General features: G+C 42.6%; 63 protein-coding genes (2 of these 63 only partly in view). 24 read left to right on the top strand and 39 right to left on the bottom strand.

Features of this window, described 5'->3' with window-relative positions; all coding sequences use genetic code 11:
• The 6 genes from phoU to J2128_RS03325 all read left to right on the top strand — a co-directional run.
• Positions 1–153, top strand: the 3' end of a protein-coding gene (phoU, locus tag J2128_RS03300; protein ID WP_209689618.1) for a phosphate signaling complex protein PhoU. It extends 498 nt beyond the left edge of the window; 153 of the gene's 651 nt are visible here — the last part of the coding sequence; the start codon falls outside the window, past its left edge; its stop codon occupies positions 151–153.
• A 29-nt stretch (positions 154–182) separates the two neighbouring features.
• Positions 183–2,294, top strand: a complete 2,112-nt coding sequence (gene ppk1 / locus J2128_RS03305) for a polyphosphate kinase 1 (RefSeq protein ID WP_209689619.1) — start codon at positions 183–185, stop codon at positions 2,292–2,294.
• Positions 2,295–2,378: 84 nt separating this feature from the next.
• Positions 2,379–3,863 (top strand): phosphate--AMP phosphotransferase, encoded by a 1,485-nt coding sequence (locus tag J2128_RS03310; RefSeq protein ID WP_209689620.1) that lies wholly within the window; start codon positions 2,379–2,381, stop codon positions 3,861–3,863.
• Positions 3,853–5,844, top strand: coding sequence for a CHAD domain-containing protein (locus tag J2128_RS03315; RefSeq protein WP_209689621.1), 1,992 nt, complete (start codon positions 3,853–3,855; stop codon positions 5,842–5,844). Before J2128_RS03310 ends, J2128_RS03315 begins: the two co-directional genes overlap by 11 nt.
• Complete coding sequence (locus J2128_RS03320) at positions 5,841–6,428, top strand: HD domain-containing protein (protein ID WP_209689622.1); 588 nt, start codon at positions 5,841–5,843, stop codon at positions 6,426–6,428. The genes J2128_RS03315 and J2128_RS03320 overlap by 4 nt, the downstream gene beginning before the upstream one ends.
• A complete protein-coding gene (locus tag J2128_RS03325; RefSeq protein ID WP_209689623.1) occupies positions 6,413–7,978 on the top strand; it encodes a Ppx/GppA phosphatase family protein in 1,566 nt (521 codons plus the stop codon). Before J2128_RS03320 ends, J2128_RS03325 begins: the two co-directional genes overlap by 16 nt.
• Positions 7,979–8,087: 109 nt before the next feature.
• Here the strand turns inward: J2128_RS03325 and J2128_RS03330 are convergent, their stop codons facing one another.
• The 6 genes from J2128_RS03330 to rnhB all read right to left on the bottom strand — a co-directional run bounded on the left by J2128_RS03330 (position 8,088) and on the right by rnhB (position 13,837).
• Positions 8,088–8,567, bottom strand: coding sequence for a ribonuclease III domain-containing protein (locus J2128_RS03330; RefSeq protein WP_209689624.1), 480 nt, complete (start codon positions 8,565–8,567; stop codon positions 8,088–8,090).
• 85 nt (positions 8,568–8,652) lie between these two features.
• Positions 8,653–9,042, bottom strand: a complete 390-nt coding sequence (locus tag J2128_RS03335) for a co-chaperone YbbN (protein ID WP_245323288.1) — start codon at positions 9,040–9,042, stop codon at positions 8,653–8,655.
• Between the two features lie 97 nt (positions 9,043–9,139).
• Positions 9,140–9,616: a pyridoxamine 5'-phosphate oxidase family protein gene (locus J2128_RS03340; RefSeq protein WP_209689626.1), complete on the bottom strand. Its 477-nt coding sequence runs from the start codon at positions 9,614–9,616 to the stop codon at positions 9,140–9,142.
• Between the two features lie 167 nt (positions 9,617–9,783).
• Positions 9,784–10,965 carry a type III PLP-dependent enzyme gene (locus tag J2128_RS03345; RefSeq protein WP_209690196.1) on the bottom strand — a complete coding sequence of 394 codons (1,182 nt, stop codon included), beginning with the start codon at positions 10,963–10,965 and terminating at the stop codon, positions 9,784–9,786.
• A gap of 770 nt (positions 10,966–11,735) precedes the next feature.
• Positions 11,736–13,040 (bottom strand): site-2 protease family protein, encoded by a 1,305-nt coding sequence (locus J2128_RS03350; protein WP_209689627.1) that lies wholly within the window; start codon positions 13,038–13,040, stop codon positions 11,736–11,738.
• Positions 13,041–13,195: 155 nt separating this feature from the next.
• Positions 13,196–13,837, bottom strand: a complete 642-nt coding sequence (gene rnhB, locus J2128_RS03355; protein WP_209689629.1) for a ribonuclease HII — start codon at positions 13,835–13,837, stop codon at positions 13,196–13,198.
• Positions 13,838–13,897: 60 nt separating this feature from the next.
• On the opposite strand from rnhB, the gene J2128_RS03360 reads away from it, so the two are divergent.
• Positions 13,898–14,587: a TrkA family potassium uptake protein gene (locus tag J2128_RS03360; protein WP_209689630.1), complete on the top strand. Its 690-nt coding sequence runs from the start codon at positions 13,898–13,900 to the stop codon at positions 14,585–14,587.
• A 21-nt stretch (positions 14,588–14,608) separates the two neighbouring features.
• On the opposite strand, the gene J2128_RS03365 is transcribed toward J2128_RS03360, so the two are convergent.
• Positions 14,609–15,808 (bottom strand): NAD(P)/FAD-dependent oxidoreductase, encoded by a 1,200-nt coding sequence (locus J2128_RS03365; RefSeq protein ID WP_209689631.1) that lies wholly within the window; start codon positions 15,806–15,808, stop codon positions 14,609–14,611.
• Positions 15,798–15,980, bottom strand: a complete 183-nt coding sequence (locus J2128_RS03370; RefSeq protein ID WP_209689633.1) for a 4Fe-4S binding protein — start codon at positions 15,978–15,980, stop codon at positions 15,798–15,800. Before J2128_RS03370 ends, J2128_RS03365 begins: the two co-directional genes overlap by 11 nt.
• Positions 15,981–16,136: 156 nt before the next feature.
• On the opposite strand from J2128_RS03370, the gene cbiT reads away from it, so the two are divergent.
• Genes cbiT through J2128_RS03410 form a run of 8 tightly spaced genes read left to right on the top strand, consistent with a single transcriptional unit; the run spans position 16,137 to position 21,839 of the window.
• Positions 16,137–16,664 carry a precorrin-6Y C5,15-methyltransferase (decarboxylating) subunit CbiT gene (gene cbiT, locus J2128_RS03375; protein WP_209689635.1) on the top strand — a complete coding sequence of 176 codons (528 nt, stop codon included), beginning with the start codon at positions 16,137–16,139 and terminating at the stop codon, positions 16,662–16,664.
• Positions 16,665–17,273 carry a cobalt-factor II C(20)-methyltransferase gene (locus tag J2128_RS03380; RefSeq protein WP_209689637.1) on the top strand — a complete coding sequence of 203 codons (609 nt, stop codon included), beginning with the start codon at positions 16,665–16,667 and terminating at the stop codon, positions 17,271–17,273.
• A 3-nt stretch (positions 17,274–17,276) separates the two neighbouring features.
• On the top strand, positions 17,277–17,993 hold the full coding sequence (locus tag J2128_RS03385) for a cobalt-precorrin-4/precorrin-4 C(11)-methyltransferase (protein ID WP_209689638.1): 717 nt from the start codon (positions 17,277–17,279) through the stop codon (positions 17,991–17,993).
• 4 nt (positions 17,994–17,997) lie between these two features.
• Positions 17,998–18,873, top strand: a complete 876-nt coding sequence (cbiG, locus tag J2128_RS03390; protein WP_209689639.1) for a cobalt-precorrin 5A hydrolase — start codon at positions 17,998–18,000, stop codon at positions 18,871–18,873.
• Entirely contained in the window at positions 18,857–19,630 is a 774-nt protein-coding gene (cobJ, locus tag J2128_RS03395; protein ID WP_209689640.1) for a precorrin-3B C(17)-methyltransferase, read from the top strand. The genes cbiG and cobJ overlap by 17 nt, the downstream gene beginning before the upstream one ends.
• Entirely contained in the window at positions 19,608–20,243 is a 636-nt protein-coding gene (locus J2128_RS03400; protein ID WP_209689641.1) for a precorrin-8X methylmutase, read from the top strand. Before cobJ ends, J2128_RS03400 begins: the two co-directional genes overlap by 23 nt.
• 1 nt (position 20,244) lies before the next feature.
• Positions 20,245–21,258 (top strand): cobalt-precorrin-5B (C(1))-methyltransferase, encoded by a 1,014-nt coding sequence (locus J2128_RS03405; RefSeq protein ID WP_209689642.1) that lies wholly within the window; start codon positions 20,245–20,247, stop codon positions 21,256–21,258.
• On the top strand, positions 21,255–21,839 hold the full coding sequence (locus J2128_RS03410) for a cobalt-precorrin-7 (C(5))-methyltransferase (protein WP_209689643.1): 585 nt from the start codon (positions 21,255–21,257) through the stop codon (positions 21,837–21,839). Before J2128_RS03405 ends, J2128_RS03410 begins: the two co-directional genes overlap by 4 nt.
• A gap of 25 nt (positions 21,840–21,864) precedes the next feature.
• On the opposite strand, the gene J2128_RS03415 is transcribed toward J2128_RS03410, so the two are convergent.
• From J2128_RS03415 to J2128_RS03430, 4 genes are read right to left on the bottom strand one after another with little or no spacing between them, the layout of a single operon-like run.
• Positions 21,865–23,043, bottom strand: coding sequence for an energy-coupling factor ABC transporter ATP-binding protein (locus J2128_RS03415; protein ID WP_209689644.1), 1,179 nt, complete (start codon positions 23,041–23,043; stop codon positions 21,865–21,867).
• 3 nt (positions 23,044–23,046) lie between these two features.
• Positions 23,047–23,844 (bottom strand): cobalt ECF transporter T component CbiQ, encoded by a 798-nt coding sequence (gene cbiQ, locus J2128_RS03420; RefSeq protein ID WP_209689645.1) that lies wholly within the window; start codon positions 23,842–23,844, stop codon positions 23,047–23,049.
• A 13-nt stretch (positions 23,845–23,857) separates the two neighbouring features.
• Positions 23,858–24,169 (bottom strand): energy-coupling factor ABC transporter substrate-binding protein, encoded by a 312-nt coding sequence (locus J2128_RS03425; RefSeq protein ID WP_209689647.1) that lies wholly within the window; start codon positions 24,167–24,169, stop codon positions 23,858–23,860.
• Complete coding sequence (locus J2128_RS03430) at positions 24,166–24,864, bottom strand: energy-coupling factor ABC transporter permease (RefSeq protein ID WP_209689649.1); 699 nt, start codon at positions 24,862–24,864, stop codon at positions 24,166–24,168. Before J2128_RS03430 ends, J2128_RS03425 begins: the two co-directional genes overlap by 4 nt.
• A 220-nt stretch (positions 24,865–25,084) precedes the next feature.
• On the opposite strand from J2128_RS03430, the gene J2128_RS03435 reads away from it, so the two are divergent.
• Together J2128_RS03435 and J2128_RS03440 are read left to right on the top strand one after the other, a co-directional pair.
• The gene (locus J2128_RS03435) at positions 25,085–26,419 is read left to right on the top strand and encodes a cobyrinate a,c-diamide synthase (RefSeq protein WP_209689651.1); all 1,335 of its coding nucleotides are present in this window, start codon (positions 25,085–25,087) and stop codon (positions 26,417–26,419) included.
• A 56-nt stretch (positions 26,420–26,475) separates the two neighbouring features.
• A complete protein-coding gene (locus tag J2128_RS03440) occupies positions 26,476–26,661 on the top strand; it encodes a hypothetical protein (protein ID WP_209689653.1) in 186 nt (61 codons plus the stop codon).
• Here J2128_RS03440 and J2128_RS03445 read toward each other — a convergent pair.
• The 10 genes from J2128_RS03445 to J2128_RS03490 form a co-directional block, all read right to left on the bottom strand.
• The gene (locus J2128_RS03445; protein ID WP_209689654.1) at positions 26,658–27,773 is read right to left on the bottom strand and encodes an endonuclease Q family protein; all 1,116 of its coding nucleotides are present in this window, start codon (positions 27,771–27,773) and stop codon (positions 26,658–26,660) included. The genes J2128_RS03440 and J2128_RS03445 overlap by 4 nt on opposite strands.
• Before the next feature lies 1 nt (position 27,774).
• Positions 27,775–28,521 carry a proteasome assembly chaperone family protein gene (locus tag J2128_RS03450; protein ID WP_209689656.1) on the bottom strand — a complete coding sequence of 249 codons (747 nt, stop codon included), beginning with the start codon at positions 28,519–28,521 and terminating at the stop codon, positions 27,775–27,777.
• The gene (locus J2128_RS03455; RefSeq protein ID WP_209689659.1) at positions 28,514–28,672 is read right to left on the bottom strand and encodes an RNA-protein complex protein Nop10; all 159 of its coding nucleotides are present in this window, start codon (positions 28,670–28,672) and stop codon (positions 28,514–28,516) included. The genes J2128_RS03450 and J2128_RS03455 overlap by 8 nt, the downstream gene beginning before the upstream one ends.
• A 9-nt stretch (positions 28,673–28,681) precedes the next feature.
• Positions 28,682–29,467, bottom strand: coding sequence for a translation initiation factor IF-2 subunit alpha (locus tag J2128_RS03460; protein WP_209689661.1), 786 nt, complete (start codon positions 29,465–29,467; stop codon positions 28,682–28,684).
• Positions 29,468–29,478: 11 nt separating this feature from the next.
• A complete protein-coding gene (locus J2128_RS03465) occupies positions 29,479–29,667 on the bottom strand; it encodes a 30S ribosomal protein S27e (protein WP_209689663.1) in 189 nt (62 codons plus the stop codon).
• Positions 29,668–29,672: 5 nt separating this feature from the next.
• Positions 29,673–29,951 (bottom strand): 50S ribosomal protein L44e, encoded by a 279-nt coding sequence (locus J2128_RS03470; RefSeq protein WP_209689665.1) that lies wholly within the window; start codon positions 29,949–29,951, stop codon positions 29,673–29,675.
• A gap of 107 nt (positions 29,952–30,058) precedes the next feature.
• Entirely contained in the window at positions 30,059–30,787 is a 729-nt protein-coding gene (locus J2128_RS03475) for a DNA replication complex GINS family protein (RefSeq protein ID WP_209689667.1), read from the bottom strand.
• 5 nt (positions 30,788–30,792) lie between these two features.
• Positions 30,793–31,932 (bottom strand): DNA primase small subunit domain-containing protein, encoded by a 1,140-nt coding sequence (locus J2128_RS03480; RefSeq protein ID WP_209689668.1) that lies wholly within the window; start codon positions 31,930–31,932, stop codon positions 30,793–30,795.
• Positions 31,929–33,572, bottom strand: a complete 1,644-nt coding sequence (locus tag J2128_RS03485) for a tRNA uridine(34) 5-carboxymethylaminomethyl modification radical SAM/GNAT enzyme Elp3 (protein ID WP_209689669.1) — start codon at positions 33,570–33,572, stop codon at positions 31,929–31,931. The genes J2128_RS03480 and J2128_RS03485 overlap by 4 nt, the downstream gene beginning before the upstream one ends.
• On the bottom strand, positions 33,511–33,777 hold the full coding sequence (locus J2128_RS03490; RefSeq protein WP_209689670.1) for a UPF0058 family protein: 267 nt from the start codon (positions 33,775–33,777) through the stop codon (positions 33,511–33,513). The genes J2128_RS03485 and J2128_RS03490 overlap by 62 nt, the downstream gene beginning before the upstream one ends.
• Positions 33,778–33,830: 53 nt before the next feature.
• On the opposite strand from J2128_RS03490, the gene J2128_RS03495 reads away from it, so the two are divergent.
• Positions 33,831–34,709, top strand: a complete 879-nt coding sequence (locus tag J2128_RS03495) for an ADP-ribosylglycohydrolase family protein (RefSeq protein WP_348632364.1) — start codon at positions 33,831–33,833, stop codon at positions 34,707–34,709.
• Here J2128_RS03495 and J2128_RS03500 read toward each other — a convergent pair.
• Together J2128_RS03500 and J2128_RS03505 are read right to left on the bottom strand one after the other, a co-directional pair.
• Complete coding sequence (locus J2128_RS03500) at positions 34,706–35,161, bottom strand: UPF0179 family protein (RefSeq protein WP_209689672.1); 456 nt, start codon at positions 35,159–35,161, stop codon at positions 34,706–34,708. The genes J2128_RS03495 and J2128_RS03500 overlap by 4 nt on opposite strands.
• A gap of 6 nt (positions 35,162–35,167) precedes the next feature.
• Positions 35,168–36,247, bottom strand: coding sequence for an NAD(P)-dependent glycerol-1-phosphate dehydrogenase (locus J2128_RS03505; protein WP_209689673.1), 1,080 nt, complete (start codon positions 36,245–36,247; stop codon positions 35,168–35,170).
• Positions 36,248–36,261: 14 nt separating this feature from the next.
• Here J2128_RS03505 and J2128_RS03510 point away from each other — a divergent pair, with 14 nt between their 5' ends.
• From J2128_RS03510 to J2128_RS03530, 5 genes are all read left to right on the top strand, one after another.
• On the top strand, positions 36,262–37,107 hold the full coding sequence (locus J2128_RS03510; RefSeq protein WP_209689674.1) for a DUF63 family protein: 846 nt from the start codon (positions 36,262–36,264) through the stop codon (positions 37,105–37,107).
• The gene (locus J2128_RS03515; RefSeq protein WP_209689676.1) at positions 37,100–37,666 is read left to right on the top strand and encodes a stage II sporulation protein M; all 567 of its coding nucleotides are present in this window, start codon (positions 37,100–37,102) and stop codon (positions 37,664–37,666) included. The genes J2128_RS03510 and J2128_RS03515 overlap by 8 nt, the downstream gene beginning before the upstream one ends.
• 15 nt (positions 37,667–37,681) lie before the next feature.
• The gene (gene proS, locus J2128_RS03520) at positions 37,682–39,115 is read left to right on the top strand and encodes a proline--tRNA ligase (RefSeq protein ID WP_209689678.1); all 1,434 of its coding nucleotides are present in this window, start codon (positions 37,682–37,684) and stop codon (positions 39,113–39,115) included.
• Between the two features lie 234 nt (positions 39,116–39,349).
• Positions 39,350–39,955 (top strand): sugar O-acetyltransferase, encoded by a 606-nt coding sequence (locus J2128_RS03525; protein WP_209689679.1) that lies wholly within the window; start codon positions 39,350–39,352, stop codon positions 39,953–39,955.
• Between the two features lie 202 nt (positions 39,956–40,157).
• Positions 40,158–41,939: a thiamine pyrophosphate-dependent enzyme gene (locus J2128_RS03530; RefSeq protein ID WP_209689681.1), complete on the top strand. Its 1,782-nt coding sequence runs from the start codon at positions 40,158–40,160 to the stop codon at positions 41,937–41,939.
• 22 nt (positions 41,940–41,961) lie between these two features.
• Here J2128_RS03530 and J2128_RS03535 read toward each other — a convergent pair whose 3' ends face one another.
• From J2128_RS03535 to J2128_RS03555, 5 genes are all read right to left on the bottom strand, one after another.
• Positions 41,962–43,554, bottom strand: coding sequence for a hypothetical protein (locus tag J2128_RS03535; protein WP_209689684.1), 1,593 nt, complete (start codon positions 43,552–43,554; stop codon positions 41,962–41,964).
• Positions 43,551–44,501 (bottom strand): VWA domain-containing protein, encoded by a 951-nt coding sequence (locus J2128_RS03540; protein ID WP_209689686.1) that lies wholly within the window; start codon positions 44,499–44,501, stop codon positions 43,551–43,553. Before J2128_RS03540 ends, J2128_RS03535 begins: the two co-directional genes overlap by 4 nt.
• A gap of 2 nt (positions 44,502–44,503) precedes the next feature.
• On the bottom strand, positions 44,504–45,391 hold the full coding sequence (locus J2128_RS03545; protein ID WP_209689688.1) for a DUF58 domain-containing protein: 888 nt from the start codon (positions 45,389–45,391) through the stop codon (positions 44,504–44,506).
• A gap of 15 nt (positions 45,392–45,406) precedes the next feature.
• Positions 45,407–46,393 (bottom strand): MoxR family ATPase, encoded by a 987-nt coding sequence (locus J2128_RS03550; RefSeq protein ID WP_209689691.1) that lies wholly within the window; start codon positions 46,391–46,393, stop codon positions 45,407–45,409.
• A 132-nt stretch (positions 46,394–46,525) separates the two neighbouring features.
• Positions 46,526–47,029: a pyruvoyl-dependent arginine decarboxylase gene (locus J2128_RS03555; RefSeq protein ID WP_209689692.1), complete on the bottom strand. Its 504-nt coding sequence runs from the start codon at positions 47,027–47,029 to the stop codon at positions 46,526–46,528.
• A gap of 301 nt (positions 47,030–47,330) precedes the next feature.
• Between J2128_RS03555 and J2128_RS03560 the strand changes: the two genes are divergently transcribed.
• Positions 47,331–48,512, top strand: a complete 1,182-nt coding sequence (locus J2128_RS03560) for a PLP-dependent aminotransferase family protein (RefSeq protein ID WP_209689694.1) — start codon at positions 47,331–47,333, stop codon at positions 48,510–48,512.
• Between the two features lie 4 nt (positions 48,513–48,516).
• On the opposite strand, the gene J2128_RS03565 is transcribed toward J2128_RS03560, so the two are convergent.
• From J2128_RS03565 to J2128_RS03610, 10 genes are all read right to left on the bottom strand, one after another.
• Positions 48,517–49,506 (bottom strand): TIGR00341 family protein, encoded by a 990-nt coding sequence (locus J2128_RS03565; protein ID WP_209689696.1) that lies wholly within the window; start codon positions 49,504–49,506, stop codon positions 48,517–48,519.
• A gap of 113 nt (positions 49,507–49,619) precedes the next feature.
• Positions 49,620–51,101: an acetyl-CoA carboxylase biotin carboxylase subunit gene (locus J2128_RS03570; protein WP_209689698.1), complete on the bottom strand. Its 1,482-nt coding sequence runs from the start codon at positions 51,099–51,101 to the stop codon at positions 49,620–49,622.
• The gene (locus J2128_RS03575; protein WP_209689700.1) at positions 51,098–52,834 is read right to left on the bottom strand and encodes a pyruvate/oxaloacetate carboxyltransferase; all 1,737 of its coding nucleotides are present in this window, start codon (positions 52,832–52,834) and stop codon (positions 51,098–51,100) included. Before J2128_RS03575 ends, J2128_RS03570 begins: the two co-directional genes overlap by 4 nt.
• 76 nt (positions 52,835–52,910) lie before the next feature.
• Positions 52,911–53,552: a hypothetical protein gene (locus J2128_RS03580; RefSeq protein WP_209689703.1), complete on the bottom strand. Its 642-nt coding sequence runs from the start codon at positions 53,550–53,552 to the stop codon at positions 52,911–52,913.
• Entirely contained in the window at positions 53,534–54,232 is a 699-nt protein-coding gene (locus tag J2128_RS03585; RefSeq protein WP_209689706.1) for an energy-coupling factor ABC transporter ATP-binding protein, read from the bottom strand. The genes J2128_RS03580 and J2128_RS03585 overlap by 19 nt, the downstream gene beginning before the upstream one ends.
• Positions 54,213–54,902: an energy-coupling factor ABC transporter ATP-binding protein gene (locus J2128_RS03590; protein WP_209689708.1), complete on the bottom strand. Its 690-nt coding sequence runs from the start codon at positions 54,900–54,902 to the stop codon at positions 54,213–54,215. The genes J2128_RS03585 and J2128_RS03590 overlap by 20 nt, the downstream gene beginning before the upstream one ends.
• A complete protein-coding gene (locus tag J2128_RS03595) occupies positions 54,886–55,416 on the bottom strand; it encodes a biotin transporter BioY (RefSeq protein ID WP_209689710.1) in 531 nt (176 codons plus the stop codon). Before J2128_RS03595 ends, J2128_RS03590 begins: the two co-directional genes overlap by 17 nt.
• 91 nt (positions 55,417–55,507) lie before the next feature.
• On the bottom strand, positions 55,508–56,488 hold the full coding sequence (locus J2128_RS03600; RefSeq protein WP_209689711.1) for a biotin--[acetyl-CoA-carboxylase] ligase: 981 nt from the start codon (positions 56,486–56,488) through the stop codon (positions 55,508–55,510).
• Between the two features lie 5 nt (positions 56,489–56,493).
• Complete coding sequence (locus J2128_RS03605) at positions 56,494–56,922, bottom strand: DUF2111 domain-containing protein (protein WP_348632356.1); 429 nt, start codon at positions 56,920–56,922, stop codon at positions 56,494–56,496.
• A gap of 34 nt (positions 56,923–56,956) precedes the next feature.
• Positions 56,957–57,304: the 3' portion of a hypothetical protein gene (locus J2128_RS03610; protein ID WP_209689716.1), read on the bottom strand. It continues 237 nt past the right edge of the window; 348 of the gene's 585 nt are visible here — the last part of the coding sequence; its start codon lies beyond the right edge, outside the window; the stop codon is at positions 56,957–56,959.

Here is a 57,304-nt window from a genome sequence, read left to right on the forward strand (position 1 = left end):
ATCACCTACATGATGGAAGACAACAAGAACATATCCGCATGTATAGAGTACGTAATGGCATCACGATACCTCGAAAGAATGGGAGACCATGCATGCCTTATGGGTGAAAAGATATACTACATGATTAAAGGCAAAAATATTGAAATAAATTAATTTTGTTTTAAAATAAAAGGTAGATAACTATGCCCACAGAAGATTCCGGTGACAACAAACTCTTTATAAACAGAGAATTATCCTGGATTGAATTCAATCTCAGAGTTCTGGAAGAGGCAAAAAACGAAAACCATCCTTTGCTTGAAAGGATAAAATTTTTGTCAATTTTTTCAAGTAACCTGGATGAATTCATGATGATACGTGTATCCGGGCTCAGAAGACAGATAAAAGGAGGTGTTCTGGAATCCCCCCCGGACGGTCTTACTCCTACGGAACAGTTAACAGAGATAAGAAAGGAGGTAAAGCTTCAGATTCGTGAGGCCGATACTTTGTGGCGTGACACTCTTGTAGAACTGCTCTCTGAAGAGAAGATAAACATTCACAAATACAAGGACCTTTCAAAAAAACAGAAAAACTGCATGAGAGAATATTTTGAAAAAGAGGTATTCCCGGCACTAACGCCCATGTCTTTTGATGTTGGAAGACCATTCCCTTTCATTTCAAATTTAAGCCTGAATCTTGCTGTTATCATAAATGATCCTGATGCCGGAATGATCTTTTCAAGAGTTAAAGTCCCAAGAGATGCATTCAGACGACTGATACAGGTTCCGCCCGAAAACGTGCACTGTCATGGCCTTGACAAAAACGGAAAAGAATTCAATTTTGTATTCATTGAGGATTTGATAGCATCGAACGTCGATCTGCTATTCCCCGGAATGGATGTCGTAAACTGCTACCCTTTTGTTGTAACAAGGGATGCTGACATCGAAATAGAAGAGGATGAGGCATCTGACCTTTTGACTGCTATAGAGGAAAGTGTCGGCCTCAGAAGAACCGGCCTTCCTACACGCCTTGAAGTAAACAGATCAATGCCCAAATGGGTGAGAATAATCCTTGCACAAAAACTCTCACTCTCAAGCACTGATGTATATACAAACGACGACCCGCTAAAAAAGTCCGACCTGATGGAGTTTATGGACATTGACAGACCGGATCTAAAGGACAAACCTTATCTTCCTTTTTACCCGTGCGGTTTTGAAGATGAAAATAAAGATATTTTCCAGACTATAAAAAACGGGGACATTCTTTTTTATCATCCTTATGACAGTTTCAACCCGGTAATTAACCTGCTTAAACAGGCAGCAGATGACCCCGATGTTATTGCGATAAAGCAGACCCTATACAGGGTAGGCAAAAATTCCCCGGTTGTAAAATACCTTATGAGGGCAAGGGAGAACGGAAAACAGGTATCCGTCATGGTAGAACTGAAAGCACGCTTTGACGAGGAAAACAATATTGAATGGGCAAAAAAACTTGAACAGTCCGGTGTTCATGTAGTCTACGGAATTGTCGGAATAAAAGTCCACGCGAAACTCTGTATGATTGTCAGGCGCGAAAAAGAAGGGATGACCACTTACGTTCATTTCGGGACAGGAAACTATAATCCCATCACTGCAAGAGTCTATACGGATTTTGGCATAATGACCTGCGACAGTGCAATAGGATGTGATGCAGCCGACCTTTTCAACGCTCTGACAGGGCATTCCGGAAAAATAAAATATGACTCCCTGCTGGTCTCCTTTGGGAAAACAGGCACGATGAGAGAAGAAATTATTGGTTACATTCAAAATGAAATAAATAACCAGAACATAAACGGCAACGGGTATATTGCACTAAAGATGAACCAGCTTGTTGACCCGTATGTTATAAAGGCATTATACGATGCCTCGCAGAACGGTGTCAAAGTAGATCTTCAGGTAAGAGGCATATGCTCCCTGCGCCCGGGAATTCCCGGCGTAAGTGATAACATAAAATGTACTTCAATAGTAGGACGTTTCCTTGAACATACCAGACTGTATATGTTTGGCAACAACGGCGACCCTGTTCTTCTTACCGGAAGCGCCGATATGATGCCCAGAAACCTGAACAGAAGAGTAGAGATACTGGTCCCTGTAAAAGATAATAACATCAAAAAAGACCTTATTAAAATTTTAAATATTCATTTCGCGGATAACGTAAACTCAAGAATGCTTCTTTCAGACGGTACATATGTACGTGTAAACAGAAATGATGACAAGCCGTGTGATTCACAGAAATGGATGATAGAACACCGGGGAGAATGGAACGAAAATCATCCCTGATTTTCGTTTTATGTCTTTACAGGAAGTATTTATATTATATCCCATCTTTTCATTAAATGTCAGCCGGGAATAAGTGAAAACAATATGCTCAAAAATGTGAATCCTGATCTAAAAATTTCAAAGCATGATTACAATGAAGAGATTGACTCCCTTAAGTTAAGACTGGGAGAACTTCAGCGTGAACTCAGAAATTCGAAAATACCTGTGATTATAGTTTTTGAGGGATGGGACGCAGCAGGAATCGCAAAAGTATGCAATAAAGTCATCCGCTCATTTGATCCCAGAGGTTACACTCTTTATCACATCGGAGACCCGGGCACTGCCGAAAAGTCTATGCCTTTGTTCTGGAGGTTCTGGAAAAGAATTCCGTCTAAAGGCAATATTGTCATTTTTGACAGAAGCTGGTACAGCAGGATTCTGCATGAAGACATAAGGATTTCAAGGAAATGCAGGGTGTCGATAAATTATTCCGGCATATTTGAAAGGCAGCTTTATGACGACGGTTATCTTATCATAAAATTATTCCTGCATATCTCAAAGCATGAGCAGAAAAAAAGATTCAAAAATCCGGATGACGATCCGTGCCTGAAGTATTACATCAAAAACACCGACTGGAACCCGAATGACGACTATGACAAATACTACCCTTATATCGACGACATCCTGAATGAGACAGACTATGATTTCGCTCCGTGGAACATTATCGAATCGGATGACCCAAATTTTGCCGTAATAAAGACATACAGACTGCTGATTAAGTATGCTGAAGACTTTCTTTCAGCAAGAAAAACTTCAGACAGCCAGTTTGCCCGCCTTAAATATATCCCCGCTCCTGAAAGATTCACGCTTCCTGATGCAGAGCCGGACAATCCCCTTAACAGAGATGATTATTTAAAATTAAAAAAGAAGCACGGAAAAGAGATCCAAAAACTTCAGGCCGAACTGTACAAAAAAAGAATTCCACTGATATTACTTTTCGAAGGATGGGATGCATCGGGAAAAGGCGGAGCTATTGTCAGGTTTACTGAATACCTCAATCCCAGAGGATACAGGATAATACCCATATCCGCACCCAGCGACGCTGAACTTAAGTACAATTACCTGTGGAGGTTTTATAAGGAACTCCCGATACCGGGAATGATAAGAATTTTTGACAGGAGCTGGTACGGCAGGGTCCTCGTTGAAAGAGTTGAAGAACTGTGCTCTGACTATGAATGGCAGAGGGCATACCATGAGATCAATGAGCTTGAAGAGCAGCTTTTGGAATGGGGGGCTGTTGTCATAAAATTCTGGATGCACATCGATAAAGACGAGCAACTCAGAAGGTTTCGTGAACGCCAGAACAACCCTTACAAGCAGTGGAAAATTACCGAAGAAGACTGGCGCAACAGGTCAAAGTGGGACAAATACGAACTGGCAGTATCGGATATGGTAAGGCTTACCAGTACAGAGAAATGCCCCTGGAACATAGTCCTTGGAAACAACAAATACAATGCAAGAATTCAGACACTTTCAACTATTGAAAACGAAATAAAATCTAAAATCCAGGAGATAAAAAATGAAAGCTGAAGATAATGCAGGAGGTGACCCTGGTTACTGCCTTTATGCTGCACAGACTATCCTTCCGCTTTTAAACGCACTAAGCGCCGAGACTGACGGCGTTAAAGCATCATCTGACATTGAATATGTTCACAGGTGCAGGGTTGCCACAAGAAGAATCCGTGCGGCCCTTCCGCTGTACAGCGAATGCTTCGACGGCAAAAGCCTGAAAACCTGGAAAAAAAAGATCCGTTCCCTTACAAAAGCGTTAGGGGAGGCAAGGGACAAGGACGTTCAAATAGATTTCCTGAATAAATACATTGACGGAATTTCAGAAAGGGACTTTCCTGTTCAGAAATCCCTGTTTGCCCCCGAATCTCCGGTTGACACTGTCAAAAACACCAGTGAAACTACTGTTATCGTAGCTGCAGAACCTGAAGAGGCAGCAGAAAAAGAGAAGACCGGCTTTTTCCAGAGAATTATAACATACCTGTCAAATGTATTTAAGAAAAACACAAAATCTCCTGCATTAAGTGATAAAAACGAACCTCCTGTATATTTCCCCGTAACAAATCCGCTTCTGCCCGGTCTGGAGTGCCTTAAACTCAGGCTGAAACAGGACAGAAAATCACTGCAGCCGTACGTCATCAAAGAAACGGAGACCCTTGAATCGTCAGGAATAGTCGATGAAATGGCTGAAAAACTCCAGAAAATAATTGTCAGATCAAAAATTGAAAATATTGACATCCATTCACCCTACGCTTTTGAAAAGGCATTCTATGGGATTTCAATGAAAATGGAGGGTCTGTTCTGGTACGAAAGGTATGTCAGTGATCCTGAAAACAAAAGGATGCACCACGAGATGCGGATCGCTGCGAAAAGGCTGAGATACACAATGGAAGCTTTCTCAGATCTGTATGACAACGATATGAAAGACCATATAAAGTCCGTAAAAAGGCTGCAGGACCTCCTGGGAGAAATACATGACTGCGATGTATGGTCTGAATTTCTGACGCAGTTTCTTGAACAGGAGAAAAGAAGAGTCCTGGCTTTCTTCGGAAATATGGACTTCTGCAATGTGATAATCCCCGGCATAGAGCACTTAAGAGAAGACAGAATTCTTAAAAGGAAATCACTGTATGATGAATTTACGGAGTACTGGGATGAATTAAAGAAAAACAACGAATGGGAGTCCGTAAGAAAAACCATATCGATTCCTCTCCAGATTTCTGAAAACTATATTGCATCCTCTGGAAAGATTGAAAATGTTAAGATTGCCCTTATAGGTGACATCCATGCGAATCTTCCCGCACTCAAAGCCGTACTTGCGGATGCCAGGGAAAGAGGGGCCGGAATCATTATAAATACTGGAGACTTTGTCGGATACGGTGCCTTTCCAGAAGATGTTGTATCCTGTCTTAGAAAAGAGCATGCCATCAGTGTCATAGGAAATTACGATATATCAGTCTTAAATCAGAAATCCAAAAAAAAGAAGAGGAAAAACAGGAACAGATACAAACAGCTCGCCATGTCATGGGCATACAAAAATCTTTCCGGTGACAGCAGGAGATACCTGAAGTCCCTGCCAAGGTACATAAGGCTCAGTATTGAAGATAAATCACTGTATATTACTCATGGAAGCCCTGAATCGATTAAGGAATATATCGATGAAGACACACCTGTTCCAAGACTGGAAGAATTCCTCAAGGAAACAGGGGCTGACATAATTGTATCCGGGCATACTCATCTGCCTTTTGCAAAGGAAATCAATGGGAAATGGTTTATAAATACAGGAAGTGTCGGACGTCCTGAAGACGGTGACCCACGAGCCTGCTATGCTCTTCTGACGGTCAAACCGTTTTCACTTTACCATGTTAGAATTCCCTATGACATAGAAAAAGCAGTAAAGGGAATTTATCAGAATAATCTTCCTGATGCTTTTGCAAGAATTTACAGGGAGGGAAAACCCCTGGACATAATCAGGCACGCCGGAGATGAACAAAACTTATGAAAAATAACCAAAAAGACAGAATTATAGATTTATTATATGACAACTCAGCAGATCTAAGGCACCCTCTTCACGTTACATACCTTTCAGAGAGACTTTTTGATGAATTAAAGCCCCTGCACAACTTAGGTGAACATGAAAAAGACCTTCTTATATATGCCTCAATGCTCCATGATACCGGACTTTTGCTTTCATCAAAGGAGCATCATAAATTTTCAGCCAGATTTATTCTAAAAACGGACATTGCACATGTAAATGACAATGACAAATACATAATCGCAAATATAGCAAGGTATCACAGGAAGGCACTTCCGTCCGATAATCACAAAATATACAATAACCTCAGCGAAAATGACAAAAAAACAGTAGATATCCTTGCTTCAATCCTAAGAATTGCAGACGGACTTGACAGAACGCATCTCTCCCTGATAAAGGATATCAAAATAAAAACAGAAGATAATAAAATCAATATATACTACTTGTCGCCAAAGAGGTTTCTGCCTGAGGAAGTAGCTGCACTTAAAAAAAGCGATCTGTTCGAAAAAATTTTCAAACGAGAGGTGAGTGTGGATTGGCAGAAGGCCTAAAAGAAAAAGTAGTAGCTTTCATAGACCTTGGTACCAATTCAGCAAGACTTCTGGTAGTACGCCTGAATCCAAACTATTCCTATTCCATTTTAAGAAGGCAGAAAGAGACCGTAAGGCTTGGACAGGGTGAATTCAGCCACAGATACCTTGACAACTCAGCAATAGAAAGGGCTGTTCTTGTATGCAGACAATTTTGCGAGACTTCAAAAAGTTTTGGTGCAGATGAGATTATTTCAGTAGCGACATCTGCAACAAGAGAAGCTCTCAACAAGGATTTGCTCCTGCAAAAAATTAAAACCGGGGCCGGCCTCCCAATAGAGGTTATCTCAGGAACTGAAGAGGCACGTTTAATCTACCTTGGGGTTTCTAGCGGGGTACATATAGGAAACGGGAAGTACTTTTTCATCGACATCGGCGGCGGCAGCACTGAAATAATAATAGGGGACCAGTTCAATTATTATCTTCTTGAAAGCCTCAAACTTGGCGCAATAAGAACTACAAACAAATTTTTCACGGAAAATTACCAGGGAACGGTATCAGCCGCCCGGTATGAACAGATCAAAAGACACATCCTCAGTAAAATTGTTTATGTATCAAAGAATATCAAAAAATTTGAACTTTCAGGAGCAATAGGCAGTTCAGGAACTATTCAGGCGCTTGCAGATATAAAAAATCATGTAATCCAGTCAAAAAACAGTTCAGGCAGTGACTATCTCACGCTTGATGAACTGCATTATCTCATCGAATACCTGTGCAAAAAAAATCTTGACGAAAGAAAGAATATTCCCGGAATTAACCCTGAACGTGCCGATATAATCGTTGCAGGAGCCATAATCCTGTACACTATTCTCAACGAGGCAGGCATAAAAGAGATTAAAATTTCTGACAGGAGCTTAAGAGACGGAATGCTTTTTGACTACCTTTCCAAACTTCCCGGGTTTCCGCATGCAGAGCAGATGCCTGTAAGAGAAAGAAGTGTACAGCAGCTAGGAAAGTCGTGCAGAATAGATGAAACTCATGCCAAAAACGTAATCCGCCTGTCACTGGGCCTGTTTGATTCGGGAAAAGAGACCGGCTTTCACAGCTTTGGTGACAAGGAAAAGGAGATACTCAGGTACGCAGCATACCTGCACGATATCGGTCAGTTTATTTCCTTTTCACAGCACCAGAACCATTCGTATTATGTCATCACAAATGCTCCCCTTCTAGGTTTCAACGAAAATGAGGTTGAGATAATCGGTCTTATCACAAAGTATCACAGGAAAAAGATGCCTAAAAAGGACAGTCCTGTATTCAGCAGGCTTAATGAACACGACCAGAATGCCGTTATTATTCTGTCTCTTTTTTTGAGGATGGCTGAACATATGGAAAGAAGCCATGACGGAAGAGTTGAAAAGGCGTATTTTTCAGATTTAGGCGATGACTATTCACTTAACCTAGAGTCTAAAAGTGAATGCAATATAGAACGGTGGTCGCTGGAGGAAGACGCAAAAATATTCAAAAGAGTTTTTGGAAAAAAACTGAACTTAAATTTTATATGCCCTGATTAGACCCTCTAAAAATCAGATACGTAAAAAAATAAAAAAAGCTCAACATTATTAAAATCCGGTTTTAAACAGAAATAAAACGGCGTACCTGCAAAATAAGCTTTTTTTGGGACTAATATTTTTTCACTGAAAAAAATCCTGTGCCCTCAAGAAATTCACGGACTGAATCAATTCCGCCGTCGATATATAAGGCACCTGAAATTGATTCCACACATTCGGCGAGTACACGCCCCGAGGTCCAGATATGCTGTCTCTGTTCTCCTTTACCCCAAAGAACATATTTTTCAAGCTCCATAGACTCGGCAAGACTGCGAAGGCTGCTCATATTCACAAGATCCGCTTTTTTTGCCGAAATTACTCCCTTCTCATGTTCTCCTTCATTTATCAGGTACGAGATTGCAACAACATCTATAACGGCATCACCAAGAGTCGCATATGCATCCATATAATCGGAATCTTTCAGGCTGTTCTCTTTTGCGTATGCATGGCGGGTTAAAGCCCTTAAAAGAAGGTTTCTGTTCCTGAATTTATAGCAAATTTTTCTCTCTAGATCATCTGCATCTGAATTATACACCAATCTGGATTCTGTCATAATTTGTATCATCCTGTAAATTTACAGCTTATATTACGTTTAAAATTCACGGTAAAAAAAGATACGAGTCGCCACCAGCCGGATTTCATGCATAGCCTGTTATTTCATAATCAATAGCAGATGACTTTTCAGCGCACTCATGCCCGTTCTCAATCATGTCATCTACCATCTTCCTAAGCATTGCGGGGTATACTTCACCTACAATATCCGCAACAGGTTTTCCCCTGCAGTAAAACTTAAATGTAGGCGTTGACATTATTCCATAACGTTCTCTTATCCAGACATTTTTATCAACGTCCAGTCTGCCGAAGATTACGACATCACGATACTCTTCTGACATTTTTTCAAAAAAAGGCATCATATTACGGCAGTGCGAACAGCTGTCACTGTAAAACATTACAAAAACCGGTTTTATGCTCTTTTCCACCTTTGTTTCCCAGTTCAGGTCTTTCAGGTCTGCAATCATCTTTTCCATCAATAGACGCCCCCGTTATCCAGAGAATATAGATTTAATATATATTTACTTTTTGCAGGCCGTAATGCGCAATACAAAATCTAAAATAATTATAGAATTATTTGTTTTTCAGGGCTACTATATCAGTAACTCCGGTAAGCTTCCAGATATTTGATCTCTCTTCTGTTGCAATAGATTCCAAGGGTTCTGACGGCTCATGACCAAGTGCTGCAAGAATATTCTGGGAAAGATTTTTATCCCTGATCATATTGATAAATTCTTTTCTTATACGTTTTTTTGTTATGGCGTCATTCTCCTGGATAAGGTACCCCTGAAGAGTCACAAAATTATAACAGGACAGATCACCGGAATAACGCTCAATTTCAACAGAAACATGCGGATTCAGCCTGTAAAGATCATTTTTTCTTCCATATTTCGTAGAAAGGAAATAAAGGAATTTGCCGTCAAAAACGTATAAAAAGGGCGCCAGATAAGGATATTTCTCCCCCTGAAAGGCAATCCTGCATACATATCCGTCCTGAATAAGTCTGTTATACTCCTCAACTTCCATCTTTGGTATTTTAACAATATCCATAAACCCACAACCTTTTGTTTTTTGAATCGTCGCGTTCAACGGCAATAAACATTTCCTTATTATTTCAAAAAATAAAAACCGGATATCCCTATTCCTTTAACATAAACAGGATGACCCGGATTTTTGTCCAGGCTAAAAAAATTGTTGACCTTGTTCACAGAGGGTACTTATTTATTGATATGAACAACCTTTGCAGGAGGAAAACCATTGAAATACGTAGATGAGGCATGAGAATAGGCCCCGATATTTTCAGAGTATACCAGGTCTCCGATTTCGAGAGGCGGAAGTTCGGCAGATAGGGTAATTGTATCGAATGCATCACACGTCGGGCCAAAAACAGCCGAGATCTGCGGCTCTCCCTCCTTGAAAGAGCATACGGGATAGGTGCAGTGATCAAAGACCTGTCCTGAATAAGTATGATATACACCATCGTTTATGTAATAGCAGGGTTTTCCATCCCTAAACGCCTTTCCTACAATTTTTGCAACGACAGTGCAGGCATTCGCCACAAGGAATCTTCCCGGTTCTGCCATAATCTGGATGCCTGAAGGCAGAATGCGTTCAAACTCTTCATTAAGCTGCTTTGAAAGGTCTTTTATGGACTTTACACCGGGATGATATTTTACCGGGAACCCGCCTCCGATATCCAGCAGATTAATTTTTTCACCGGTTCTTGATTCTACTTCAGCCAGGATATTTGCAGAAATTTCAAGTGCCTGAATGTAGTTTTCAAAATTTGTGCACTGGCTCCCTACATGGAAACTGAGTCCCTCAACTACAAGCCCCATTTCAAAAGCCGTGACAATAAGGTCTGCTGCATCGCACGGGTCTACACCGAATTTCGAGGACAGCTCCACCATTGATCCTGTATTCGGAACCCTTAAACGAAGAACAAGGCCCGCATGTGGTGCATATTTCTTAATCTTTTTCAGCTCCTCAATATTGTCAAATGTGACAAGAGGCTGGTAATGATCAAGCGCCTGAAGCGTTTCGGCAGGTTTTATGGTGTTTGCATAAATTATCTTATCATAAATCCAGTCCAGCTGCTCATTTTCCGGCAAGTGCTTTATGTTTTCATAGACTATCATGAATTCAGGCATTGAGGCAACGTCAAAACTGCAACCCAGTTCATACAGCGTTTTTACAATTTCAGGATTTGAATTTGCCTTTACTGCATAATATATCTGAACATCCGGCAGGCGCTCTTTGAATTCCCTGTAATTTTGCCTAATCTGCTCATGATCTACAACAAAAATCGGTGTTCCGTTTTCTTTTGCAAGATTCTGAAGCAGGTCCTTTCTTTCTGCATCGATGTGATGCACCCCGACGCTACGCCCGTCAGTTTTCATTTCTTTCACTTCCTATTTTTTAAATTATGCCGCATATAAATTGAAAGATAAAATTCCTGTGACTTCAGACAGGAATTTTATATTCTGTTTTGTCAATTCTGTTTTTGCAATTACATTGAGATGCGGTTTTTACTTTTTCAATCAGATTTTACAGCACAATTTTTGCAAACGCTTAAACTGTTGCATGATAGATTATCAAAAGAATAATTCCTCACAGAGTTAAAAAACTATTTAATGGAATATATTTTATTTTTTATGAGATATTGATTGCCGGGATTAATATTTGCAACAAGAAATTCATACAAATTAAAACTATTTAAATCAGCCATTTTTGCACAAATTAAATTCAAAATAGTCAGAACCTTAAATTATTCAAAGTTCTTTTCCATTATTGAACATCCAAATAAAATAATTGTTTTTATAAGTTTGTTTCAGATAAAAGCTTTACAATGCTTGTATAATATATAAATAAATATAAAATTGTTGATAAATTTGCCGTTTAAAAAAACAATTTTAATTAATTATTTTTTTTAGAATATATATTTCTCACCTTGCAATGCGCATATTTTCAGATTCCGACAACTCCAAAAAAACCCGGATCATGCTTGTTTTAGGACATCTAAAAATACCCCCCCATACAAAATTCTTAAATTGTGGAACTTTTGCTGAAACATCACATGTAAATTTTGTTTTACAATCACCAGCAGGTCTTAAAGAGAACAAAGTTTCAGGCAAAAGTAAAAATTAACGAAAAAAAATTTCAGGATTTTTCATACCATAGACAGATACGGCACAACAAGAATTGAGATTACAACAAGTATCATAAACCAGCTTATAGCAGCGACCACAAGGTTTGCGTATTTTCCGGGAAGGTTTCTCTTTTCAAAAAATTTTTTTACACCTTCCTGCATAATGTATCCTCCGTCAAGGGGGACAAAAGGAAGTGCATTAAATGTCGCAACAGCAAAATTGAGCCAGAACATCCAGAAAAATACCTGAACGACAGTCCAGAACCCGATGAAGGGAACCTGCCATGCCACGGAATCAGGAGAATCAAACGCCAGAATTCCAAGACCGAGGCTGTCGTCTTCCATAACCGCATTTATAGGAACATATACTAAAAGAAGCGGCCCGAGAGGGCTTTTTATAATCTTATCATAGACATTTTTTACAGAGGTCGCATCATAATAATATACACCCATAAATCCTGAACTTTTTTGTCCGAGCTCTTCCGGCCATTCATCCAGAATAACTGTATAATCCTTAAGCTGACTATTCTTATTTATCGTAAGAGTAACAGTGTCCCCGGGACTTGTTTTGTTCAGAATGTCGGTAAGCTGACTTCTTGAATCTATGTGGATTCCGTTTATTGCAACAATAACCGAGTTTGCAGGTATCCCTGCATTCTGTGCAGGGTAGTCCTGATATACACCTTTTAAATACGGAGTATCAGAAGGCACTGCAAAACTCATCATACCTACAAGAATAATAAAACTCAAAAAAGCCACAAGAATATTGTTGGTAATACCCGCACCAAACATTCTTATCTTTGACATTGGCTTTGCACTTTCCACGTCCTCTTCATCAGGTTCAACAAAAGCACCTATGGGTACAACAAAAAATAAAAGTCCTGTACTTTTGACTTTCATACCCTCGACCCTTGCAAGAATCCCATGACCACCCTCGTGCACTACAAGAGTCATCACAAATGCAAACAGTACAGCAAAAGACAAAGGCAGGAATTCATTAATTCCAGGTATTGCCAGTATGTTCTGCGGTTCATATATCCCTGTAGGCGAAGGCGGCGATGCAATTGATCTCTGAAGTGTCAGTATAAGCATCAGCGACATTATAACCGAGACCACAACCACCATTAGAGCTCCAGCAGTTCCATAAACCCTGAAAAAACGTGAATATGGAATGAACCTGTCAAAAAATCTGACGTTATCGGTTTTAAGAGCAAGAATCGGCCCGTAAAATGTCACATAATCTTCCCAGAGATTATTTGCCTTAATATAGCCTGCTATTAAAATATATAGTGCCACACAAAAAAGCACCACTAAAAGCAATTCCATCTGACTAATAATATCGCCTGCACCAAAGATGAAATTTCTCTATAGAATTATCTCTCATACCCTGCCGGCATTAAAAGATATATATACCAAAAAATGACGAGATTTAATTTGTGCAGATGCAAAAAAAACGGGTACACGGCAGGTTAAAAGAAGGATTAATAATATTCCAGAATACTTTTCTGCTGTATATTTTTTTTCATATTTAGAGCAGTTTTCCAGCTTTTGCGGCAGAAAACAGGACATTCTCCGGATTTTTCAATATAATCCCTTAAATATCCTATTGTTTTTGGATCAGAAGGATAACCGCTTCCGATATCTCCATACTCCTCAGACAGCCTTTCAATAAGCCTGTCACGTGTAACCTTTGCAACAATCGACGCGGCACCGACAACTGCATATCTATCGTCAGCCTTATGCTCAGAGATTACTGTTAAGGGTCTTTTGAGATACTCATGAACACATGCCCCGTAACGCTTCTCATTCACATCACATGCGTCCACATATGCCGTATCGGGACCGAGGTTATCTATTGCACGCGCATGTGCCTTTGCAACAATTATGTTCATAGAAAGGTGCATGCGATAATCGTCGATTTCATGCGCTTCAATAACAACTGAAGTCGCCTGAAATGAAGAGACTATATCATCGTACATTGCCTCACGTTTTGAAGGAGTCAGTTTTTTTGAGTCCATAAAACCTTTTTCTTCAAAATCAGCCAAAGAAGATCCGGATACACCCCCAATTACCATAGGACCAAAAACAGAACCTTTTCCGGCTTCATCAATTCCACATATCACTTAAAAGTATTATTGCATTTCATAAATTATATGTATAGCTGTGTTTGATACGTGATTAAAATGTATATTATCATCATAGGTTTAGGAGGAATCGGAAGGAATCTTGCTGCAATTGCTGCCGAACACGGTGACAGCGTCGTCGTAATCGACAAAGATGAATCCCGATGCAATGAAATACTCGAACACTATGACGTCATGGCGATAACAGGAAACTCAACCGAGAGATCAATACTTGAAGATGCAGGTATAGACAGGGCTGATGCACTTGTTACGACTACAAGCGATGATGCCGTAAATCTTATGACATGCTGGCTTGCAAAACGTCTCAACGTCAAAAATCTGGTCTCTATTGTCAACCAGATAGAGCATTCGGATTTATTTAAGGAAGTCGGGGTAAGAATAAGTGAGAACCCTGATGAACTTGTTGCAACCAGGCTTTATTACTGGTCTGAAAATCCGGATATGCAGCAGCTTGCAATGATACCGGGCGGTGCAATCTTTGAAATAACAGTGGATGAAAATGCTCCTTTCGTCGACCACGAGATAAAGGAGCTTGACGTGAAAGACTTTGTTTTCATCGCAATCAAAAGGACGGGCAAGGAGATAATAATCCCGAGCGGTACAATAAAAATAAAGCCAAACGACAAAATAATAGTTTTTACGAAGAAAGATGCCGAAGAAGAATGCCTGAAGACACTGAACAACCAGCTTAAAAATCCGAAACAACCAGGCAATAAAAATATATTTTAAAAATCAGGATATCAAAAGTATTCATTCAAAATACTTTTTCAGCCCTGAAAGCTCTTTTATAAGTCTTGGATTCAGCTTGATTATCTCTTTAATCAGTGTAAGAGTCGAAAACTCCTTCATTACAAGATTGCTTACCGAGTCCAGAATTGAGTTAAGCTGTTTGTCAGACAGTTTTACAAATATTTCCTTAATCTGGTAGTTTCTTTCAAGGGCTTTCCCGAGTCTGGAGGAACGCCAGATGGTATCATATTTCATAAGCGCTTCTTTGCTGCAGTCTGTGGATGCAATGCACTCAGACGCAACCTGACCCGCAAGGCGGCCTGTGTACATCGCATTGTAAATTCCTCCTCCAGTAAGAGGGTCACTCAAACGTGCGGCATCTCCGATTATTATAAGATTATCGGCAACAGTGCATTCAAGAGGCTCGCATACAGAAACTCCGCCTACAATAAGTTCTATTGTCTTTCCTTCGGGGAAGTTTTTACTGACAAATTTATCAAGATAATCTTTTGCCCTGCTGCCGTCCTTTGACTCCGTACCCGAGATACCTATACCGACATTCGCCGTCCTGTCCCCTTTCGGGAATATCCAGATATAACCCTCGGGGCTTATCTCGCGGCCTACGTAAAAGACGGTAACCCCTGGTTCAATGTCGATATCAGTCATCAGGTACTGTGCACATGTCTCAATCTCTCTCAAAGGAACAGTCGTATCAACACCGCAGTAGCAGGCAAACTTTGACTCCACACCGTCTGCTGCAATCACCACTTTTGCACGAATTTCCTTTCTTTCCCCGAAATATTCTATTATAGCACCTTTTACGGCGCCGTCCTCCATTATAGCTTCAACTGCTCTTGCCTTAACGTAGCACTCGGCACCTGCTTCTACAGCCTGCCATACAAGGTCACGGTCAAAGAATTTTCTGTCAAGAACATACCCTACTTCGTTTCCGGCCATCTCGGGGTTGAGATAAAAACAGTTCCCGTCAGGTGCTATTATCTTTGCACCATTTATTTTTGCTGAGATCCATTTCGGGTTAAGCTCGTCAAAAAATTCTCCTATAAGGTCCTCGCCGATACCTTCGGCGCAACGCACAGGTGCTCCTATTGCAGGCCTCTTTTCGACAATACATACAGAGAGACCTTCCTCCGCACAGGTTTTCGCCGCAAGAGCACCCCCTGGTCCTCCGCCAATCACCAGAACATCATACTCACTCTTCATCTGAAACCTCCTCCAGTGCACCAAGAGGACAGACCCTCACACAAATCTTGCAGTGTCTGCAGATGTTGTTATCAACTGAAAGGTACGCATCAATAAGTTCTATTGCTTTTTCAGGGCATACCGAAACGCATGCACCACAATAACCGCATACCTCTCTACGAACTTTAATCATTATTTATTTATTTGGCCGATTCGCACTTTAACCTTTACTAACTTAAAAAATTTACAGATTAATACCTGTAATCTTTTTATTTTGCCTAAATGTAATAATCAATTCAATCATATATCATAAGGAATTAAAGTTAACCTAATATATTCAGGTATGACTATGGGTCTAAAAGGCGGTCCCACGCAGGATGAAGTTATGGCCGTATCGCTTTTCAAGCTTGATTTAAGCGAAAGCGACATCATCGCCGATATCGGATGCGGCACCGGAAAAGTTTCAATAGCTGCTTCCAGGATATGCAGAAAAGTTTTCAGTATAGACAAAAGAGAAGAAGCAGTGGAATATGCACAAAATGAAATAAAAAAATCAGGACAGACAAATATCGAGATTTTGCACGGGAAAGCAACGGATATTTTAGAAAACATTGATTACCTTGATTCAGCATTCCTTGGAGGATCAACCGGTATAGAGGGTATCCTGGATATTTTGTCAACACGTGTCCACAAAAAAATCGTTGTGAACGCAGTTCTTTTAGGAACTGTTGAAAAGACTGTCCGGAAAATGAAGGAACTCGGAATATTCAGTGAGGTAGTTTATCTGCAGGTATCACGCTCATATGAACTTACAGGAGATATTATGCTAAAACCTATAAACCCCGTTTATATAATCGTCGGGAGCGTGACAGAATAAATGCTAATCGCAGTGGGAATCGGACCCGGAGACCCGGAGCTTCTGACAGTAAAGGCCGTGAAACTGATTAAAGATGCTGATCAGGTATTTGTTCCCGGAAACGTTGCAAAAGATATAATCTCACCCTACAGAAAAGACCCTGTGGTCTTGTCTTTTCCAATGACATCTGATGAAGGGTATATCAGGGAATGCATGCACAAAAATGCTGATCTGATAGCCCCGGTTGCAGAAAAAGGGCTTGCCGTATTCTGCATATTAGGTGACCCGAATTTTTACGGAACATTCGGGAGACTCTGCGGAATAATCGATGAGAAGTACCCGTCGGTTGAATACGGAACAGTGCCCGGTATAAGTTCAATCACATCTTTTGCATCCGCTGCCGGTGTCAGTGTCAACGGTGGCATATTCATAACAGACGGGTCTCCCGAGAGCTCCAGGATTTTTCTGAAAGTCAAAGAGCCGCGAAAAGTCATTGAGTCCCTCAAAACGGAAGGTTTCAGGGAATTTGTTCTTGCAGAAAAAATATTTATGAAAGATCAGAAAATTTACAGAAATGAGAAAATCCCTGAAAAAAGTGCATATTTCAGCGTAATGTTTGCAAGGAAGTGAAAAATGTATACTGTATATATTGTCGGTGCCGGCTGCGGAGACCCGGAACTTATAACCGTAAAAGGAAAAAAGCTGCTTGACAAAGCCGATGTTCTTATTTATGCCGGCTCTCTTGTAAATCCTGCTCTTGTCGATGAATGCCCGGCAGAGGAGAAATACGACAGCTGGGGAATGAAGCTTGAAGTGATGACAAAGATAATGGCTGATGCGGCAAAATCAGGAAAAACCGTAGTAAGGCTTCATTCAGGCGACCCTTCACTTTACGGTGCTATAATCGAACAGGTAGCGCTTCTTGAAAAGGACGGCATTAGAACTGAGAGAGTTCCTGGTGTTTCGTCAATGTTCGGTGCAGCAGCGGCGCTTGAAACTCAGCTGACACTGCGTGGAGTATCCGAATCCGTAATTGTGACAAGACCTGCCGGGACGACACTTAAATCCGACCAGATAACCGAGATGTCAAGGCTCGGCCAGACTATGGTTATCTTCCTGGGTACCGAGCATATGGAGGAAATTTTTGAAAAAGTCGAGTGCCCTCCCGATACTCCTGCCGCAGTCGTATACAGGGCGACATGGCCTGACCAGAAAGTAATAAAAGGCACTGTCTCTGACGTCGCGGAAAAGGCACGTGTGGCAGGCATAGAAAAGACGGCCCTAATAATAATCGGGAACGTTGTTGACGCGGTTAATTCCGGTTACGTAAACTCATACCTTTACAAATGAAGAAATGAAGGAAACAGTTGTAATCTCTCTAAAACAGTTCAGCGAAGATTCGAAGAACCTTGCAGGCTCTATTAATGCAGATTATCTCCCCTACAAAAAGGAAGTCTTTATAGAGGCATTCGGGAAATACAAAAAAATTGTAGCTGTTATGTCTGCAGGAATAGCAGTCAGGGGAATTTCAGGACTCCTTAAGGATAAATGGACAGACCCGTGTGTTGTCGTCGTAAGCCCTGACCTGAAGTTTGCAGTCCCAATCCTGGGCGGTCACCACGGCGGAAACGAACTTGCAAAAGAGATGTCAGAACTTGGGATTATACCTGTTATCACAACGGCGACCGAGACCAGGGGGCTTATGTCTGTGGAATCTGTTGCTGAAAATATAGGTAGGCAAGTCCTGAACAAAGACTCAACACGTGAAGTAAATGCGGCAGTCCTGAAAGGGACGATTCCAAAATATGTGCTTACAGGTCCGGCAATAGCCCTAGTTGAACCGTCAGTCTCCGTTCTTTTAAGAAAAGGAGAATACATAGCAGGTGTCGGGTGCAGAAGAGGAGTCACAGAAAGTGAAGTCCTTGAAGCACTAAACAGGGCTTTTGAAATTTCCGGTGTAAAGCAGGACGAGATATTCGCCTATACAACTACAAAGCTAAAGGAGGACGAAAAAGGTCTTATATCAGCAATCGGGAAAACCGGAGGTACTCTTGTTTTTCTTGATGATGATATCATAAATGCGGAAAAGCCGGAATCGCCCTCAAGGGCATCGGACAAAATCGGCCTCAACAGTGTAGCCGAGTCGGCCGCACTTGCATTATCAAAAAGAAAGGAAATAGTTATGAAAAAACATATCTTCGGGAGGGTTACAGTTGCAATCGTCAGGTAAAGGTAAATTATACATTGTAGGCACAGGTCCGGGAAGCATCCCATATCTTACAAAAAGAGCCATTGAAGCGGTAGAGGAATCAGAATATATTATAGGAAACGACTTCTACCTGAATCTCATAAAAGACAGGCTTGAAGGCAAAGAAGTAATCTGGAGCTCAATGGGAAAGGAAGTTGAAAGGGCCAGAAAATGCATTGAGATTGCAAAGGAGCATGTCATATCGATGGTAAGTGGCGGGGACCCCGGCATCTACGGCATGGCGGGAATCGTACTCGAGGTGCTTGAGCATGACGGGACTGACATTGAATTTGAAGTTGTACCTGGCGTAACTGCTGCAACCGCAGCGGCGTCAAGGGTCGGCTCACCGCTTTCCGGCGACTATGTCACGATATCACTGTCAGACCTTCTGACACCTCTTGAAGTTATAGAAAAAAGGCTTGAACTGGCTTTTCAGATGGATATCCCAGTCGTTCTCTACAACCCGAAAAGCCGCGGCAGACCCGACAACCTCTCGATAGCACTTTCAATAGCTCTGAAATACAAAAAAGAGGAAACGCCGGTTGCTGTTGTCAAAAACGCATGCAGGGAGGGTGAAGAGACCACCTACATCACTCTGAAAGGACTTTTTAATAACAACAGTTACGTTGACATGCACTCTGTTGTTATAATCGGAGGAGCCAAGTCACGCTTCATGAATATAGGAGAAAGAAAAGGAATTATAACACCGAGGGGCTATGAAAGAAAATACGTATATTGATCCGGGAGCAGACACAAAAGAAGGTTACAAAATCTCCTCGACAAGCAGGGGTATAGCCAGAAGCATCATCGGAAACAAAACACCTGAAGACAGGATAAGACAAAGGTGCGCCATATCCGTCGGGGATTTTATAATGGCTGACCTGATGGAGTTCAAAAACGACCCCATAAAAGCAGGACTGAAAGCCCTTGAAAACAAAGCTCCGATAATAGCCGACATAAGAATGGTGCAGACCGGAATAAGGAAAAAAGAGCATGAAAGTGAAGTTTTGTGTGCACTTGACTTCGGTTCCGGCATCTCGTCAGAGAAGGGAATCACCAGAAGCTCGGCCGGGTTCATCGCGTTAAAGGAGAGGCTTAACGGGTCCATTATCGTTATAGGAAACGCACCTTCCGCACTGATATCTGTCTGCAAAATGATAGATGAAGGTATTAAACCCGCACTTATTATAGGAAGCGCCGTAGGGTTTGTCAATGCAAAAGAGTCAAAAGAGCTTCTCAGGACAAAGGACGTCCCTTCAATATCAAACCGGGGGACAAGAGGAGGAACGCCCCCTGCAGTCGCTGCACTGAACGAAATCATAACAATGTACATCGAAAAAAAATCCGCATGATATGGTAACAGATCCTGTAACCGGATATAAATACCCGGAAGAATGGGAAAAAGCATGCAAAAACCCGGAAAGTCTTGAACTTGTAAGAAGAGGTCTGGGAGTCCTGACCTCAAAAGGTGAAGTGCTTAAAAGGGGATTTACAACAGGGACAACAGCCGCCGCGGCATGCAGGGCGGCAGTATTGTCACTGAAAGATCCGGTAGACTCGGTTATGATAACCCTGCCGTGCAGTCTTTCCTTCAGTGTAGAGGCACAGGGAAGAAACGGGACAGGCAAAAGCCTCAAGTACTCGGGCGACTATAAAAACGATATCACCTCAGGTATTCTTTTCTGTGCAAAAGCAAGTCCTTCAGACTGCGGCATAAAAATAAATGCCGGAGAAGGGATAGGAAGGCTTGACAGGGACACTCCTAGATACAAGAAGGGTTCACCTGCAATAAGCAAAACCGCGATGGACTGCATTGTTTCATCTGTCAGGGAAGCAGTGGCAGATACAGGCCTGAAAGGAGTAACGGTTACCCTTACCATTCCAAAAGGAAAAGAGACCGCACAAAAGACACTCAACCCGAAAATAGGAATACTTGGGGGAATATCGGTTCTCGGGTCAACAGGTCTTGTCGAACCGTGGGACGACCACCTGACGGAATCGGTTGCAGAGAGAATAAAAGGGCATGACCTTATCGTTATAACAACAGGACGTGTCGGCCTGAGAGTTTCAAGACTTCTCTTTCCTGACTATGAGACAGTACTAGTAGGCAAATACATACAGAAAGGAATAGATGCAGCGTCAGAGTCAAAAGAAATAATTATCTGCGGTCTGCCTGCCCTCATCATCAAGTTCATCGACCCCAACATCCTGAAAGGTACTGATTACAGGACAGTGGAAGAACTCAGCATGTCCCCGGAATGGGACATGCTGTCACAGAAGGTCCTCCACAGATACAAAAAAGAAAAGCCATATATAAGAGTGGTTATTGTAAACCGTGAAGGTCATATAATTGGTGATTCGGGATGAAAATTATTGGTGCAGGGTGCGGGCCCGGACTTCTCACGGAAGAGGCCATAGAAAACATCCGTAATGCAAATCTCATATACGGCTCGGGAAGGGCAATAGATATCTGCAGGAAATATATAGGTCCAAAATGTGAGGTCCACGAGATAACAGATTATAAAGGCCTTAAAACACTCCCTGAAAATGCCGTAGTGCTTTCCACGGGAGACCCGATGCTTGCAGGCCTGGGGTATCTCAAAGGTGAAATTGTCACAGGCATATCCTCAATGCAGTATGCATTTGCAAAACTGAGGATTTCCCTAACAAAAGCGGTTGTCGTGAATGCTCACGGAAAAGACCACGAAGAAGCAATGAAGAATGCTGAAGAAGAGATTGAAAGAGGACACATCGTATTTCTTATAGCCGACCCGGATTTTGATACAAAAAGACTGTGCAAAAAATTTACGGAATCAGGTAAAGATGGTATAAAGGTCTCGGTATGTGAAGACCTTGGATACGAAAACGAAAGAATTTCCACGGGTTCGGCAGAAAGCCCGCCTGAACCTAAAAGCAGTCTTTATGTGCTTATAGCCGGCAGATACTAGACGCCAAAAAAAATATTATACTATTTTATTCCCGGGGTACTTCGCAATCAACAAGCGAGATTCCCATCAGACTTTCCCTGTTGAATTCAGCAATTCTTTCATGAACTCTCTTAACCATTCCTCCTGAAGTTATTATCATTGAATTTTTATGATTTATGGACTTCAGGAGACACTTGTCAATAACACCGTACGTAAAGTCAAGATCTATATTTTCTATACCGGCCATCATCTTTGCCCCTGAACCCATTGCCCCTACAGCCGAAATGCCGTATCCGGATATCATGGGTTTTATGTCTCCGGTGTCAATTTTGTCGGAATTAAGAAGATAAATAACTCCACAGTCCTCCTTTGCTGTCTTTTCTCCTGCATAGCCGTTTACCGTTAAGGCATGTATAAAATCAAGGACAGACTTTGGCAGATTTTCAGACTGCGGCATTCCTCTCTCGACAAGGCCTTCGTAAAGCTCAAGAAGAATAGGCATTGACAGTTTTGCGGATTTAATAAGTTTTTTGTCTTTGAAGACCTCTCCCGGAGCCCCCATTGAAATAACTGCACCACTTTGCATGAGAATAATCCTGTCAGCCCACGGGTATGCGAGTTCAACATCATGGGTTGAGATTATAATTGTCCGGCCTTCGATGTGCATCTCGTCCAGAAGCTCCATAATGTCCTCGGAGCCCGCCGGGTCAAGAGCACTCGTAGGTTCGTCGAATACCAGGACGTCCGGGTTCATCGCAAGTATGCCGGCCATCGCAACACGCTTTTTTTCACCGCCGCTTAACTGTTGCGGAGGGCGCCTCTCAAAGTCTTTCAGCCCGACACTTAAAAGAGAATCGCTGACGGCTTTTTTAACCTCATCACCCGGCATCCCAAGGTTGACAGGGCCGAATGCCACGTCCTGAAAGACTGTCGGCGCAATTATCTGGGTATCAGGGTTCTGAAAGACGAAACCCACTCTTTGTCTCAGTTCACGGAGATTTTTTCTGTCGTAGCATACCGGCTCGCCGTTGAATAAAATCTCTCCGGAACCAGGTTTCAACATGCCGTTTAGCATCAGCAAAAGAGTGGACTTTCCGGCTCCGTTCGGCCCGACAAGGGCTACTTTCTCACCTTTATTCACGCTGAAACTTACATTATCAAGCGCTTTGGGTCCACGGGAATATTTGTAGCTGACGCCTTTTAATTCAATTATGGGACTATTCATAAATCAGTTCACTCCAAAAACAGTATAGCCTGACGTTGCAACAGCTATGGCAATTACAACTATAAGGTATATTATAACGCACACAAACGAGGAATACGAAAATTTAACGTCATCATCAAGAAGCGCGAATTTCCCGTCATAACACCTTGAATCCATGGCTCTCAGCAGATTCTCTCCTGCATCCCACGTATTTATAAACAGTGCTCCCGACATCATACCAAAGCAGTCTATTCCTTCCTTAAGATTTCCGTACCCAAGCCTCATAACCTGCGCATTGTATATCTGTTCAGCCTGCTCGATGAAAACAAAAATAAACCTGTATATAAGCATTGAAAGATCAATAAGCTCATTAGGAATATGGCATTTTGCCGCAAGCTGGAAAGTTTCAGTTACAGGAGTTGTAAGCGAAATAAAAAAGAGTGAACACATTCCGGCAAAAACACGCGACAATATCAGAAGACTCTCGTTAATGCTTCCTGTTGATACTGTCAGAACAATACTGCCAAACAGAGGATAGCTGAAAACAGTATCTCCGCTGTTTCTCATAAACAATATTACAAGAACGCCTATTACAGCAAAACCTACAGGAATCATAAGAAGTTTTCTGTAGAGACCAACATCTATTCCGGCAAGAAATATCGTGGCAAAACTTATTGTAAAAACAATGAACAATGGAGCTATAATGCTTTGTGACGACACTGCTATAAGAATACAGCCGAGTCCGAGAATTATTTTAATAACAGGATGAACGTCACGCAACCTGTTTGTCTGTGCAACATCCTCAAGAAACTCATAATACATTTGCTAAAAAAAATTAGTTGGAGTTTTTCTTAAGTCTTCTTTCAGCTCCCCATGCCCCAAATACGTATCCTATAAGAAGGCCTCCGAATGCTGCCTGAAGCGCAAAAAGACATGACTCTATTTCACCTGACGGGGGAACAAACGTGTAGTCAGAGTTATCAATCCACGGATGATAGCCAAGTGACTCAATCATCTCTGATCCGACGTCATCTGAACCTGCCCAGCCTTCTACTCCTTCTGCACTCATCTGGGCGTTCAGATAGGCAAACATAGCTATGAAAATAATCACAGCTACCAAAGTGAGGATCTCGATTTTATATTTCATTCTTCAATTTCCCCCTGCAGTTCCTTCATCTTTTCCTCTGAATACACATGGAGCTTCAGGAAAAGTTCAGGCTTAAGAATAATGATGTACTTGAATATCAGAACGAATACAAGACCTTCAATGATAGCAAGCGGTACCTGCGTAACTGCGTATATTCCCAAAAATGCGCAGAAAGAAGCCACGAATCCTCCGGCTGCTGCAGGGAATGCAATTGCAAGCTCAAATGAAGTGACGCAGTACGTTACCAGGTCACAAAGAAAAGCTGCTATAAAAACATTCACAAAGAAGTTGACGTTTAACTTGTAAAGGCCCTTGTAAACCCAGTAACCTACAAAGGGACCGACAATCGCCATTGACATTGCATTTGCGCCAAGTGTTGTAATACCACCATGTGCTAAAAACAGAGCCTGGAACAAAAGCACTATTGCACCGATTACAGAAGTCACCCACGGTCCGAATGAAATTGCTGACAAAGCAGTTCCGGTCGGGTGTGAACAGCTCCCTGTAACCGACGGAAGCTTCAGCGACGACAGGACAAATATAAACCCGCCGGCAACCCCTAAAAGGGGCAAGTATTCACGGTTTTCAGCAAGAATTTTTCTTAACTTATAAAAACCGTAAATAAGGCACGGTAATGCCAGAATCCACCATATCTGCCACCAAGGTGATGGCAAAAAACCTTCCATTATATGCATTTGCAAGAATCTCCTTTTTTAATACTGTTAAGACAAAATTTGAGTTGGATTAACGACACCAACATAAAAATTATTTAAGTTATTACTATTTAACTTTGGTCTTCTTAACCATATTACATTTAGTTAAGACAAATAAATCACATAATTGAATTTGATAACTAACATCATACATAACAGATAGAATTTTGAAAAAAACAGACAATTATTAAAAGGCACTCAGATGATTCCGACAATAATTATAGCAGGGACACACAGCGGATGTGGAAAAACAACGATTGCAAGCGCACTTATGTCTGCCCTCTGCAAAAGAGGGCTTAAGGTACAGCCGTTCAAGGTGGGCCCTGATTTTATAGACCCGTCGCACCACACGGCAATCTGCAAAAGGTACTCGAGAAACCTTGACCCGTATATGATGGGTGAAAACGGAGTCAGGGAAACTTTTTTAAATGCCAGCAAAGGAGCTGACATAGCTGTTATCGAAGGTGTAATGGGTTTTTATGACGGACTTGACGGCGCAGACACAGGAAGTACTGCCCATGTCTCAAAGATACTGAAGGCACCTGTTATACTTGTAATAGATGCAAAAGGATCGTCGAGAAGCGTCAACGCAGTAGCAAAGGGATTTGCCACCTTTGACCCTGAAGTGAATATAGCAGGAGTAATTTTCAACCGGACAGGAAGTAAAAGACACTGTGACATGATTAAAGAGTCTCTTGAACTTCCTTCAGTAGGGTGGATCCCAAACCGAACTGACAAATCTGTTGAAAGCAGGCATCTCGGGCTTAAAATGGCACACGAAACAAGTTCAATGTCTGAATTCTCGGAAGTCCTGGAGGAAAATGCGGAAGTCGATGCAATTCTGGAAATAGCCGGAAAAACTGTGGATATTCCCATAAAACATGTGATAACAGGCAATTATGAAAATTCAGATAAAGGAAAGATCACCATTGGAGTAGCCTGTGACGAAGCATTCAACTTTTACTACCAGGATAATTTTGACAGGCTGAAAAAGCACGGAGCAGAATTAAAATTCTTCAGCCCAATGAATGAACCCCTCCCCGATGCCGACGCATTCTATTTTGGCGGCGGATACCCGGAGCTTCATATGGACAAACTGGAGACTTCAAAATGCCGGTATCAGGTGAAAAAAGCAGCGGAAGACGGAAAAATCATATATGCCGAATGCGGAGGCCTTACATATCTGTGCGAGAGGCTTACATCCGAAGGAAAGACTTCAAAAATGTGCGGTGTAGTCCCTGCTGATGCAATTAAAATGAAAAGATTTCAGGCCCTTGGATACGTCGCGGCGCAGTGCGCAACAAATAAGTGCATACTTCCTGCAGGCATCCGCTACAGGGGCCATGAATTTCATTATACAAAACTGAACTATGGAAACGATGCAAGATTTGCTTTAAGGCTCTCAAGAGGAAGGGGCATAGACGACGGCTTCGACGGAATATACGTCAACAACGTCCTTGCAGGTTATACCCATGCATATTTTACCGAGGAATTTGCGGAGAATTTTATTCTTAAAATAGTGCAGCAAAACAAATAAAACAAGTAATTTTAGTAAATTTATTTGTTTCCAAAAGATAAACTAGAAATAAGCAAATGATCTCAAACAGGATTCTCGAAGACAAAGATACTTTTTTCCTTCTTATACAACTGACTGATATAGCGACTGCTGCGCATGAAAGAGGCGACTACGAGACGAGAGACAAGGCACTTGAAGAGATTAAAGAGATCAGGAAACAAATTCTCGGGCAGATTACAGAAAGCTATGACAAAAAAGACTAAAGATCAAATGAACCGTACATCCCACCGCCACCGGGATGAAGCACAATTTTTTCTTCCCTGAACTTATCTATAGCCATACCCACATCAGGACTTATTCCGGATATATCTTTTATGGAAACATCTGTTAATACTGATATTTCGTTTCCCAGTTCTTCAATAAGCTGAAAATACAGGTTTTTGCACTTTTTTGCCGATACCGAGGATAAACCCAGAACTTCTCTTATAATATCCAGGAGGGGCATTATATGAAGATACGGAGGTCTCAAACTTTTTTCTCCGGTACTCTTGAACTGCGACCTGTCATAAACGCCCTCCTTAATAATTCCGCTGTCAACAGTACACCTCCAGCCGTATTTTTCAGCCTCATCAAATGAATAGTGCCTGTAGCACCTAGTACAGGCTGTCCTGTTGTATTTTCCCTCTTCAGGGAAGAACCCGGCATTAAGGACAATGCTTCCTGAAAGGACTGCATTTATTACATCTACAGGACTTTTGGATTTTGAGTCGATCCTGTTGAACTCCCTGCCAAGTTTATCAAGCAGAGGGCTGTGGGCATCAGAATTGGAAATAAAAGGAATACCGTTTAATTCAGGTATCCTGTCGCCATACGAAGTATCCGCCGAAAGACCGAGTTCGAGGAAATCAGGTGCCTGTTCACCGTAGCATTCATGAAGACTCTTAAACCTGCCGTACATTCCGGTCCACGGTGTAAATGCATGTGCAGGACCTACATATGCCCCGCAGTCATGAACAATTTCTGCAATCTTTTCTCCGCCGGCTGCAATATTAGGCCTTCCGGCTTTTTTAAGATTTGAGCTGTAAGGTTCAAGCTTTTCGGATATCTCTTCGGCCTGCGAAAAATCATCCATCAGAACAAGATGGTGCACCTTGCTCTTTCCTTCAACCTCAGCTGTGGGGACAATGGAAATGCTTTCCGGGATGTCTGTACAGTTTTCCCACATTTTGCGCCAGACAGGATGCAGGGCATCTCCACTTCCCAGAATATCGATACCCTTAATGCTGCATGAATAGAGAAGAGATTTTGGCGTTGTCTTTTTTGACGCTGCCATTGAAAAAGGAGAATGTATATGAAAATCTGCGTTAAGAATCATATTATCCGATATAGTTTAATTCCTCTTCTGAATTTGCTTTCTCGGACTCCTTTACTCTTTCAACAAAATTTTCCATTTCATCTGCCCTTTCTTTGAGTTTTGTGGCGTCAACGGACACCCCCGTAAGTTTTGAAAGAACTGAGAGTACCTGGTTTGCACTAATTGGGTCTACAAGATAACCGGAAGTCTCACCCATCAGACAGATTCCCTCAAAACCTTTTTTGACTCCCATACCAAGAAGAAGGCCTGAAGCACCTATAATACCTCCACCGGGCTCACCTGTTGTAAATACGGCACCGGCTGCTTCAACTTCATCTTTTAATTTCCCGTCGCTCACCGCAGCGAGAACACGGATATTGTCTACGAGATGACCAACACCGTAGCCTCCAAGAGTATACACCCTTTTAACGCCGGCCTTCTGGGCAAGATCAAGATATGTATCGGCCAGAAGGTAATGTCCCTCCGGTGAAGAACTCTGGAAGTCTCCGACAAGAAACATTATGCTGATATTTTCCCCTTCATAGCGGTAAATTTCATTTTTTGGAAGACGGGCCACTCCCTCTTCATCCATTAGAACCTGAGGGGGGAAAAATATTGAATGAACCTCTGCTATCTTCTCTGCATTAAGCTCTTTAATCATGTGTTCAGCTACAAGCTTTCCTACCTGACCAACCCCGGGGAGACCTTCTATAAGTATATCACAGGAGGAGGAGCTCTTTTCAAAAAAATCAACGTCTATATTATGCATCTTTTTTCATCAACCTGCGGAATTTTCCATATCTGTCCTGGGGAGAATAACGCGGAGGATGAGCAGATCTTGTCTTTTCCCCGCATAAAGGACATTCCGAAAAGAGAGTATAGGTGCCGTCTTTCGGACAGCACTTTATTTTTCGGCTCATTTAATTCATCTAATTTTTACCGGTACGCTGTTTTCTGACGAAACTGCCTTCGCCTTCTGCACGCTCCATAACTCCGATAGCTGCATTGGCAACTTTGTTTATAGTTTTTTCAGCCGATTTATAATCAGGAGCTGTTACTTTTACCCTATATTTTGGAGCACCTACATAAAAAAGTTCAATCTCCACGTCTTCAACGTTGGGCTGGGCACTTCTAAGAGCCCTTCTTATGACATTTACTCCGTCAGGCTTGTTTGAAGTCAGAATCAAAGTTCCGGAAATTGTGACTTTTGGGAGTTTTACGTTTTCGTTTGCGATGTTTACAAGTGCTTTTGCAACAGGCTCCTCAAGATCAAGCTTTTTTAAAGTTGCAGCCTCATCTATAAGAATATCCTCAAATACAGGAAACAGCGCCCCATAGTCCTGGTAAAATCTGGATTTCAGAAACTCTTCCGAAACACCGGAAGATTCAGCTATAAAACCGATCCATTTTGTGGCTTTCTGCTCATTCTTCCATTCGTGTATTTTCTCTTTGCGCTGATGATCATTGACATCTTTAAGAGAGAGATCAATATGACCACGGCTAGTATTTACATGAAGGACTTTACACACTACCTTCTGGCCTTCACGAACAAAATCACGGATATGCTTTATCCACCCTCGCGCAACTTCCGCGATAGGGATAAGCCCTTCATGGTTGTCATATTCATCCAGAGTTACAAATGCAACAAAATCTTTTACATTTGTAACAGTACATACAACCAGTTCTCCCTCTTCAGGCCACTCTCTCTCAGTCATAACAATATAATTTACTCGTTTTCAGCAATAATTTCTGCCTTTATGTCTGCATTTCCACCCTTAGGTTCTGCAAGAACCTTTCCGCAGACAACGCACTCTACAACCGTGCTTGCCCTCTGGAAGATCTTCTGCTCATTTTCGCAGTCAGGGCACTTTACCGTATAAAACTTTGTTCTGTTTTCTCTGTTTACGCGAACCATTATAATCACTCTGTAAGTTCAAATTTACCTGCTTTTACACCACTTCTAAGGTGAGCCTTCCCGCATACTGTACAACGGTATCTGACGTTAATCCTCTTTGTAGGCTTGTCTCCTCCCGGAACCTTTGAGAATTTACCCATATTGCCCACTTTGCTTCTGCGCCCTTTCTGGCGGTCAATCCAGTGAAGGTGAAGGTCGCGGCCTTTCTTAACTCTCTCTACCTCATGAATCTGATGTGTTCTGCAGTACGGACAGTATGTTTTAAACTTTGTTGGCATTTTCATGAAACGTATAGCCCCTTTGATTTGTATGCTGGCCGGCGAATAACTCGCATTAAACCGGCCCTATGGAAAACAGCCCTGACGGGAAGTCTTCACAATAAATCTCATTATTATTTGCCAACCCTGATATTTAAGGCTATGTTGCGTCCGCAAAGAACTGATGCATTCCGGGAGGGAAGTGTTACGATATCTTCGGCCGACAACGAATATATATGCCCGTCAAGGCCCATAAACGGATCAATGCTCTCTTTTAAGTAAACTATATCATACCCGATAAGTTCTTCTTCATCAGGATTCTCATCGCCGGTTTCAGCCGGCTCAACAGGATAATCTTCGCAGGTCTCACATGGCAAATCAGGGCTTCCCGTTATAAACCTAGATGATACATCAGGAGGCATTTCACGCTGGACCGCAGGTGAAATCTTAGCTTTTTTGGATGACGCGGTTTTTGACAGTTCGTTTTCCCTGTATGCACCGGCCAGTTTGTCCCTACACTTGCCAATTGCGCATAATATCTCATCAAACATCTCCTGTTCCGCAGGCAAAAGCATTTTAAGTTCAGCTTTGTCAACTTTGCCGCTCCCTACCTGGTTTTCTGCAAGACGTATTATCTTCTTGAACCTCTGGTCAATTATTGTCTGCAGAACGGACTGAACACTTTCAATTTCGTCAATAAGCTCACTGCCCCTCTTTGTCATAAAATGATCAATAGATTTGGCTTCCTCGTAAAGCTCGGAAAGGTAGTCGGAGGCCATCTCGAAAGTATCCGGAGAAATTGAAGAAAGCTTTCCGCTTTCCAGCTCATCAAATGAAATAAGTCTCAGGTATTCAAAATCCATTTTCCCTATTCCCCACCGGCATATTCAGCTATCCCTCTGGCACAGAGAAATACTGCAAGAGCTTCAGGCACTTTGTTTATTCCTTTTTCAAGAGAATATTTTTTCCCTTTAAGAGGCATTTCAAGCTTAAACGCAAGGTCTATTTTTACAGATTCATCACCAAAGACAACAGCGTCAACAAGAGGATCAAAATCTTCAAACTCTTTGAACGAGAGGGACATTACCTTAAATCCGCTTCCTCCGTGAAGTGATCCTGGCATTCTTATAAGACGCTTAACATCCGTTGTTACAGGTTCATCCGTCAGCGCAGCCCTTTTTTTTATTTCCTTATAAAAATCGCTGTCCTCTCCCGCAAGAATTGTTTTCAACACGCGGCTGACCAGAATATTTTTTTCTGGTTTTTTCAGTCTTTTTAAAAGGGCGTCAACCGAACCGTAAAACTCCTGTGCTGACTGACTACTTACACCTTTCAGGGAAGCTACCTTTTTTGATCCATCATCAGGACCGAGTTTTTTCAGGCCAGAAAGATATTCTGAAAGCGCCTCCCTGTACCTGCCCGGCCACCCTGTAAGCTTTCCGCTGTTTTTTCTGCCTTTAAGCATAATTTCCGGGTCAAGACCTGTCCCGCAGACATAATCCACAATTTCTCGCCTTTCCGCGCTGGACCAGTTCAAAACCTCAAGATTTCTTATGTGAATATGATAGCCACGGCCTCCGGAAAACACAATGTGCATGTCCCTGCGTGAAAACCCAAGCTCTTCCGTAAGCATGGATATCATTTTCTGTGTCTCTTCATGGACACGCACAAGCATTTCATCGTATGCACACCTGACTATATGATCGGCGTCCAGGTCGAATATAAGGTCTGCACCGGACCACAACTTGTCCTGCATATTTCCGGCAGAAGGGAGGGCATAATATGCCGTTGAATAGTATGCATGCCTGGGGACCATGGACTTAATATAGTTTTCAACCTCCTCTCTGGAGCTAAACGCTATATGTCTTTTCATCCTGGAAGCATCGGGGGAATCAAAAAGTATAAACCCCCATTCGCGCTGCTCAAGAGATGAGGGAACCTCAAAAAAAGCCTTTTTATAGTATCCTGAGAATTTTTTCTTCAGGTATTCATTTGTTGCCGCATTCATGCAATTTCCTTGACCATATACGGTCCGCGCCTTTCATAGCCACGTTTACTGTAATAAGGTCTGACTCCGATTCCGCTCATGACTGCAACGCTCCCGTACCCTTTCTCTTTTGAGATATCTTCTGCAATCTTTAAAAGACGATCCCCGAAACTGCGGTGCTGCCAGCGATTGCCAAAACCTTTCTCCGACATCGGAACAACCGAACCGTACACGTGAAGTTCACGCACAAGCGCTGCCCCTTTGAGCTCCTCCCTCCAGGGATCAAACGGAAGCCTGAGCCTTGAAAACCCTATCAGGGAATCGTTTGCAACAGCCTGTATGAAATATTCTGTGCCGCCGCAGCACCCGTATTCAATTATTTCTATGTGTGGCTCTTCCGTAATCTCGTTTCTCCCGGCTTCACGACACCGTATGCACCTGCACTTCTTGCCCTGCTGAAGAAGTCTCTCCTTTGCAAGTTGCCTGAAGTTGCTGTAATGCGAACCCGCGACAATAAGCTTTGCGGGAATATCACGCTGAACCCTCTGGAGACGCACATATTCGGGAAGTCTGGACTTCCCGTAGGCTACAAGGTCAATCAGATCGTCCTCATCGTAAACACTGTATTCCCCATTTTTCCAAAGCTCCTCTATTTCAGAACCCGGCGTGACCAGAGTAGGATAAATCTTTATGAAGTCGGGACAGAACCGCTCATCCGTAAAAAGGGTGTCAAACATCCTTTTGTCGTCCTCTATCGTAGATGACGGGAGATTTGGCATTACGTGAAAACCTACCTTGATCCCTGAATCCCGCAGGTAAAGGTTTGCGAGATGTGAGTCCTCGACAAGGTGACCACGCCTGTTATACTCAAGAATTTTGTCATCAAGCTGTTGAACACCGAGTTCAACCTTTGTAACTCCAAGAGAAAGCATTCTGTCGATATGCTCCTTTCTGCACCAGTCTGGCCTTGTCTCAAAAGTTACTGCAATACAGCGCACCCTGGAACGCTCATTTTCGCGGCACAGTTCTTCGAATGTGAAATTGTCACCCCTGTCCTCCATGCCGTACTCATTCATTGCACGTATGCATGACCTCATGAACCATTCCTGGTATTCAGGCTCACGGGCTGTCATTGTCCCGCCCATTACGATAAGCTCGGCTTTTTCAATGTGATGACCAAGCTCCTCGAATTGTCTTAGACGCGCCTGGACCTGCACATACGGGTCATATTTCAGCTGCCTTGCCCTCAGTGCCGCTGGTTCTTCGCCCGTATAGCTTTGCGGAGACCTGAACAGGGGGTTCTCAGGCCCTCCGGGACATGGAAGGCACTTCCCGTGCGGGCATACATGAGGGGACGTCATCACGGCAACAGGCGCCACTCCGGAGATGGTGCGTGAAGGCTTTACCTGCACAAATGAACGGAGTTCCTCCTTTTCCTCTTCAAGAGCGGCGGAGAATATATCCGAATTCCGCGGAAATGAGTCCAGAGAATACTTTTTAGCAACAGAAGCCTTTATCTTCTGGACATCAGAGGGAGATCCCGCTTCAGATAAAATGCGGGAAATTATCTCCCTTAAAATAGAATGATAATCTGCCGCTTCAGTTTTCAACGGCAACCTCTTCCGAAACTGCACCGGAAGAATACTCAACAGCCGGAACATGCGTGTGCTGTATATATCCCACCAGTTCTTCTCCCAGCGTCAAAATAGCTTCTTTATGGCATATTTTGTTCTTATGAATATGGACAGGTGAAATATTCAGTCTGTCATATTTTTCCGTAACAATCTCTTCATTATCAATCGATTCATAATACTTCTTTACCTGAACAAGAAGCATATGCAGATGAAGTAATTCCTCCTTTTGCACTAGATCACCAATCCTTAAAAAATACTACAATCCTAACAAGATATAATTTATTGGTGATCTTTATATTTGATTATTTGCGGGGAGCAGGAACATTAATCGGACTTGCTACAGGAGACGCTCTTGGCGCGCCTCTGGAGGGGCTTAAAGCAAAAAAGGAGGTATATTCCGAAATGATATCCGGAGGTCTGCATTACACGGGTGCCGGGGGCATAACTGATGACACTTTGTCAGCACTTGCAATCTGTGAATCGCTTATCGAAAACGAGGGATTCTCTCCTGAAGATATAGCATTCAGAATATGCAGCGAATTTCTGATGCACCCGCAATTTTTCGGGCCGACATCAGCAGAAGTTTTCATCAGCATGCTTAAGGGCAAAAATCCGTTCGAAATTTCAAAAAGGATTGGAGAGAGGGGAGGAGGAACAACCAACGGGAGCGTCATGCGTGGAGCCCCGATAGGAATTTTTTTTCCTCCGGATAAAACAAGAATGCCAAGCATAGTCTGCTCACGGATAACCCATTACAACCCCGTCTCATGTGAATGCTCCGCCTTTGTTAACAATATGATAAGCAGAATGTGCAGGGGGGAGGACAGGAATACTGCTTTTACTAAGGCGTTTTCGGAATGCGAGATCAAAAGAACCCAAAAAATCCTTTCACAGTATAAAAAATACCCCATGATACCCTCCCTTGATTCCCTCCAGGCAACACACTGCGCGCTGTCAGTATTCATGGAATCCAAAAATTTTGAGGAAATGCTTATACTGGCTGTAAACATGGGAGGAGATACCGATACAATAGGTGCTGTATGCGGCGCTATGGGTGGTGCACTCTGGGGCTGCAACGAAATTCCCTTAAGATGGAGAGGGGCTCTAAAAGAGTCGGGAAGAATAGAAAATGACGCATTCAGACTTGCAGATGTCTCCCTCTAATCATCCAGAGGACTCAGCTCCACTTTTTTGAGAGTTTTTCCCCTGAGACATTCAAAACCCTGACTGTCTGAAACCGATGATACAAGGTAGCGTTCACCTTCCGAGAGCCCTTCTGCAAGACAAAGGTCATAGTTTTTGCACCCGGCTTCAGTACAGGAAGGTTCATACGAGATTTCCGAGTTTAATATTGCTTTTTTTGAGTCAACGAGAGCTGCAACGGGAGCTTCGACCACTTCAACTGCACAGACTCCGCCATAATGGATGTTACACGAATGCACGGTATCATTTTTAAGTCCGGTAACCCTGTAGCGTCTTTTCGGGACAAGGTTATTGCATACCTTAAACATCCTGCACCCTTCGCATTCGGGCAGCTCTCCTTTGTATATGAATTCAAGGCCCGGTTTTGAGAGTAATTTACCTATAAGAGTTATACGTGTCTGATTCTCTGACATCCTTCATCACTTCATGTAGAGCATTTTTACCAGCTTTCTCGCGCATTTATCTTCGAGTCCCATATCAAGAATTGTAAAACGCTCAGGTCTTATGTTTTTTGCCATTAACATGGCTTTTACAGCAGTTTCATCATCAATTCCTATTTCAGCAGGTGTCGTAGGTGCGCCAATATCTTTCAGGGATTTTCTGATGCCCCTCCAGTCTCCGCCGTGAAGGTACATCGTCATGATAGAACCAATGCCACACTGCTCGCCGTGAAGGCCCTTGTTTGGCGCAATAACATCCAGCGCGTGGCTGAATTTGTGCTCTCCGCCTGATGCAGGTCTTGAAGAGCCTGCTATACTCATCGCAACTCCGGAGGACACAAGAGCCTTTATCACCATCCATGCCCCCTCTTCGGAGCCCGGATACATGAAGCTGGAATTTTTGACAAGAATTTCCGCTGTCATTCTTGACAGTGCCGCGGCATATTCGCTTATCGGCTCCCCTTTTATCCTGTGAGACAGTTCCCAGTCAAGGATTGCGGTATAGTTGGATATTACGTCCGCACACCCTGAAGCCATGAGCCTGTGAGGGGCTCTGGCAATTATCTCTGTATCGGCTACTACTGCATGGGGAGGATGCGCATCAAGAGACACACTACCGTTTTCAGTAGGAACGGAGGCCCGTGAAGAAGCAATGCCGTCATGCGAGGCCGCCGTAGGGACGCTGATAAACTGGCTGTCAGTGTTGTAGGAGACAACCTTTGCCAGGTCAATTACCTTACCGCCGCCTACACCCACAAGAAAGTCAAAATCATGCGCGATTTTCTCCACTTTTTCGATTGTGGGAACAGAGATGTTGTCCGCAAGAAAAACGTCCACATCATATTTCTCCCCGAGGAGATCACGTGCATGGCCACCGGCAGCCTTTATTGTATTTTTGCCGGATATAACGAGTGCAGACTTTCCAAGATGCAGGTCTTCGCAGACTTTCGGGAGCTGTTCTATAATTCCGTGGCCTATAAGAACGTCCCTTGGCATCTGAAGCCATTTTGATTTGTCGAACCGTGGTGTTTTGAGTACTTTTATACTATCTGCGCTCATTGTTTTATCAATAAATGATAGGGGATTTTATATACAAATATTACGTCGGTCCGATTATTAACGGAGGGGCGTATACAGTAGTCGATACACTCACCTATGCCGCAATTCTCATTATTGCCGTATATCTTGTATACAGGTGGCTTTTGAAAGCCAATATCTCAATAGATCACGAGTTTGTGCTTTCACTTATTCCCTATGTTGTTCTCGGCGGCCTTCTGAGAGTTGTTGAGGATACAGGAATAATACCATACCCCTGGTACGTGCTCCTTATAACGCCTCTGATTTATTTTGTAATATTTTTCTATGCGATATCCGCACTGGTAATCTCGCGGATTCTGGAAAGAAAAAAGATAATTGAACGATACAGCAGGGGATTTAGCATTGCGGGAATATTCGCATGCGTAGTATCCCTTATACCGCTTTTATACGTAGGGATAACGGAGACACAGATAAACCTTTTTGTAATGATGTCCATTCTTGGAATGGCATCCGTAACATCCCTTCTTGTATGGGGATTTATCAGGCATATCCTAAAATGGGAGTATGTATCAGACATTCTCTATAAACTACTGATATTCGGGCATATGCTTGATGCCAGCGCGACAAGTTTCGGAATAGACCTTCACGAACTACATTACGTCGAGCAACACGTTGTGGGTTCCGCGCTTATAAACTCTACCGGAACCGCATTTTCAATGTTCGCACTGAAACTTATTGTGATAATCCCCGGAATATATATCCTTGAAATGTACAGAAAAGAGGGAAGCCAGCCGTTATGGCACCTTATACTCTTTGCAATGATAATGGTCGGCATGGCCCCGGGTATACGTGATATGGTCAGGATGATTCTTTATGTTTAATAACAGGCTTTCACTTGCAATACTTCTTTCAGCGGCAATTTTTATTTTTTTCTGCTTTGTCGGCGCTTATTCGATTGCACAGGACGAAGAAACTGCTGAAAAGCTTATTTCTTCGATACAAAGCGAGATGTATGCATATGTTGCCGATGATAACTCCGCAGTGCTTTCACTGAAGCTTTTTTTAAATAACCTTGAGGCCTCGGTTTTATTGTTCATCGGCGGAGCGACGTTCGGAATAGTGACACTTTTTGTCCTGATGTCAAACGGCGTAATAATAGGGTTTGTCATAAGCTATGCATCAGGCAGGGAAGGTCTGCTTCCTATTGCCGCTTCAATAATCCCACACGGGATTATGGAGATACCTGCATTTCTTATTGCGGCAGGTCTCGGACTTATGCTCTCGGAATCCCTCTGGGCTGAACTTCACGGAAAAGGTGACAGTGCCTGCGATGCAAAAAAACTCGCAAAGAAATTTATAACTATCGTAATTCCCCTTCTTGCGCTTGCAGCAGTTACAGAGGCATTTATTACGCCCCAAATCATAGATCTAGTACTTTAAGGAGTCTAAAAATCAATGGCAGAAGACAGCGGAGCACTCCCGTCAAAAAGCAACTTCAGTGAATGGTACAATGAGATACTCTGGCGTGCGGAGATTATGGACGTACGCTACCCGGTAAAAGGACTTTACGTCTGGTTTCCCTTCGGCTTTTCCCTGAGGCGCTCAACTTATACAATACTTCGTGAACTAATGGACAGGGACCACGAGGAGACCCTGTTCCCACTCCTGATTCCTGAAAACGAATTCATGAAAGAGGCTGAACATATAAAAGGGTTTGAAGAGGAGGTCTACTGGGTTACACACGGGGGGTCAACAGAGCTTGACGTCAAACTGGCCTTAAGGCCTACAAGCGAGACCGCCATTTACCCTATGTACGCATTATGGGTGCGTTCCCATGCAGATCTGCCTTTAAAGCTCTACCAGATTGTCAACACCTTCCGCTATGAAACAAAGCACACACGTCCCCTGATAAGACTGCGTGAAATTACGTCCTTTAAGGAAGCCCACACCGTTCATGCCACATGGGATGAGGCAAAAGAGCAGGTTGAAGAGGCTATTAGGCTTTACAGGGAGTTTTACAGCAGAATCTGTGTCCCGGTAATATTCTCAAAACGCCCCGAATGGGACAAATTTCCCGGCGCAGACTATACCATGGCAGCCGATGCCATAATGCCTGACGGAAAAACACTTCAGGTAGGAACTGTTCACCACCTGGGAAACAACTTCTCAAAGACTTTTGACCTGAAATATGAGGACGAAAACGGCGAGCAGAGACTTGCATACCAGACATGCTATGGCATATCGGAAAGATGCATTGCAGCTCTCATCAGTATCCACGGCGACGACAAAGGCCTTGTTCTTCCGCCTGAAATTGCTCCGGTTCAGGTTGTAATTGTGCCGATTCTTACAAAGAAAAACACCGGTGAAATAACAGAAGCCGTGAAAAAACTTGAATCAGATATAAAGACCGCAGGTCTGCGGGTAAAAACTGATTTCAGGGCGCTTCGCCCCGGGGCGAAATATTATCACTGGGAGATGAGAGGTGTTCCGTTAAGAGTCGAAATAGGCCCGAGAGATCTCGAAAAAGGTGTTATTACTGCCGTAAACCGCTACGGCCGGAAAGTGCAGATTGATATCAGTGATGCAGTCACAGGTATCAGGGAGCAGCTTGAGACATTCAGGCAGGAAATGACAAAAAACGCCTCTGAAAAAATCAAAACCCAGATAAAGCCCGTTTCTTCGCTTGAAGAAGCAAAGGAAGCTGTTTCAAAAGGAGTAGCCGTTGTCCACTGGTGCGGATGCAGGGACTGTGCTGATGCAATCGAAAAAGAGATGGATGTAAGCGTCCTCGGAAGTGAAATAAGGTCCGAGTTCATTGAAGAGAAAGACGGGAAATGCATAATCTGCGGAAAGCCCGCAAAACCTGCTCTTGTAGCAAGGACTTACTGAAATAATAAAACAATAAAACAAAAAAACTATTTCTCCCTGAAATCTTTTTTTGCAGATTCCTGAATTCCCCGGAAAAATATTATAATTTCTCAGTATACAACCCAAAAAACCGCACCTTCAGGGTCAGTCCGTATATGCTTAAATCCGCGATTCCGGACATCCACTTTAAACTATATTTATCGGGAAACTACGCTGATATTATAACATAAAAAGGATAAAGAAGCAAAAATGAAAATGAGCGAAGAAGAAAGAATTTATGCAGGAAAACTTTTTGATGCACGTTCACAGGAGCTGCGTGACATAAAACACAAAGCCCATGAACTGTGCCGGAAATTCAACTCCCTTGATGAGTATGATGAAAAACGCCTTCCGATTATTAAGGAATTTATCGGCTCGATAGGTGAAAAATACTATTTTCAGGGGCCTGTACAGTTCAATTACGGCTGCCACACGTACATCGGTGAAAATTTCTTTGCTAATTTCAACACCGTGATTATGGACGACGGAAAAGTTTTCATTGGGGACAACGTTATGTTCGGACCCAACGTTTCACTGATGGCAACAACACACCCGCTGCTCTCCAAAGAAAGGACTGCCATGAAATACGAAGACGGACACGTCTCAATGTCGGAATATGCAGGTGAAATACATATAGGAAACAATGTATGGATTGCGTGCAATGTAGTCATCTGCGGGGGAGTGCATATAGGAGACAACTCGGTAATCGGAGCCGGAAGCGTCGTAACAAAAGACATCCCAAAAAATCATCTTGCATTCGGAGTCCCGTGCAGACCGGTCCGCCCGATAACGGAAAAAGATTCTAAAATGAACCTGCTGTAAAATATAAACTGGCTGTATACTTCCCGGAAAAGCACAATTTATTTAATTATATTTATTTTTTTAAGCAGTCACTTTTTCGAATACTAATTTTATTATCAGAGTGACATGATTAAAACGTAAGAAATATCTCCAATAAATATTTATTTTCACTTCCCTGAAAGGTAACTATCAGCCATACGAAACTCTATGAAGGTAATCACAAATGCAAAAATGGAGATGCAGAGTCTGCGGGTATATCTACGATGAAGAAAATGGAGAGCCTGCAACAGGAACAAAACCAGGTACACCATTCAGAGACCTTCCAAAAGACTGGAAATGCCCCATATGCGGAGCTGACAAAAATTCATTCAGTGTCGCGGACCCTGAAATGGAAAAAGAAAAAAGCGGCGGTAAAACAGTATCCGATCTTATCATATCAGAACTCCTGGACTGGGGAGTAAACGTTGTCTTCGGGCTTCCCGGAACATCCTCTCTGGGTCTTGTCGAGGCAATCAGAAAAAACAGTAAGATGCAATATATTGTCGTAAGACATGAGGAGAACGCAGCTATGGCGGCTTCGGCATACAACAAATATACAGGCAAAATCGCAGCATGCCTTACAATCGCGGGACCGGGAGCAACAAACCTTGCAACAGGACTTTATGACGCAAAAGAAGACCATGCATCAGTTATATCAATCAACGGTCAGGTGAAGTTTCAGTATACAGGCCCGGGAGGCATACAGGAGATAGACCTGGACGCATTTTTCAGACCGATAACGGTCTATAACAACACGATTTATGACAGCCACACGGCGCTTCTTATTCTTACAAAAGCCCTGAAATCCGCCATAATAAAAAAAGGAGTCGCACAGGTCTCGATACCTAACAATATACAGAAAGAATACATCGGGGAAGAACTATGCTGCCGTGAAAACTGCATAAAAGACTTCAGAATAATACCTGGTACTGAAGAACTGGAAAAAGCGGCGTCTCTTATAAACAATTCAAAAAACCCTGTTATTATAGCAGGTTTCGGATGCAGAAATTCAGGTGACAAGGTAATTGAACTTGCAAAAAAAAACGGTTCTCCTATTGTTACGACATTCAGGGCAAAGGGAATAATCCCGGAATACGAAAAGCTAAACCTGGGAATCTTAGGCTCTGTAGGAACACCGCATGCAAGGGAATTTGTAAACGGTTCCGACCTTCTTATTGCAGCAGGAGCCGGATTTTCCCAGTTCACGAACATTCCTGTTGACAAAAAAATAGTCCAGATAGACCTTGACCCGATGAAACTTGAGAAAAGTACTCAGGGAATATCCCTGTGGGGCAACTGCGACCTTGTATTACCCTTGCTGACAGAGAAAGTCAAAAGTAGAAAATACTCTGAAAAACTTGAAAAAATTTGTAATTTAAAGAAAAAATGGTATGAAAAACTTGAAATGGAGGCTGATGATACAATGACACCCATAAGGCCCCCTTATATTATGAAGATACTTTCGGAAACAATACCGGAAGATGCCCTAATAGCTCTTGATGTCGGTGAAAACCAGTGGTGGTTCGGCAGAAACTTCAGGATGAAGAATCAGCTCTTCGCGATGTCGGGTTATCTCGGAACCATGGGATTCGGGTTTCCCGCCGCGATTGCCGGAAAGATTGCATATCCTGAAAAGGACGTATTCTGCATAACAGGTGACGGGGGATTTGCAATGGCAATGGCCGACTTTGTGACTGCCGTAAAATACAATCTTCCTGTAATTGTGGTGATTCTTTCAAACAGACAGTTTGGCATGATACAGGTTGAACAGATGATGGAAAAATACCCAAATTACTCCACAGAACTTCTTAATCCGGATTTTTCTGCATATGCAAAATCATGCGGAGGCGACGGGATAAGAGTTGAAAAACCAAAAGACCTCGGGCCTGCACTAATCAAGGCCATAAAATCCAAAAAACCTTTCATAGTTGATATCGACACAGACCCAAGAAGGTTTACAACTTAAATAAACCAAAAAATAAAATAATTTATTCTGAGATAATCCTTTTTATCTCATCTATTATCTCATAAAATGCCGTTTCATCCGGTTTTCCCTTTGCAAATTCCACATCCGAACATTTTAAAAGTATCTCACGGATTTCGTTTTTGTTAACGTGCCCGGAAGGAAGAACCTTTATTATCTCCTCGTTGGTCTTTTCGGTTTTATCCCCGTATTTATACGTAAGATAGAGCCTCAAAGCCTGACCGGTCCTCGAATAAGCCTGTATATACTCTTCTTTTTCGAACAGTGATACTGCCTTTTCAAGAAGGGACATGGCCTCTTTGTACGGGTCTATAATTCTAGGCGGAACGAAAGGCTCTTTTATGGCATCAGGTTTTTTTATGAGATATTTCTTCAGGTATTTCCTGTATACTGCATATATGATTATAATCCCTGAAACAACTATAACCAGAAGCAGCAGCAGTCCGGGGACTGAATTTTCATCTTTACTTATCGTATATCCAAACGATTCAAGACTTGAATTAGGGAAAAATGTCGCATTGAGATAAGCTCCTTTGCCTTTCTCATCGGAATACCATACCTGAAGATACGACCCGTTGTAGGTCGCATTTATCTGCGTTCCAAAAGAACTGTAATTACCTTTCTCCAGAAGGCCCGCAAATTTTTTGTAGGTCTCATTTTCCGTAAGGCTGTCAGGAAGGGTAGTGGACATGTTTGTTGTCTGAAGTATATACGAGACATTTCCCGAATCAACATAGCCGTCTACCGACACATTCCCGGAATCTGAACCAGTACTGTAGAGTTTTCCGAAAGAACCGGTATCTTCGGAGGACGGAGATACCGAAAGTTCACCCGGTGTAAATCCCTGACCGGTCAGGCTCTGGTTCACGGACATATAAAGAGTGTTATTCTCGATTATAGCTGCAAGAGAACTCTTCTGCCGGTTTTTCTCGGCACTCTTCTCCTCCATCTGTTTTTTCAGCGCCGATGTATCCTGTGACATCTGGTTGTTCTGTAGTGCCTGCTTCGAAGACTGTCCCTGACTTGGATATAATGACGAAGAATAGCCGGAATCAGAACTTCCCTGCGACATCATACTCTGAATTATCTGCTGCATCTGGGAGGATGTGCCGGAATTAGAAGAGGAAGAAGACGCCTTTGATTCTGTGCTTGTCTGCGAATTTCCTGAACCACTGCTGCCGTTTTGTCCGTTGTCAGAAACAAAATGTATGTATATCGGGTTTAATGAAGCAACGTAACTGTCAGACTCTGTATACTTAAACGACAGTGTCACCTCTATTGTTTTCTGGCTGTCAGAAGTCCCGGCACTTATAGTGAAGCTGCTGTTTCCTTTTGGTATCACAATGTTCTGTGAATCAGAGCTGGACGAAGAGTATGAAAATCCCTGTGACCGGGTGGTCTCAGATGTCGTATAGGACAAAATTCCAGAGACATTGTGGCCTAAACTGTTATCGGTAAATACAGGGACATAAGCCTCGTCACCTGTTTCGAAGTAATAATCAGTATGCTCTGTCTCAAGGCTTATTCCCGCAGCCGAGACCGGAACGGCAATGAAAAGAAGAAAAATAAGAAAGAGCATCAGATAAGAGCCTTTCACTGTATAATCCTCCTTGCACCGTACCTGAAGTAGATCTCAGCGAACATGGATATGATGGACAGGACGATGAATACCCAGCCTATCGATGTCTCTTCCTTTTCCCTCTTAATCTCGGAATTCAGGTTTGAATAAATATCAGAGAGGGTCTGACCGTTAACGGAGCGGAAGTACTTGCCTCCCGTGTTCTCTGCAATCTCCTTTAAAGTGTCCTCGTCAAGCTGTGCATACTGCGGATTTCCAAACCAGTCATAACCAAGGACGACAGGTTCGGTTGAACCCATACCTACAGTGAACACCTGGATACCACTGTCTTCTGCAAACTGTTCAGCCTCTTCAGGTGAGATTACTCCGGCGTTTGAGACACCATCGGAAAGAAGCACGACGACTTTCTTTCTGTTTGGAATGGAATCCGCCATATCAATACCAAGGGAAAGACCGTCACCAAGAGCGGTCTGACCGTTTTTAGCCTCGATGTTTTCCAGTTTTCCTATAACGCCGTCTTTGTCGGGAGAAAGGTACGCAGCGGTTGTAGCGCCTGACTCAAACACTACTATACCACAGTAGTCTTTCGGGTCCAGACTGTTGATCAACTGCTTGGCGGCACTTTTTGCGGCTTCAAGTCTTGTAGGCTGATAATCGGTAGCCTGCATACTCCCTGAGTCATCAATGACAAGGACCACATTGACACCCTCTTTCGTCTGCTCAAGAGGAATATGCGGGTCTGCCAGACCTACAAACAGAAGACCCAGAGCAAGGAGCGCCAGTATAAATAAATTCATGGGTCTTTTCGACTTTTTTGAGTCTCCTAGTGCGGTTTTAAGTATTGCGACCCTTGAAAAGGCCATTGCTGACTGTTTCCTTTTCTTTAATGAATACTGGTAGTAATACCACAAGACCGGAAGAGTCAGAAGCCCCAGAAGCCACAGAGGATGATAAAATCCTGCCATAATCAGAAACCACCTCCCTTTATTTTACCGTTAAAAAAAATATTCAGCGGTTTTACAAAAGATTCCGTGTTGTCTATGCTTATTACTCCGGCCCTTCCTTTTCTTAACTTTGAGACTACGGATTCGTCCGCCTGTCTGCACAGTCTGGTATAATTCTCCCTAAGCTGTGCATCCGAAGTATCGATTAAGATCTGCTCTCCGGTCTCAGGGTCTTCAAACTCAACTAGTCCCACGTCTAAAAGCTCAGTCTCCCTGATGTCTGAAATTTTCACGGCAATTACCTCGTGATGCCGGCTCTTCAGAATCTTAAGGGATTTCTCGAAATCAGGGGACATGAAATCTGAGATTACTACAAATGACGACCTTTTGCTCACTCTTCTGGAAAGATATTCAAATGCGGCTGAAACATCTGTGCCGGTATCTGCCGGCTTATGAACAATCATCTCATTTATAAGCGAAATCACATGGGTCCTTCCTTTTTTTGCCGGAACAAACCTTTCGACTTTGTCCGTGAATATGCACAGGCCTATCCTGTCATTACTCCTTACGGCGGCAAACATAAGTGAGGCTGCAATCTCAAGCATTTTCTCAAATTTTGAATTATCGGAACCGAAAAATCCCGAACCCGAATAGTCCAGAACAAAATAAAATGTCTGATCCCTCTCTTCTATAAACTCCCTGACAAACGGACGGTTCTGGCGGGCGGTAACATTCCAGTCTATAGCGCGTACATCATCACCTGGAACATACTCACGGATATCCGTAAATTCAATGCCATGTCCCTTAAAGACCGATATGTAGTAGCCGCTCTGAAGACCTTCCACGAGTGCACGGGTAGAGATGTCAACACGGCCGATCTTTTTGATGAGGTCTTTTTTATCCTGTAGCAAGTCCACCACCACGGTTCAGGGAATTTCAACGGAGTGAAGAACACTGTCTATTATCGTATCTGTCGAAACTTCATCGGCTTCAGCCTCGTATGTCCTGATAATTCTGTGCCTTAAGACATCATGGGCGACCTGCTTTATATCGTCAGGGACAACGTAACCCCTCCCCGAAAGAAGAGCATAACCCTTGGCGCCCAGAATAAGATATATTGAAGCACGCGGGGATGCTCCGTAAGAGATGTATCTTCCTGCTTCTATTCCGTATTTTTCAGGATTTCTTGTTGCATCCACAATACGTGCGGCATAATTTTTCACTTCACTTTCCGCATATACTGATTTTATAAAGGACTGAATTTCAAGAATTTTTTCAGAAGATATGACCACGGACGGGCTCATATCTGCCTGATCTGTAAACCGGTCCAGAATTTTTACTTCATCCTCTATTGACGGGTAAGTCATCATTACCTTAAACATGAACCTGTCAGTCTGGGCTTCGGGAAGAGGATATGTGCCCTCGGACTCTATCGGGTTTTCCGTTGCAAGAATGAAAAAAGGTTTATCAAGCTGATACGTATCTCCCTGGATAGTCACCTGCTTCTCCTGCATAGCTTCAAGAAGTGCGGACTGAACTTTGGGCGGAGCCCTGTTAATTTCATCCGCAAGAACGAAACTGTTGAAAATCGGCCCTTTTAACGTCGTAAATACAGAGTCATTGTGGTTGTAGATTTTCGTTCCTGTAATGTCCGCCGGAAGAAGGTCAGGTGTAAACTGAATTCTTGAAAATGTACACCCCACGCATTCCGACAGAGTTTTTATCAAAAGAGTTTTGGCAATACCGGGCACACCTTCAAGAAGAACATTTCCTTCTGCGCAGATTGCAACAAGAAGACGCTTTACAACGTCGTCCTGACCGACAATAACTTTCTGGACCTCGTTTTTAACATTATCAAGATCATGAGAATATTCCTTTGCCTTACCGTTCAAAAACTCGATATCGTTATCCATTTAAAATTCTCCTTTTTCAAATTAATTTATAGTACAACAGCTCTTCATTTTTTCAAACTATGAAATATAAATGATTTGGATAAATAAAGTTAAAGAATATAACCAAAAGAAAAAAGTAAAAAAATTACAGATTTATAGTATAAACACTGCGGCCGCTATTGCAGTGGTCCATTCCCCGTTATCCGGGACGACAGCAGATTCGGTAACGTTCATCGTTTTCTGGGGGGTCTTGTCCGATATGCTCGTATACATATTATAGGCGATATCCTCGGAGTATTTCCCGGCCTGCTCTTTCGTCTCGAAAAAAGTGTGATATTCAGCAAAATAACCCCATTCCACCTCAGGGTTCTTGGGAATTGCCATTCCGACGGAAGCCGTAACTCTCTTTCCTATCTCGTTCGAAGATATTCTTGACATTACCGTAAATACTATGCTTCCCGGAAAAAGTTCCTTTAAACCGTCATGTTTTGATATTATCTGACATTTAGGAGGAAGAATAGAACTTACTTCAACCAGATTATAACATTCGATAGAGGCTTTTCTAAGAGCCATTTCAAAGGATGTCAGTCTGTCCTGATGAGAGCCTGATCCGGATGTAAAAAAAACCTTTCTTGGTACAAAATTACCTGCTGCCAATATTCTCACCTAAATTTATGACTTTTATTTCACTTCAGTATTCTTAAAACTATATGAATTGCAAAAAGTGAAAGGAAAAATATAATCATTATTTTAAATGCTTTGACCTTTTTTGAGTAATATTTATATCAAACAATATATGTCCCGAAATAAACATACGGGATATCAAAAATTTTACAGGCAGTACAAATCCCCGTGTCACGAGTAAAAGAATCTCCAGAAAAATCAGAAGAAATAAATACCGCGTGGATAACTCAAAGAAGAATTATTTAAGATTTATAAATCAAACATTAAAGTTACAATGAAATATGGTTTTTCAGCAAGAATACAGAAGACACCAAAATCATTTATAAGGGAAATCCTGAAGGTGACACAAAAGCCAGAGGTTATATCCTTTGCAGGGGGGCTGCCAAATCCTTCACTTATAGATACGGAAAAAATTCTTGAAGCCGCTGAGGAGGTAATCTCAAAAGACGGCAGGAACGCTCTGCAGTATTCAACAACAGAAGGCTACCTGCCGCTACGGAAATACATAGCAGAACGATACAGCAAAAGGTACGGCATTAAAGCTGACCCTGACGAAATTCTTATTACAAACGGGTCGCAGCAATGCCTTGACCTCATAGGCAAAATTTTTATTGACAAAAATGACGGAGTAGTAATCGAAAGGCCAGGATACCTTGGCGCTATACAGGCGTTTTCAATATTTGAACCAGAATTTTTCCCTGTAAATCTTTCAGGCGAGGGCCCTGATACAGAAGAGCTTGAAAGAATAGTCAGCTATGAAAATCCTAAATTATTCTATGGAATACCCAACTCACAAAACCCGTCGGGAATAACCTATTCCAAAGAGAAGAGAAAAGAAATTAGTGATATCCTTTCAGGCACCGACACAGTCTTTGTAGAGGACGACGCCTACGGGGAACTGAATTTTTCCGGCAAAACACTGCCCCCGGTGAAAAAATATCTTCCGGAACTCGACATAATGACAGGATCGTTTTCAAAGATCGTATCTCCGGGAATGAGAATGGGCTGGATATACGCACCTGAAGAAATTTTAGATAAAATTTCAACCGCAAAACAGGCGTCTGACCTGCATTCCAACTACCTCTGCCAGAGAATAATTGCAGAGTACCTCCTGTCAAACAACATCGATGATAATATCAAAAGAATAAGGGAAGAATACAAAAAAAGGTGCACTTATATGATTGACCTGATGAATGAGAAGTTTCCCGAAAGTGTGTCGCACACAAATCCTGAAGGCGGGATGTTCATATGGCTGACTCTTCCGAAAGGGTACTCATCGATGACTCTTTTTGATAAAGCAATGGAGAAAAATGTCGCAATTCTTCCCGGAACCCCTTTTTACTGCGACGGGGGAGGAGATAACACAGCAAGAATCAATTTTTCAAACTCAGATGAAAAAGATATTGAAAAAGGCATTGAAGTCCTTTCGAAAATATTTTCCGAATGGAAAATTTAATTTTTTAGAAAATATATGACATAACGCTTAAAAAAACAATCATTACGAAAATCATAACCGAGGTTCTCTGAATAAATTTTTTTGCAACTTTTGTCTCCCCGGAATTTCTGGGAGCTATACCTAAAAGCAGGGTTGAAATGAGCGCTCCTGCCATAAGTCCTATGACATTGTCCATAACAAGAAGGGCAGAACCAACAAAATCGGCAGGAAGCATCACAACAGAAATTCCTGCAACGACTGTAGGAGGAAGAAGTGCTGCTGCCACGGCAACACCTGCTATAAACTCGGCAGAACCTCTCGTAAGAGCTATTATCGAAGCCATTCCCAGAAGTATCGCCATAACGATATATATGGGGCTTGAAGAAGTCCTTGAGATGATTTCGGATGTTATTGCAAGAGACACTGACGTTGAAGGAATAAACAATATCAGATAATTCAGAAGATATGTTGCTATTGCAGACACCATGAAAACCGATCCAAGAAGAATCGCAAGGACTCTTATGCTTCTTAAGGCGTCATTCGCTCTCCCTAAAGCGGCATAAATGGTAAAGGAATGTATCGGGCCGAGGATTGGTGATAAAAGCATAGCCCCGATGATAATTGCAACATTATTTAAAAACAGCCCTATAAGGGCAATAAGACCTGCAATTGCCGTAAGAGAAATGCTCCAGTAGTCTATTCTCACATAATCCCTTGCACTGTCAAGGAGCTGTTCGACAGGCGTTTTCTCAGAAGTTTTAACGCTTTTTTCAGCCCTGTTAAGAGAAGATGATATAACGAAATCAGGAGATGACACCTCAATAAGAGTATCCCTGTACCTCATATCAAGAGTCTCTCTGAGTGCATCGATTGTACTGTTTACCGATGCATCCGGAACAAAAAGCGTTATCTGGACAAAATCTTTCTCGTTGATATCTATATGATAACATTTTTCCAGAAGAAGTTTCAGATTGTTATAATCCTCATGCCTTGCATGGATGAGAATTTTCTTCATTAATATTAATTGACATAACAATATTTGAGATTTGTCAACTAAAAAAAGATGACCGGAATTCCTGGCAGGCCGGCACTCCGTATATTTTATATAAGATCTCTCTGCAAGATGACTTACGAATCCGGGCTTCCGGAGTGCAGGTATACATTTACAGCAGCGGTTATCGCAGCCGCCTGCTTCCCGTGTCTCAAAGACGCTGCAAGAGTCTGCATTCTTGCCTCATCGTCCCTGAGGAAACGCGCCAGGTTCTTTTTTATGTGCTCTTCCTTCAGGAAATGCGTATGGGTATTCCCGGCTATAAATTCCTTGTTGTTCATAATAGCGTGATGCAGGGGCAGGGTTGTCCTTACGCCGATTATGACATATTCATAAATAGCGCGCCTCATCCTCTCGATGCACTCCTGCCTGTCAGCACCCCATGAACACAGTTTTGAGATCATCGAGTCATACATTGGAGGAATCGAATATCCCATGTGAATACCTGAATCAACCCTTATCCCCGGCCCTCCGGGAGACCTGTACCTTAAAATTTTACCAGGGTCAGCGGTGAAATTGTTAAGCGGGTCCTCGGCATTTATCCTGCACTCCATAGCATGACCATGGACAGAAATATCATCCTGCGAAAGTGTCAGGTCTTCACCTGCCGCCACTTTTATTTGCTGACGGACGATATCAATTCCCGTTATCATCTCGGTCACTGTGTGCTCTACCTGAAGCCTGGTGTTCATCTCCATAAAGTAGTAATTTCCATTTGAATAGAGAAATTCGACAGTGCCGGCGTTGTAGTAGTTAGAGACTTCAGCTACCTTAAGGGCCGATTCCGACATCCTCTCTCTCAGTTCGTCGGTCATAATCGGGCACGGGGCCTCTTCGACAAGTTTCTGGTGTCTTCTCTGGATTGAACACTCCCTGTCATAAAGATGCAACCTGTTTCCGCTCTTGTCACAGAGCACCTGAAACTCGATATGTCTCGGTTTTACAAGATATTTCTCGATGAAAACCGTTGAATCACCAAATGCAGACTGTGCAATTCTCATACCTTTTTCAATTGCTTCCTCAAGGGCCTCTTCGGTCTCAACAATCTGCATTCCTATACCCCCTCCTCCGGCACTGGCCTTGACGATTACAGGATATCCTATATTTTCCGCGACTTTTTTTGCCTCGTCAATGGAAGTTACCCCGTCATGCGTATAGGGAAGCACCGGGACACCGGCCTTCTCCATCATATGCTTTGAACCGAGTTTGGAGCCCATTGCGGCAATTGACTTCCATGAAGGTCCGATAAATGTTATACTTTCTTCCTCGCATAATTTTGCAAAATCCGCATTTTCAGCAAGGAAACCATAACCAGGATGTATAGCGTCTGCTCCTGCCTGGAGAGCCGTTTTAACGATTTTTTCCTTGTTAAGGTAACTCTTTGAAGGATGAGCTTCTCCGACAGAATATGCTTCGTCAGCATACTTCACATGAAGGGAATTCTTGTCAGGTTCCGAGTATATGGCAACGGTTTCGATTCCAAGCTCCCTGCATGCACGCATTATCCGTATTGCTATCTCGCCGCGGTTTGCAACAAGTATTTTATCGAAGTACTTCATTCAATCACCAGCAAAACGTCGCCGTTTTGCACAGTATCTCCGGCGTCCACAAAAATCTGGGTCACTTTGCCGTCCTTTACGGACTTTATCGGATTTTCCATCTTCATCGCCTCAAGCACAACAAGAGTGTCTCCGGATTTTACCTGTGCGCCGACATTTGTCTCCACTTTCAGCACCATTCCCTGCATATTGCTTTTGACCCCGCCTTTGATATCACGCGGAATTCTCTTTGCTCCAATCGAGTCCACGGACTTGACAGCACTGCCTTCCACAGAGAGAATACGAACACCGAAGACCTCTCCGTCAACCTCAACCTCCATGCAGCTCGGAACCTCTGAGGCAGGTGCAGCGTACTTTGAGGCCGGCTGGGGAATCGGTTCTGCCTTTCTTTCCCCTTTCAAAAAGGACGGTGCTATAGCAGGATAAAGGATGTATGTCAGGACATCCTCATCTTTCTTTACAATCCCTTTTTCCTGCGCCTCTTCTGCCATCTTACAGTATAAAGGCTCCAGAAGGTCGCCCGGGCGTCCGGTATACGGCTTCTGGTCCCCGATAATCTTTTTTACTATCTCCTCAGATATTCTGCCGGGCGGCCTGCCATAAAGACCTCTCACATAATCCTTGACTTCCTGCGTTACGTTTGAGTATCTTTCCCCGTTCATAAGTACATTTAAAACCGCCTGTGTACCAACAATCTGGCTTGTAGGCGTTACAAGGGGAGGATAACCGAGGTCTTTTCTGACAAGTGGTATCTCCTGGTGAACAGCTTCCAGTTTGTCCAGTGCATTCTGCTCCTTCAACTGCGAGACAAGGTTTGAAATCATTCCTCCAGGGAGCTGATAGACTAAAACGTCACTGTCAACACGCTCTGATATCGGATCTATCAGACCTGCATATTTATCCCTCATTGAAAGACACTTGTTTTTGATTTCCCTTAATTCAACAAGGTCTATGCCCGTATCCCTTTCAGTCCCCTTAAGGCTTGCAACCACACTTTCCGTAGGAGGCTGGGAAGTTCCGAGAGCGAAAGGAGACATTGCCGTATCAAGAATATCCACGCCAGCCTCAATCGCCGCCTGATAACTCATGGAAGCTATCCCGCTTGTGGAGTGGGAATGAAGACCTACCGGGATGTCAATTCTTTCTTTTATTCCGGCAATCAGTTCTCCGGCTGCCTTTGGCATTATAAGACCCGCCATATCCTTTATACAAATCGAATCGCTGCCATTTGAATACAGATCCTCGGCAAGCTCAATAAACTTCTTTGTGGAGTGCACGGGGCTTGTAGTATAGCTTATTGTCCCCTGGAGATGGGCACCTATGTCCTTTACAGACTCCATTGATTTCTGCATGTTCCTTATGTCATTTAAGGCGTCGAAAACACGGAAAATATCCACACCGTTTCTCCCGGCAGCTTCAATGAACTTTTCGACAACATCATCAGGGTAGTGTTTGTAACCGACCAGATTCTGACCTCTCAGAAGCATCTGTACAGGAGTATTCTTAAGAACCGACTTTAAATCACGAAGTCTCTGCCACGGATCATCATTCAGATACCGTATGCAGCTGTCAAAAGTGGCGCCACCCCAGGCCTCTACGGAAAAAAAACCTGCTTTATCAATTTCACGGGCGACAGGGATCATGTCCTCAGTCCTCAGGCGGGTTGCAATCAAGGACTGGTGTGCATCCCTTAGGGTAGTATCTGTTATTTTCAAAGGATTGATCACACTCATAAATTACCTCCGAAAGGGCGGTCTAAATATTGCGATAATTAAAGTTATTCAGTCTCTATTTACTTTCTCGCCGGAACTATAAATATGTCACTAAGTAGAAAACAGATAATAAAAATATCGCAATTGAAAAAATGGATGGTATAAAGTCTTTTTTTGATTTTTTAAAAACAGGATGCATACTCCCGCCTAAAGTATACCCCCTGAGCGCAAGAACCCTGCTCTGATAATTTGAGTCACGCAGAGACCATATCAGAAGATTTCCGATAACTGGGATTAACTCTTTCAGTTTATACCGGCTGTTTTTCATTTTCAGGGCAATTTTTGCCCGTGAATAATCTGCTGAAAAAACCTTCATACGGTTCAGTGCTATGGCCGATACAAGGCCGGCTTCAAAACCTGCCTTCTGACCGAAAAGCCACGTTAAAGTGTTGAGAAGATCGGATGATGAGATTTCGGTATAAGCCCATCCTGCTATGAGGAGAACAGCAGTCATTCTTATCAGGTATGACAAACCTGAAAGATGCCTGTATTCCATTATAAGAGATACAATTCCAATAAAAACAAAAAATACAGCAAAAACCTTCACCGACGGCATACTGTTACGTCTTTTTGAAAAAAGAACCCACCATAAAAACACGGCTATAGCACCTGCCACACTTGCGAATGCAGTTACTGACAACAGGAACACAGTCAGAAGCTTCAGCCTTGCGTCCTGCATAACGCCTCCACGGTATCACTAAACCGTATATTTTTTGGAATGACTCCTTTTTTTAGTGCAAATATGATATATTCCGGAGCATCATCCCATTCATGCAGGCATTCAGGTATTTTCCCGACGAACCTGAGTTTTCCCCCGGTAATTTTCCAGATGTAATCAGCCTTTGGCATTACGGACCGCTCATGTGTAAATATTACCGTAATACTGCTTCTGGAAAAAGAAAAGGTGCACAATTTTTCTTTCCATACAGGATCAAGTGCACTGAACGGTTCGTCAAGGATAAGAAGATCTGCCTTTTTTGAAAGAACACATAACAAATGCAGGCGTTTTAACTCTCCACGGGAAATATTCATAGGATCGCAGTGCATTTTGTTTTGCAGACATGCAGCCTCTAATACTTTTTCAGGAGACAAACCCCATGACTTTATCTCATTCTCTACCGTCAGCTTCGTCAGGTGATACTCGGGAAACTGCATGGACAAAAGGGTGCTTCCTATCCCAAAAAAACTGATTTTCCCATTTTGAGGCTTTAAAACACCTGAAAGAGCCATAGAAAGAGTAGACTTCCCCGCTCCCACCGGACCTGTTACAACATGAACTCCGCTCCTGAAGACGCCGTCTGAAAAGGACACAAAGTCCCCTTTCTTTATTACAAGGTTGTTAAGAACTATCTCCGGCAAATTCTTTTATCCTCCACAAACATGGCAAAAACAAAGTATTTTCAAGTTTTTCAAAGACTTCCCCCGGTAATCCTGAATATTTTACCATTCCCTTTTCCATAAAAATAAGATTGTCCGCTTTTTCTGCATAATCCATGTTCTGTGTACAGTGCATTATATAATCTACACGGGAATTTCGCAGAAACCTGTCCAGTACCCTGGAAGAATCAGGGTCCATATGGGAGTCAGGCTCATCAAGTACAAGGATTAAAGGTTCTGCTGCAATAGCAACGGCAAGGGAGACAAAGACCTTTTCCCCTCCGGAAAGGTTAACGACTTTTTTATGCAGCAGACAGGAAATATTAAGCATTTCAGCAATATTCATGACTTTTTTTTCTGCAATATCAGGGTCAGTGTAACAAAATCTCAAAGGAGATATTATTTCATCAAACACATCTTCAAAAATAATATTTCTTTCCGGGTATTCAGGAACAAAACCTACGTTCAACTTTCTGATCTCATTTCCGTCCACAGAAATCTGCCCGGAATTTGGAAGAGAAATGCCTGACAAAAGCCTTAAGAATGTACTTTTTCCGCTTCCGTTCTCTCCAATTATGCATGTGCGTCCTTTCGGAATTTCAAGTGAATCTATATTTAGAATACCAAGACGAACATCAGAAATTCTTATCATATCTGCTTTCAATCCTCTGAAAAACCAGGAACACTGCCACAAGTTTCACAAAATCACCTATAACGAATGGTACTGCTCCGGCAATTATTGCGTCAGACAAAGTAACTCCTGTAGACAAGAAGAGCCACAAAACTCCACATGAGGTTATAGTAGCTGTTCCTGCTATAAGTCCGAAAATTCTGGTATACCTGCTTTTTTTCTCATACGAGAACCCGACTATTGCTGCCGCAAGTATAAATCCTGCAAGATAACCGCCTGTCGGGCCCAAAATCACTCCAGGCCCTGACATTAACTGGTGAAACACAGGCAGACCTAAAAGTCCAAGTAAAACGTATAAAAACGCAGCAATTGCTGCGTACCTCTTCATAACACACCCACAGAGCAAAACAAAAAAAGTCTGCAGCGTTATGGGAACCGGAAACATTGGTATAACTATATACCCGCCGACAGCTATCAGGGCTATGAACAGACCAGCCTGTGCAACCAGTTCCGCTCTCTTTTCATCACCATACAATGTTATGTCAACCTTCAATAATTTTTAAGTTGACATAAAATAAACCTGACGAATTGAAGGTGTCAGGAATAAAAAACAAAAAAATCATATTTCAGACAGGAGTACAGTCACCGGAAAAGACCTTTTCTATCATACCGTTGTCTTTCTTGATAATCAGGGCACCATGGCTGTCAATGTCCATAGCTTCACCTTCTATTGTCCTGCGTGGAGTCGTAATTTTAACTCTTTTCTCAAGGGTCAGCGAAAGGCTCTTCCATTCTCTTGTAATTGAGTCATATTCACCGTTTTCGACGAGTTCATATCTTCTTTCAAATTCCATGAAAAATGCAGCCAGAAATTTTGCACGGTTTATATCCTCACCTGTTTCTATATTAAGGGAAGTTACGGGAGTCCTCATTCCTCCCTGGAACTCCTCAGGCTTTATATTTGCATCAATACCTATTCCCAGAAGGCAGTAATGTATCTGGTCTGCTTCGGCGGAAAGCTCCAGAAGAATTCCAGAGATTTTTTTATCTCCGATATAAATGTCATTAGGCCACTTTATCAGTGCACCTATGCCGTACATGTTTCTGATAGATCTTGCAACGGCTATCGATCCGGCCATCGTTACAAAGAAAAGCCGCTCAATAGGAACTTTAGGCTTTAGAACCAAGGTAGTCCAGATACCGCCACGAGGAGAAAACCATGCCCTTCCGAGACGCCCTACACCTCCGGTCTGCTCCTCCGCAATAACTGCCGTTCCGTCAAGGTTTTCGGAATTTTGCTTTTTAATGATATCATGTGCAATCCACGATGTCGACGGTGCATTATCGAAATAGCAGATATTCCGTCCAATAAACTTTGTCTTAAGGTATTTTTCTATCTCATGAGGAAGAAGAAGCGAGGTACTTCCTGCCAGTTCATAACCTTCGGTCCTAGATGAATTTATAGTATAACCGAGATTTTTCAGTTCATTTATCTGTTTCCATACCGCTGACCTTGTTATGCCAAGCTGTCTGCTGATATCCTCTCCGGACACCGGACCGCTGCTTTTCTCTAAAATGCTCAATATTTTCTCTGCAGTTTCGTTCATTGTCATTACCTTTTGGAAGTAGTTAACTCTGTAGGAAGAGGACACGGATCCTTTCCGCAAACCTGTTTCAATATATCGGACTGGTGCTCCATAAGTGTTGCAAGATCAAAAACTCCTGCAAAATCAACAATACCAATCGAACCGATTGCATCTTTATTTTCATCGCGTATTGGAGAGACAATTACAGGAACACCCTTATAAGGACCATCAGAAGGTGTGGTCTTCAAAAGAGTATTCGATTTTATTGCCTCCTCTAAAACCGGACCTGAATATTCACTGCTGATAAGACGACCGTCTTCTATTCTTACTCCTTTTCTGGACCTGGAGCGTGCTGTAACCGGAATCCTCACAATCCTGTGAACTGCCATTGCAACAGGCAAAAGATCAGATGCATCCGAATCTGCAGATATCCTGTATTCACTCAAATTAATCACCCCTTCTTTTAGGACTTTGTTTTCACTTTAACGTTTATAATGTAATATCCGCATTACCGGTACAGAATTTTTTGATGAAATCCTTTGAAGGAAGTTCATGAATGGACGTTATAAGATAATAACCTTCTCCGCACTTCTTTAAAATAACCACAGGCTTTTTATCGGACGTCTCTGCAACTACCTCATATTCGGGAGATTCGTCCATAAAATACCCGTCGCATTCTATCTTTGAAAGATCGAAATCGTCCATAATATCATGAAATGCACTATCATGGTTTACTGATATCTGGGCACCGAAGTACTCATGGACATAGCTGCATCTGAACGGAAGCCAGTCATAAACTCCGTCATCGCGTGTCATTGCACCAAAAGACAGCACATG

Source organism: Methanomicrobium sp. W14, from assembly GCF_017875315.1.
In the GTDB taxonomy this organism is placed as follows: domain Archaea; phylum Halobacteriota; class Methanomicrobia; order Methanomicrobiales; family Methanomicrobiaceae; genus Methanomicrobium.

What these genes read in the sequence shown, in the direction of transcription:
- ppk1 (WP_209689619.1), top strand. Translation starts at nt 183, where the DNA reads ATGCCCACAGAAGATTCCGGTGACAACAAACTCTTTATAAACAGAGAA.
- J2128_RS03310 (WP_209689620.1), top strand. Translation starts at nt 2,379, where the DNA reads ATGCTCAAAAATGTGAATCCTGATCTAAAAATTTCAAAGCATGATTAC.
- J2128_RS03315 (WP_209689621.1), top strand. Translation starts at nt 3,853, where the DNA reads ATGAAAGCTGAAGATAATGCAGGAGGTGACCCTGGTTACTGCCTTTAT.
- J2128_RS03320 (WP_209689622.1), top strand. Translation starts at nt 5,841, where the DNA reads ATGAAAAATAACCAAAAAGACAGAATTATAGATTTATTATATGACAAC.
- J2128_RS03330 (WP_209689624.1), bottom strand. Translation starts at nt 8,567, where the DNA reads ATGACAGAATCCAGATTGGTGTATAATTCAGATGCAGATGATCTAGAG.
- J2128_RS03335 (WP_245323288.1), bottom strand. Translation starts at nt 9,042, where the DNA reads ATGGAAAAGATGATTGCAGACCTGAAAGACCTGAACTGGGAAACAAAG.
- J2128_RS03340 (WP_209689626.1), bottom strand. Translation starts at nt 9,616, where the DNA reads ATGGATATTGTTAAAATACCAAAGATGGAAGTTGAGGAGTATAACAGA.
- J2128_RS03345 (WP_209690196.1), bottom strand. Translation starts at nt 10,965, where the DNA reads ATGAAAACTGACGGGCGTAGCGTCGGGGTGCATCACATCGATGCAGAA.
- J2128_RS03350 (WP_209689627.1), bottom strand. Translation starts at nt 13,040, where the DNA reads ATGGAATTGCTTTTAGTGGTGCTTTTTTGTGTGGCACTATATATTTTA.
- J2128_RS03360 (WP_209689630.1), top strand. Translation starts at nt 13,898, where the DNA reads ATGTATATTATCATCATAGGTTTAGGAGGAATCGGAAGGAATCTTGCT.
- J2128_RS03365 (WP_209689631.1), bottom strand. Translation starts at nt 15,808, where the DNA reads ATGAAGAGTGAGTATGATGTTCTGGTGATTGGCGGAGGACCAGGGGGT.
- J2128_RS03370 (WP_209689633.1), bottom strand. Translation starts at nt 15,980, where the DNA reads ATGATTAAAGTTCGTAGAGAGGTATGCGGTTATTGTGGTGCATGCGTT.
- cbiT (WP_209689635.1), top strand. Translation starts at nt 16,137, where the DNA reads ATGGGTCTAAAAGGCGGTCCCACGCAGGATGAAGTTATGGCCGTATCG.
- J2128_RS03380 (WP_209689637.1), top strand. Translation starts at nt 16,665, where the DNA reads ATGCTAATCGCAGTGGGAATCGGACCCGGAGACCCGGAGCTTCTGACA.
- J2128_RS03385 (WP_209689638.1), top strand. Translation starts at nt 17,277, where the DNA reads ATGTATACTGTATATATTGTCGGTGCCGGCTGCGGAGACCCGGAACTT.
- cbiG (WP_209689639.1), top strand. Translation starts at nt 17,998, where the DNA reads ATGAAGGAAACAGTTGTAATCTCTCTAAAACAGTTCAGCGAAGATTCG.
- J2128_RS03400 (WP_209689641.1), top strand. Translation starts at nt 19,608, where the DNA reads ATGAAAGAAAATACGTATATTGATCCGGGAGCAGACACAAAAGAAGGT.
- J2128_RS03405 (WP_209689642.1), top strand. Translation starts at nt 20,245, where the DNA reads ATGGTAACAGATCCTGTAACCGGATATAAATACCCGGAAGAATGGGAA.
- J2128_RS03410 (WP_209689643.1), top strand. Translation starts at nt 21,255, where the DNA reads ATGAAAATTATTGGTGCAGGGTGCGGGCCCGGACTTCTCACGGAAGAG.
- J2128_RS03415 (WP_209689644.1), bottom strand. Translation starts at nt 23,043, where the DNA reads ATGAATAGTCCCATAATTGAATTAAAAGGCGTCAGCTACAAATATTCC.
- cbiQ (WP_209689645.1), bottom strand. Translation starts at nt 23,844, where the DNA reads ATGTATTATGAGTTTCTTGAGGATGTTGCACAGACAAACAGGTTGCGT.
- J2128_RS03425 (WP_209689647.1), bottom strand. Translation starts at nt 24,169, where the DNA reads ATGAAATATAAAATCGAGATCCTCACTTTGGTAGCTGTGATTATTTTC.
- J2128_RS03430 (WP_209689649.1), bottom strand. Translation starts at nt 24,864, where the DNA reads ATGCATATAATGGAAGGTTTTTTGCCATCACCTTGGTGGCAGATATGG.
- J2128_RS03435 (WP_209689651.1), top strand. Translation starts at nt 25,085, where the DNA reads ATGATTCCGACAATAATTATAGCAGGGACACACAGCGGATGTGGAAAA.
- J2128_RS03440 (WP_209689653.1), top strand. Translation starts at nt 26,476, where the DNA reads ATGATCTCAAACAGGATTCTCGAAGACAAAGATACTTTTTTCCTTCTT.
- J2128_RS03445 (WP_209689654.1), bottom strand. Translation starts at nt 27,773, where the DNA reads ATGATTCTTAACGCAGATTTTCATATACATTCTCCTTTTTCAATGGCA.
- J2128_RS03450 (WP_209689656.1), bottom strand. Translation starts at nt 28,521, where the DNA reads ATGCATAATATAGACGTTGATTTTTTTGAAAAGAGCTCCTCCTCCTGT.
- J2128_RS03455 (WP_209689659.1), bottom strand. Translation starts at nt 28,672, where the DNA reads ATGAGCCGAAAAATAAAGTGCTGTCCGAAAGACGGCACCTATACTCTC.
- J2128_RS03460 (WP_209689661.1), bottom strand. Translation starts at nt 29,467, where the DNA reads ATGACTGAGAGAGAGTGGCCTGAAGAGGGAGAACTGGTTGTATGTACT.
- J2128_RS03465 (WP_209689663.1), bottom strand. Translation starts at nt 29,667, where the DNA reads ATGGTTCGCGTAAACAGAGAAAACAGAACAAAGTTTTATACGGTAAAG.
- J2128_RS03470 (WP_209689665.1), bottom strand. Translation starts at nt 29,951, where the DNA reads ATGAAAATGCCAACAAAGTTTAAAACATACTGTCCGTACTGCAGAACA.
- J2128_RS03475 (WP_209689667.1), bottom strand. Translation starts at nt 30,787, where the DNA reads ATGGATTTTGAATACCTGAGACTTATTTCATTTGATGAGCTGGAAAGC.
- J2128_RS03480 (WP_209689668.1), bottom strand. Translation starts at nt 31,932, where the DNA reads ATGAATGCGGCAACAAATGAATACCTGAAGAAAAAATTCTCAGGATAC.
- J2128_RS03485 (WP_209689669.1), bottom strand. Translation starts at nt 33,572, where the DNA reads ATGTTCCGGCTGTTGAGTATTCTTCCGGTGCAGTTTCGGAAGAGGTTG.
- J2128_RS03500 (WP_209689672.1), bottom strand. Translation starts at nt 35,161, where the DNA reads ATGTCAGAGAATCAGACACGTATAACTCTTATAGGTAAATTACTCTCA.
- J2128_RS03505 (WP_209689673.1), bottom strand. Translation starts at nt 36,247, where the DNA reads ATGAGCGCAGATAGTATAAAAGTACTCAAAACACCACGGTTCGACAAA.
- J2128_RS03510 (WP_209689674.1), top strand. Translation starts at nt 36,262, where the DNA reads ATGATAGGGGATTTTATATACAAATATTACGTCGGTCCGATTATTAAC.
- J2128_RS03515 (WP_209689676.1), top strand. Translation starts at nt 37,100, where the DNA reads ATGTTTAATAACAGGCTTTCACTTGCAATACTTCTTTCAGCGGCAATT.
- proS (WP_209689678.1), top strand. Translation starts at nt 37,682, where the DNA reads ATGGCAGAAGACAGCGGAGCACTCCCGTCAAAAAGCAACTTCAGTGAA.
- J2128_RS03525 (WP_209689679.1), top strand. Translation starts at nt 39,350, where the DNA reads ATGAGCGAAGAAGAAAGAATTTATGCAGGAAAACTTTTTGATGCACGT.
- J2128_RS03530 (WP_209689681.1), top strand. Translation starts at nt 40,158, where the DNA reads ATGCAAAAATGGAGATGCAGAGTCTGCGGGTATATCTACGATGAAGAA.
- J2128_RS03540 (WP_209689686.1), bottom strand. Translation starts at nt 44,501, where the DNA reads ATGGCAGGATTTTATCATCCTCTGTGGCTTCTGGGGCTTCTGACTCTT.
- J2128_RS03550 (WP_209689691.1), bottom strand. Translation starts at nt 46,393, where the DNA reads ATGGATAACGATATCGAGTTTTTGAACGGTAAGGCAAAGGAATATTCT.
- J2128_RS03560 (WP_209689694.1), top strand. Translation starts at nt 47,331, where the DNA reads ATGAAATATGGTTTTTCAGCAAGAATACAGAAGACACCAAAATCATTT.
- J2128_RS03565 (WP_209689696.1), bottom strand. Translation starts at nt 49,506, where the DNA reads ATGAAGAAAATTCTCATCCATGCAAGGCATGAGGATTATAACAATCTG.
- J2128_RS03570 (WP_209689698.1), bottom strand. Translation starts at nt 51,101, where the DNA reads ATGAAGTACTTCGATAAAATACTTGTTGCAAACCGCGGCGAGATAGCA.
- J2128_RS03575 (WP_209689700.1), bottom strand. Translation starts at nt 52,834, where the DNA reads ATGAGTGTGATCAATCCTTTGAAAATAACAGATACTACCCTAAGGGAT.
- J2128_RS03580 (WP_209689703.1), bottom strand. Translation starts at nt 53,552, where the DNA reads ATGCAGGACGCAAGGCTGAAGCTTCTGACTGTGTTCCTGTTGTCAGTA.
- J2128_RS03590 (WP_209689708.1), bottom strand. Translation starts at nt 54,902, where the DNA reads ATGATAAGAATTTCTGATGTTCGTCTTGGTATTCTAAATATAGATTCA.
- J2128_RS03600 (WP_209689711.1), bottom strand. Translation starts at nt 56,488, where the DNA reads ATGAACGAAACTGCAGAGAAAATATTGAGCATTTTAGAGAAAAGCAGC.